Raw genomic sequence first — 53,777 nt, forward strand, 5'->3', positions numbered from 1 at the left:
GGTGAAGTACTGCACGCGCAGGATGCTGGGCCACAGCTTGTCCCAGGCCGAGGTGAAGCTGGAGACCACCATGTTCACGCAGGCCACGCCGAAGGACAGCAGGAACAGCACCAGGTAGCAGCCGATCATCGCCGCCGGGTCATCCGGCAGCCGCCCGACGCCCATCGCGATCAGCAGCAGGAAGGTGATGGCGGCGACCACCAGGTCCGTCACCGCCGAGAGCACCGATTTCGCCGCCAGGATGTCGAACAGCCCGACCGCCGGCACCACCAGCAGCGACCGGCTGTTCGCCGGCAGATCCATCGCGCGTTCCGTCATATGCGCGAAGAACAGGAAGGACAGTACGCCGGTCATGTAGAAGGTCAGCATGGCATCGCCGATCGGCGGCCGGCTGTCATGGCCGAGGAACAGGAACACCGCGCTCAGCAGCAGCACATGTGAAAGCGGCTCGACCAGCGCCCAGGCATAGCCAAGGCGGCTGTGGCTGAACATGGTCCGCGATTCCCGCAGCAGCAGCGCATCGATGATGCGGGCACGTGCGGCCAGGGCGCGGCCCAGGGGCGGCGCTGGCGGCGGGGCCGTGGACTCCGGCAGCCGCGCCCAGCCCGCTGGCACTGAGGGGCGGAGCACCGCCGCATCGCCGGGGCGCGCCACCGGAAGTTCCGCCGCATGCGCAGTTCGGATCTGCTCGGCATGCGGCGCGTGGAGCGCCGAAAGCCGCGCCGCGCGGTTCGCCGCGGCAATCGCCTCCGCCGTCTGGCCGAGATCCAGCAGCCCGGTCGAGGCCAGCCGCCAGCCCTGGTGCGCGTTGGGTTCCGCCCCGATGGCGCGCCCGGCGGCCAGCAGCGCGGCACCAGGCTGGCCGGCGCGCAGCAACAGGCCGGAGAGGTGTTCCATCGGCTCCGCCGCCTGAGGCGCGGCCTCGGCGGCGATGCGTGCCGCCTCCAGCGCCTCGGCCTCCCGCCCCAGCAGCATCCAGGTGCCGGACAATGCGCGCGCGACCATGGCGCTGCTGTCCTGGCCCTGCCAGGCGGGCAGCAGCAGCGCCTCCGCAAGCCGATGGCGGCCAGCGACCAGGACGAGGGAGGCGAAATGCACGCGCGGCGCCTCCGCCGCCGGATCGCGCGCCGCGCCGAGCAGCGCCGCGACCAGATCCGGCCCGGTGCCGCCGACCGGCAGGCCCACATCCTGCAGCGCCGCTTCCAGACCCGGCAGATCCTCGCCGGCGGCAGGCAGCAGGGCGGCCAGCGACGCCCGCCGATCCAGCAGCAGCAGCGCAACCAGCGCCGCCGCGGGCGCGGGATTCACCCAGGCATCGAACAGACCCGCGGCCTGATCCGGCACGCCGGCCTCGATCGCGGCGGCGATCGCCGCGAGACTTCGCCGAGCATTTTGCTCCGCTGCCATGTCCGCCCCTCCCCGCTAGATGCGGGCCAGCGCGGCTGGCGCCGGGGGCGTGAGCGGCGCGGCAGCCTTCTCCGCGGCCGCGGCGTCGCGTGGCGGCGACATGCCTGGCGGCAGGCTGACCCGCATGTACAGCGCGGCGTTCGTCGTCGTGTCATGGCTGAGGCGGCGATCCGCCGGCGCCGGTGGCGGGCCGGCCTCGATCCGCCTTGCCAGCTCGGCGAAGTTGCCGATGTCGAAGAACTCGATGCGGTCCGGGTGATAGCGCGCATATTGCAGGAAGGCGCGGGTGCGGGAGGCGATGACCCGGCAGCCCATTTCCAGCGCCATGGCGATCGGGCCGCTGCTGGATTGCCCGACCTCGAGATAGGGCAGCACAACCGTGTCGCACAGCGCCATGGCGGTCATGAACTGCGCATCGTCCAGCACGCCCATGAAGTGCAGCCGGTCGTGCAGATCCTGCGGGTGGCGCGCCAGCAGCTGCGCGGCGGAGGCATCCAGCGCCAGGCTGGTGCTGCCACCTTCCCGAAGCGTGTCGATCACGCTCTGGCCAATGCGGCCCTCGGTGAGCAGCTTCGTGATGTAGGCGTCGCGTGGCTGGTTGCGGGCGATGGCGTGCGGGTGGATGCCGCCGAAGACCAGCAGGTGGTGATCCTCCGGCAGGTAGCGCAGCGCTTCCACCGCCGTCTCGAAGCCCTTGTAGGGGGACAGGAAGCCAAAGGTGCCGATCAGCTTCGCGCCCGGCGGCAGGCGCTTCATCATGGGAAACGCCTCCCGCTTCGCCGCTGCGCGGATGGCCAGCGCGGCCTGCGGCGCCACGAAGGACAGCGGGTGGTGGTGCACATCCGCCAGCCGGTGGACATCCCGCAGCAGCCGCATGTCGCGGCGTGTGTGGGTGATGACATGCACGGGCTTGCGGCGCTGTTGCCGGCGCAACTCCCCATAGATGCCATGCGACAGCCATTTGCTGCGCAGGCTGTCCAGCGCCGCGAGGCTGGCATCCCCAAGCCGCAGCCGCGTCGCATGGCGCCAGATCTGCCCGCTGGATTGCGCCGCCTCATCCAGGATGGTGTGGAAGGTGACGGAGAGGGCCGGCGCGTGGCGCGTCAGCATGCGGAATCTGCTCAATATTTGAGACGCCGTTCGGCCGAGCGTGCCATGCTCGAGCTGAATATTGACGCTGTCGAATTTATGCAACTTTAGCGCGATATCCTGGATATGTCGCGCGGCGAGGGCCTGCACCCTTCGATGCGTGCTCCGTAGCAGATACTGGTCCAGGTCGAAGACCTGGACATCCATGCCGGCCTGCAGCTGCTGCTCCAAGGCTCTGGTATAGCCCGCAATTCCGCAAAGTTCGTCGTAGGTGCTGACGATCGCGAGCCGGGGGCGGCGCGCCATGCGGTGATCCGAAGGATCGGTTTTTGATCCGATGTGCACAGCTGTGCATTCCTGTTTGCGTTTGTTCAGCAACTCAGGGTAGATCGATACACCTTTGCGTCAACGCTTTGCAAGAGTGTGGACACGGCCATGCACAACCGAGACGAAAAAACGTCTGTCTTATGCAACCAGAAATACCTCAATTATGATACGTTTCGTGTTGGGTGGTGCAGGGTGCGCAGCGCATGAGCCCCCGCGCCTTGCAACTTCTGGCTGTCCCCGCACCGCCCACCGCCGCCAGGGCCGCGCCGATTGCATCGCGCCCCGCCCTGCGCGCGGCTGAAGCGGCGCCGATCTGGCTCGACGTCTCCCGGCTGCTCTGGCGCGTCTTCCGCGGCACATTGACCGGCGTTGACCGCGTGGAACTCGCCTATGCGGAGCATCTGCTGATCGAGGCGGGGAGCCGCCTGCGCTTCGTCGCCTTCGACTATCGCGGCGGCTTCGGCCTGCTGCCCACGGCACGCACCGCGAGGCTGGTGCGCGCCGTGGGCCCGGCCTGGCAGGGCGGAACCCTGCATCGGCTGGCGCCGCTGGCGCTGTCCCTGTTCGCCGGCAGCCTGGCGCATTGGCGTGCGCCGCCATCCCGCGCGCCATCTGCCCCGGCGCCGTTCTATCTCAACGTCTCCCACCACCCCCTCGCGCACACCGCGGCGGTGGCCCGCCTGTTGCGGCGCACCGGCGCCCGGCTGGTGCCGCTGGTGCATGATCTGATCCCACTCGACTGGCCGGAATATGTGGCCAGTGCGGAGACCGTCCGGCATGGGCACCGGCTGCGGACCATCCGCCAGCATGCGAGCGCCGTGATCGCCAATTCCGCCGCCACTGCCGAGCGGCTGCGCCCGCTGCTGCCACCTGGGCTGCCGCTGCTGGCCGCGCCGCTCGGCGTGGCGCCACGCCGGGCCGCCTCGCTGCCGACAGCGCTGGACGGCACGCCTTTCTTCCTCTGCCTCGGCACCATCGAGCCGCGGAAGAACCACCTGATGCTGCTGCATCTGTGGCGACGGCTGGCGGAGGCGCCAGGGCCGGTGCCCAAGCTGGTCATCGTCGGCAATCGCGGCTGGGACAATGAGCAGGTGCTGGACCTGCTGGACCGCTGCGCCCGGTTGCGCCCGCATGTGCTGGAACTCGGCCGGGTCTCGGATGGCGTTGTGGCGGGGCTGATGGACCAGGCGCGTGCCCTGCTAATGCCCTCCTTCATCGAGGGATTCGGCCTGCCGGTGGCCGAGGCACTGGCGCGCGGCACGCCCGTGCTGTGCAGCGACATCGCGGCGCACCGGGAAATCGGCGGCGAGGTGCCGGAATTCCTCGACCCGCTGGACCTCCCTGCATGGCAGCGGGCCGTCGAAGCCTACGCCGCCCCGGCCACCCCCAGGCGGGACGCGCAGATGCGCCGCCTGGCGCTGTGGGAAGCACCGGATTGGCCGCGCCATATCGATGCGGTTCTGAGCCTGCTCGATGACCTGGAACCCACCGGGTGATTTCCCCAGGCCGCGGCCTGGGGTAGGCTGGGGCACGGGGATGGGTGGCCGAGCGGTTTAAGGCACTGGTCTTGAAAACCAGCGTGGGTGCAAGCCCACCGTGGGTTCGAATCCCACCCCATCCGCCAGTTCACATACGAGCCGTGCGCGAGCCGAGATGGCAGAAAATTGCCTCCCGAAGACAATTCTGTCCGAACCTCCTGACTTTGCCATTCTGGTACTGAACTCTGAAATCCATGTAAAAGTCCGTTCTGCGCGCTTGGAAATTGCCATTGCTCGAACCTCCATTGTCCGAGACCCGGACTTCAAGAGCGAGCACTTTGGCAAGTCTGGCACCAGCAGTACGCCGGACCTGCTTTTCTGTCTCAAATCTCAGCGCTTCAACATCAGGCGCGTCGCCCAACGCCGCCCGTCTGCCGAATGGTCTGAGTCATTCGGCTAGCGGCAGGTCCCGCTGCCCGGCGTTGCACCCGATGGCGCGATCCATTTTTCCGCTGTGAAAGAGTGGCGCGAGTCGGCCATCCTTGTGGCGATACGGATCGCGGAAGCGTGGTCGCGGTGGGGCGCAAGTGTCTGATCTGGGTCGCACCGCCCTTGCGTACCTCTCCCTATCATGACACTTTTATTTCAGTATAATGAACGTCCGGATGTAAAGTTCGGCGCCAAGGGGAGGTACCTCATGAACCACGCAGCCACATCCCGCCGCGGCCTCATGGCCGGTGGCGCAGCACTCGGCATCGCCTCCATGATGGGCCACGCTGCCGCGCAAACCGCGCTGGAATCCCGCGTGGTGATCGTCACCAGCTTCTCGCGCGATGTCACGACCCCCTTTGTGCAGGCTTTCGAAGCCGCTCATCCCGGTACGCGCGTCGAAGTGCAGAATCGCAATACGACCGCAGCCGTCGCCTTCATCCGTGAGACGCGTTCCTCTCCGCCCGATCTGATGTGGGCCAGCGCGCCGGATGCGTTCGAGGTGTTGAAGGCCGGTAACCTGCTCGCCCGTCCGCAGATCGACACGTCGGGAATCCCGGATCGCATCGGCGGCCAGCCCACCCATGACGCGGATGGCCGGTATTTCGGCTTCGCCGTTTCCGGCTACGGCATCATGTATAATACCCGCTACATCCGCGCGAACCGCCTTCCCGCGCCGCGGGAATGGGCAGACCTGAAAAACCCGGTCTACCAGAACCACATCGGGATCTCGGCGCCGAGCCGCTCTGGCACCACGCACCTGACCATCGAGACCATTCTGCAGGGAGAAGGCTGGGCGCCGGGCTGGGCGCAGTTGCTCGAGATCGCGGGGAACTACGCCCAGGTGTCGGATCGCTCCTTCGGCGTGCCGGATGCCGTGAACAGTGGGCAGTATGGCATCGGCATCGTGATCGACTTCTTCGGCCTTTCGGCAAAGGCGTCGGGCTTCCCGGTCGAATTCGTCTATCCCACCGTCACCACGCTGGTGCCGGCCAATATCGGCATGATCGAAGGCGCCTCCAATCCCAACGCCGCCCGCGCCTTCGTGCAATTCCTGCTCTCGCCCGAGGGGCAGGCGGTGCTGCTGAACCCGCGCGTCATGCGTCTGCCGGTGCGGCCGGAGGCCTATGCGAACGCCCCGGCCGATTTCCCCAACCCGTTCACCAATCCCAATCTGGGCGCACGCGTGCGCTTCGACAGCGGTGTCTCCGAATCCCGCTACGAGTTGCTGAACAGCCTGTTCGACCGCCTCATTACCTTCCGCCTGCGCGAATTGACCGAGGCGTGGAAGGCGGTGCACGCGGCGGAGGCTGCCCTCTCGCGGCGCGAGAATGCCGAAGGCCGCCGGCTTGTGGCAGAGGCGCGCGCGAAGCTGACGGCGGTGCCGGTCAATGAGGCCCAGGCGTCGGATCCCGCCATCGCCGGCGCCTTCCGCGCCACGCGTCCCGACCGCCCCGCCGCCGGCCGCCAGGCGGAGTATGAGGAGCAGTGGGACCGCTACGCCGTCGCCACCTATGCGGAGGCGAAGCAACTCGCCGAACGAGCGCAGCGGGCACGTTGAGCGTCGGAGGAACAGGCGTGTCGGCAACCACTGAGGCTGCGCCCGCGCGCCCGTTCCTCGCCAGATACCGGACCGAAGCGTCCCCTGTGCAGATCGTGGCCGCATTGCTGGTCGCGGCATTCCTGCTCGCCTTCCTCATCGTGCCGGTGGGACGCGTCTTCATGGTCGCGTTCCAGGCTGGCGATGGTGCGTTCACCCTTGTGCATTTCGCGGATTTCTTCCGCACCAGCCTGTTCATCGAAAGCTTCTGGAACAGCCTCTACGTCGCATCGATGAGCGTGGTCTTTGCCTCGCTCATCGCCGTGCCCCTGGCGGTGATGCTGGCGCGCTATCGTTTTCCTGGCACGGCGCTGATCACGACGCTGGGCGTGCTGCCGCTGGTGATGCCGCCCTTCGTGGGTGCCGTTGCCATGCAGCTGGTGTTCGGCCGCAACGGCACCGTCAACCTGCTGCTGATGGACTGGTTCGGCTTCCGCCTCGACCTGATGGACGGGCTGAACGGCGTCATCTTCGTACAATCGCTGCACTACTTTCCGTTCATCCTGATGAACCTCACCGCCTCGCTGTCCAACGTGGACATCTCGATGGAGGAAGCCGGGCAGAATCTCGGGGCGAAGAACTTCACCCTGTTGCGGCGTATCGTGCTGCCATTGGCCCTGCCGGGATATCTCGCGGGGGCGAGCCTGGTATTCGTGAAGGTGTTCGACGACCTGGCCACGCCGCTGATGCTGAATGTTACGAACATGCTGGCGCCGCAGGCCTATCTGCGGGTCACCTCGGTCGGTCTTGCCGACCCGATGGGCTATGTCATCAGCGTTATCCTTGTGGTCGTGTCCGTCGCCGCAATGGGCCTCGCCGCATTGCTGTTGCGCGGGCGGGACTACGCCACGCAGCAGCGCGGCGGCGGCGGGCTTGGCCGGCGCGAACTCAGCCGGCGCGGGCTGATCCTGTGCTGGTGTTTCGTGGTGCCGGTGCTGTTCCTGGTGCTGGCGCCGCATATCGGCATCCTGCTGCTCAGCTTCGGCACCATCTGGTCGTTCAGCCCGCTGCCCGATGGCTTGACGCTCGAACACTACGGCACGGTGCTGCGCGAGACGCCGCAATTCATCACCAACACCTTGCTGTATTGCGGGCTGGCCGGGCTGATCGACGTGGTGATCGGCGTCACCATCGCCTGGCTGGTGCTGCGCACCAAGCTGCCCGGGCGCAAGCTGCTGGACCTGGCGGCGATGTCAGCACTCGCGGTGCCGGGCCTGGTGCTGGGCATTGGCATCCTGCGCACCTATTTCGACGTGAAGCTGTGGGATGGCGCCTCGCTCGCTACGTCCTGGATCATGCTGACCATCGTTCTGGCGGTGCGCCGCCTGCCCTACGCGCTGCGCGCCTCCACCGCCGCATTGCAGCAGGTGCATCGCAGCCTTGAAGAAGCGGCCGAGAACATGGGGGCCGGCAAGGTGACCACGCTGCGCCGCATCGTGGTGCCGCTGATGGCCGGTGGGCTCGCCGCCGCGTTCGTCACCAGCTTCGCCACCGCGGCCGTGGAGCTTTCGGCCACGCTGGTGCTCGCAACGCGCGACGTGGACGCGCCGCTGTCGTTCGGCATCTACCTGTTCATGCAGAGTGCGTCGGGCCGAGGTCCTGGTGCCGCGCTCGGCGTCATCGCGGTGCTGGTCGTGGCCATCTGCACTTTCGCCGCCCACCGCTTCGCCGAGCGCGAACGCGGCCGCCGCACCCGCAGCAGTGATCCGAGGGCCGCATGAGCGAAGCCGGTGTCGATGTCCAGTCCGTGAGCTTCGGCTACGGCGCCACGCGTGTGCTGGAGGATGTCTCCCTCACGGTGCGCAAGGGCGAATTCTTCGCCTTCCTTGGCCCCTCGGGCAGCGGCAAGACCACGCTGCTGCGCCTTATCGCGGGCTTCGGCCAGCCGGAGCGCGGCCGCATCATGATCGGCGGCCGCGACGCCACGCGGCTGGCACCGTGGGACCGCAATGTGGGCCTGGTGTTCCAGAGCTATGCGTTGTGGCCGCACATGACCGTGGGCGAGAACGTCGCCTTCGGCCTGGAGCAGCGCCGTGTCGGCCGCGCCGAGCGTGACCGCCGGGTCCGCGCCGCGCTTGACCTCGTGGGCCTCGCGCAGTTCATCGATCGTCGTCCGGCGCAGCTTTCCGGTGGGCAGCAGCAGCGCGTCGCCATTGCCCGCACGCTGGCCATCGAGCCCGATGTGCTTCTGCTGGATGAACCTCTCTCCAACCTCGATGCCGGGCTGCGGGCCGGGGTGCGGGCGGAGTTGGTGGAGTTGCAGCGCCGGCTTGGCCTCACCACCATCCTCGTCACACACGACCAGGAAGAGGCCAACGCCGCGGCAGACCGCATGGCCGTGCTGCATGAGGGCCGGGTCCTGCAAGTCGGCGCGCCCACGGAGCTCTACGACCACCCGGTGAACCGCTTCGTGGCCGGCTTCCTGGGCACCGCCAACATGCTGGAAGGCGCCCTGGACGCGGAGGGTTTCCACACCGGAGGCCTTCTTCTGCCGATGCCCAGCGGCATCGCCGAGACCGGCCCGCCAGGCCGCGCCACGCTGGCGCTGCGCCCGCAGGCCATTACCCTGCTGCGCGAGGGTGGCGCCCTGCAGGCGCGCGTGCTGCGCGCCGAGTTCCTGGGCGGCCATGTCCGCTACACGCTGGAGGCGGGCGAAGGGCTCCGCCTGGTGGCGGAGGAGCCGCATCTGCGCGGCCTCGCCCCGCTTTCTGCCGGGTCTGCCATCGGCCTTGCTCTCGACCCCGCCCAGGCCACACTTCTTCGTCAATGATCGACCGGAGGAACGCCATCATGACCCGCCATCTGCTTCCCGCCATGACGCTCGGCACGCTCGGGCTGTTGGCTGCCCCACCAGCGGCGGCCCAAGGATCCCTGAACCTTTACTGCTCGGTGCAGATCGAGTGGTGCCAGGCCATCGCCACGAATTTCCAGCGCGACACGGGCATCCGCGTCAGCATGACCCAGCGCGGCAGCGGCGAGACGCTGGCCGCCATCCGGGCCGAAGGCCAGAACCCGCGCGGCGATGTCTGGTTCGGTGGCACCGGTGACCCGCACCTCGCCGCCAGCGAGGAGAACCTGACGCAGGCTTTCGAGAGCGCCAACAACGCGCAGCTCCAGCCCTGGGCGCTGACGCAGTGGCGCCAATCCAACCAGCGCGCGATCGGCGTCTACGCGGGGGCCATCGGCTTCGGCTACAACACAGAATTGCTGGCGCGCAAGAACATCGCGCCGCCCGCCTGCTGGGCGGATCTGCTGGACCCGCGCTTCCGCGGCGAAATCCAGGTGGCGAATCCGAATTCCTCCGGCACCGCCTATGTCATCATCGCCACCCTTGTGCAGATCATGGGCGAAGACCCGGCTTTCGAGTTCCTTCGCCGGATGCATCCGAACGTCAACAGCTACGCCCGCAGCGGCACCGGTCCGATCAAGGCCGTGGCACGCGGCGAGACCGGCGTCTCGCTCTCCTTCGTGCATGACGCGGTAACCGAGCGGAATGCGGGCTTCCCGGTGTCCTACGCCACCCCCTGCGAGGGCACGGGCTTCGAGATCGGTTCCATGTCCATCATCCGCGGGGCGCGCAACCTGACCCAGGCGCGGCGCTTCTACGACTGGGCGCTGACCGCGCCGGCGCAACGGCTGGGCTTCGAGGCTGGCGGGCAGTTGCAGACCCCCTCCAACCGCGAGGCACCCCTGCCACCGAATGCGCCCGACCTCTCGCAGATCCGGCTGATCGAATATGACTTCGCCAAGTATGGTCGCGCGGCCGAGCGCCGGCGCCTGATCGAGCGTTGGGACCGCGAGGTCGGCGCCCTGCCCCGCTGAATTGCCCTGGGCGGCGCCACACTGCGCGCCGCCCACCCCCTTTCCTGCTGCAAGGAGCATTGCCGATGACACCTAAAACCCTCGCGGCCGCCGCCGCGATAAGCCTCGCCCTTGCGACACCCGCGGCGGCGCAGGGCACGGTGAACATGCTCTGCGCCCCGGCCGCGGATTGGTGCGAGGCGATTGCCGCGGGCTTCCAGCGCGAGACCGGAATCCGGGTCGCCATGGCGCGCAAATCCGCCGGCGAGATCCTGGCGCAGATCCGCGCCGAGGCGCAGAACCCGCGAACCGACATCTGGTTCGGCGCCTCGGCCGAGACGCATATCAGCGCCGCCGAGGCGAATCTGCTGCAACCCTACACCTCGCCCAACATGGCAGGCCTGCATGATTGGGCGGTGCGCGTGCACGCCATGGCGGGTGAGCGGTGTGTCGGCGTGTCTTCCGGCGCCATCGGCCTGGCCTGGAACCGCGAGCTGATGACGCGCAAGAACCTGCCGCTGCCGCGCAGCTGGGCCGACATGCTCAACCCCGCCTATCGCGGCGAGGTGCAGCTTCCCAACCCCAATTCCTCGGGCACCGCCTACACCATCATCGCCGGGCTGGTGCAGCTCTGGGATGAGGATCGTGCTTTTGCCTATCTGCGACAGCTGCATCCGAACGTGAATGCCTACACGCGTTCGGGTGCTGCGCCGATGCAGGCTGTGTCGCGCGGCGAGACAGCGCTGGCGGTGAGCTTCAACATGGAGGTCACCTCCATGCAGCAGGCCGGCTTCCCCATCGACTTCGTCTTCCCCACGGAGGGCACGAGCTACGAGGTGGCCTGCATGTCGATCATCCGCGGCGCCCGCAACCTGGCCCAGGCGCGGCGCTTCTATGACTGGTATCTGACGCCGGCGGCGATGGATATCGGCCCGCGGGTCAACCAGTTCCACACACCCGCGCATCGCGAAGCGGCACCGGATGCACGGATCGCCGATCTGACCAAGGTCAACCTGATCAACTACGATTTCGCCGCCTTCGGCAACGCCAGCACGCGCCGTCGACTCCTCGAACGATGGGACCGTGAGATTGGGTCGCTGCCGCGATGAGGACGATCATCGGTGCCGGCCTGCTGGCGGTGCTTCCGGGCACAGCCTTCGCGCAGGGCCAATTGAACCTTTATTGCTCAGCCACCATCGAATGGTGCCAGCCCATCGCGCGCGGCTTCGAGCGCGAGACCGGCATCCGCGTGACGCTGACCCAGCGTTCGACCGGCGAGATGCTGGCCGCGATCCGCAGCGAGGCGCGCAACCCCCGCGGCGATATCTGGTGGGGCGGCACGGGCGACCCGCATGTCGCAGCCGGAGAGGATGGCCTTACCCAACCCTTCGAAAGCCCGCGCATCGCCGAGTTGCATGAGTGGGCGCAGGCGCAATGGCGCCAGACCCAGGGGCGCACCGTGGGTGTCTATGCGTCCGTGCTCGGCTTCGGCTTCAACACGGAACTCCTCGCGCGCCGAAACCTGCCGGCCCCGGCCTGCTGGGCGGATCTGCTGGATCCCGCCTATCGGGGCGAGATCCAGATGGCGAACCCGAATTCCTCCGGCACCGCCTACATCGTCATCGCGACACTGGTGCAGATGATGGGCGAGGATCCGGCCTTCGATTACCTCAAGCGCCTGCACGGCAGCATCAACGCCTATCCGCGCAGCGGCACCGCACCGATCACGGCGGTGGCGCGTGGCGAGACGGCGGTCTCGATCTCCTTCGTGCACAACGCCGCCGAGGAACGCGCGGCGGGCTTCCCGGTGGGCCATGCCGTGCCGTGCGAGGGCACGGGATATGAGATCGGCTCCATGTCCATCCTGCGCGGCGCACGCAACCTGCCGGCCGCCCAGCGCTTCTACGATTGGGCGTTGAGCGCACCCGCGCAGCTCGTCGCCAGCCAGGAGGCGCGCAAGCTGCAGACGATGGCCAATCGCGGCGTGCCGCTGACCGATGGCGCGCCAAACATGGCGACGGCGCGCATCATTGACTACGACAACGCCCGCTTCGGTGCCTCCGCCGAGCGACGCCGCCTGCTGTCACGCTGGGACCGGGAGGTCGGCGCCTTGCCGCGCTGAGTAACGCGTCATGTTCTTCGGCACCTCTTTCTTCTTCTGGCTAATCGCCGCACTCGGCACGCTGCTGTTGCCTTGGCACATGCAGCAGGATGGTCTGACCCTCCCCGGGCTCATGGCGTTCGGCCGGGAGGAGGCGGAGGCGTCGTCCGCGCTGTGGCAGGCAATCGCCTTCGGCCGGTTCTGGTTCTGGCCGGTGATTGCGGGCCTCGCACTCGCCCTGCCGGGCGCATTGCCCGGCATGGCCCGCGCCAGGCGCGCCGATTTCCTGCTCTGGGGCGGCGGCCTCGCCCTGGTGGCGATCATCGTCCAGGGCCTCGCCATCGGCATCCAGGGCTGGTCCTGGCCAGGCCTGAACGCGCTGTTCGGCGAGCTTGAGGACCGCCAGTTCGGCATCGGCCTCGGCGGGTCGCTGGCTGCGGTGGGTAGCCTGATCCTGCTGACCGATGGGCTGGCGCTGCGAGGCTACTTCAAGGGCGATCGCTTCGTCTCCGGGTCTGTCGGCGTGCTGGTGGCTTCCATCATCCTGTTCACCGCCTGGCCTGTCGGCACGGTGCTGAGCGAGATGTTCACCCCGCGCGGCGACCTGGGCGTGGCGGCCGCGATGGCGGACCGGCTGTTCGACCGCAAGATCTGGGGCCTGGGCTGCGTCACCAGCCCGGTGAATTGCGGCGTGTTCTGGAACACGCTGCTGCTGGCCACCTCGACCGCCACCGCGGCCACGATGCTCGGCCTTTGCTTCGCCCTGATCGTCACGCGCAGCCAGTTTCCCGCCAAGCGCGCGCTGCGGATGCTGACGGTCCTGCCGATCATCACGCCGCCTTTCGTCATCGGCCTCGGCCTGATCCTGATCTTTGGGCGATCAGGCGTGGTGAACCAGCTGGTGGAGGCGATGTTCGGCGTCGAGCTCGGACGCTGGATCTATGGCTTCAACGGCGTGTGGCTGGCGCAGGTCTTCTCCTTCACCCCCACCGCCTTCCTGGTGCTGATCGGCGTGGTGGAGGGCATCTCGCCCGCCATGGAGGAAGCCTCGCAGACGCTGCGCGCGAGCAAGATGCGCACCTTCCGCGCCGTCTCGCTGCCGCTGATGCTGCCGGGCATCGCCAATGCCTGGCTTGTGGTGTTCGTCGAGAGCCTGGCGGATTTCGGCAATCCCATCGTGCTTGGCGGGTCCTTCGGCGTGCTCTCCACCGAGATCTTCTTCGCCGTGGTCGGCGCGCAGCAGGATTTCGGGCGCGCGGCGGTGCTGGCGGCGATCATGCTTGTCGTCGCACTCAGCGCCTTCGTCATCCAGCGCGTCATCGTCGGCAAGCGATCCTATGTCTCGATGACGGGCAAGGGCGATGTCGGCCTGCCCACGCCCCTGCCCGGCCCGGTGCGCACCGTGGCCTATCTGGTGGCGCTGCCCTGGGCGGTGCTGACCATCATCGTCTACACGATGGCCCTGGCCGGCGCCTTCGTGCGCGTCTGGGGCCGCGACTGGACCCCGACGCTGATCCACTTCCAACGCGCCTTCGCGCTGGAATGGTCGCCCTCGGGCGACATCATCTTCTCGGGCGGCGCGTGGCATTCGCTGGTCACCACCGTGCAACTGGCCGCCATTGCCGCGCCCATCACCGCGAGCCTCGGCCTGCTCGCGGCCTGGGTGCTGACCCGTCAGCGCTTCGCGGGGCGTACGGCGCTGGAATTCGCGCTGATGCTGACCTTCGCCGTGCCCGGCACGGTGATTGGTGTGGCCTATATCCTCACCTTCAACCTGCCGCCGCTCGAGATCACGGGCACGGCCGTGATCCTCATCGCCTGCTTCGTCTTCCGCAACCTGCCTGTTGGCGTCCGGTCCGGTGTCGCGGCAATGAGCCAGCTCGACAAGTCGCTGGACGAGGCGGCGATCACGCTGCGCGCCTCGACCTTCCGCACGCTCACCACCGTGGTGCTGCCACTGCTGAAGCCCGCCATCGTCACAGCGCTGGTCTATTCCTTCGTCCGCGCGATGACGACGGTCTCGGCCGTGATCTTCCTGGTCTCGGCGGAGTATGAAATGGCGACAGTCTTCATCATCAACCGCGTGATCAACGGCGATTACGGCCTGGCCATCGCCTATTGCGCGGTGCTGATCGTGCTGATGATGGCGGTGATCGGGCTTATCAACCTGGTCGTCGGCCGCCGCCAGCTCGGCCGCCGCAGCGCCGCCGCCCCTACCGGAGCCATCGCATGACGCTTGCCCTCAAGACCACCGGCGCCGAGGTTCGGCTCTCCCAGCTGGGCAAGCGCTATGGCCAGGTGCGGGCGGTCAAGCCGCTGGATCTGGTGATCGAGGGCGGCACGCTGGTCACGCTGCTCGGCCCCTCAGGCTGCGGCAAGACCACGCTGCTGCGCATGATCGCCGGGCTGGAACAGGCGAGCGAGGGCAGCATCTCGATCGGCGGGCGCGACGTGACGCTGCTCTCGGCCGGTGAACGCAACGTCTCCATGGTGTTCCAGAGCTACGCGTTGTTTCCGCATATGAGCGTGCTGGACAACGTCGCCTATGGCTTGATTTCCTCGGGTTTCAAAAAGCGCGACGCGCATGCGAAGGCGGAGTTGGCGCTGGAGACGGTGGGGCTGAAGGGCTTCGGGTCGCGCCTGCCTTCGGAGATGTCAGGCGGGCAGCAGCAGCGCGTGGCCGTGGCCCGCGCGCTGGTGCTCGAGCCGGATGTGCTGCTGTTCGATGAGCCATTGTCGAACCTCGATGCCCGGCTTCGGCGTTCGATGCGCGAGGAGATCCGCGCACTGCAACAGCGGCTTGGCCTCACGGTTGTCTATGTCACGCACGACCAGTCTGAGGCACTTGCCGTCTCCGACAAGATCGTGGTGATGCGCAACGCCGGCATCGCCCAGGCGGGCACGCCTGAAGAACTCTACATGGAGCCCGACAACGTCTTCGTCGCGACCTTCATGGGAGAGGCGAACCATGTGCGCGCCGAAGTCGAACTGGTCCAGGATGGCGTGGCGCGGGTCACGCTGGAAGGACTGAGTCTGGATCTGCCATCGCGCGGCCTGCCGCCCGGCCCTGTTGACCTTGTTATCCGCCCGGAGGCAATTCGCGTGCGACCCTCAGGCGAGGGGCTGCGCGCCACCGTCGCGCGCGCCACCTACATGGGAGCGCACAGCGAATACCTGTTCGCCACGGGCGTGGGCGAGCTGTTCGCCATTTCCCCCGACCGTCTTTCTCGCCTGATGGTTGGCCAGTCGGTGGGGATAGGCCTCGATCCGGAAGGGGTGGTGCTGGTCAGGCCCTGACCCACCCGACCGAACATCCGCGCCCCGCCCGCGAGCCACGGCGGAGCTGGTGATCGTGCTGCGATGGCAGCTCCGGCCAGGCTCCGCCGCCCTCGCCAGACGGCCTCCCGCATGAGGCGCAGGGCCATGCCGCGTCCAGGCGCGCCGGCACCGTCCACCCGGAGCACCGCGCCCTGCCCGCCGGCGTGGACGAAGGACCCTGCGTGCCATGCTGTCCTGAAACGCCGCCCTGGTCGGCCTCGCCGGTGCTCTCCAGCCATCTCTCAGCCGCCTGCCACCTGGAACAGTCTCTGACCGGTTCCCTCCGGACGCGCCCAGGTCTATGCCTGGACACAAATCCACGGAGGTGTCCGCATGCCCGCCCACGCCCATCCCACGCCCGAGGCGCCGAGCGCCGATCCCTTCGCCCTGGCCAAGGCCATGTCCGGGCTGCATTTCATCGGCGGGCGCTACGTGCCGGCCGGCTCGGGCAAGACCTTCGCCGTGGTCAACCCGGCCACTGGCCTGCAGGTGGCGGAAGCCGCGGAAGGCGACGCGGCGGATGTGGATGCCGCGGTGCAGGATGCGGCGAAGGCACAGAAGGCCTGGGCCAAGGTCCCGGCCCGCAAGCGCGGCGCCCTGGTGCATGCCTGTGCCGCCGCCATCCGCGCCCATGTGGATGAACTCGGCCTGCTGATCGCGCTGGAGACCGGCAAGGCGCTGCGGACCGAGTCCCGCGTCGAGGCCAATGTGGTGGCCGATGTCTTCGAATTCTTCGGCGGCCTCGGCGGTGAGCTGAAGGGCGAGAGCGTGCCCTTCGCCCCCGATGTGCTCTCCGTCACGGTGCGGGAGCCGCTGGGCGTGGTCGGCGCCATCATCCCCTGGAACGTGCCGATGCTGCTGATGGCGCTGAAGGTGGCGCCCGCCCTCGTGGCCGGCAACGCCGTGGTGGTGAAGTCGGCCGAGGAAGCGCCGCTGGCGGTGCTGCGGATCTGCGAGATCATGAACCGCATCCTGCCGCCGGGCGTGTTCAACATGGTCTCGGGCCAGGGCCCGGAATGCGGCGCGCCGCTGGTGGCGCATCCGCTGGTGAAGAAGGTGACCTTCACCGGATCCGTCGAGACCGGCAAGATCGTCGCCAAGGCAGCGGCCGAGAAGCTGATTCCGGTGACGCTGGAACTCGGCGGCAAGTCGCCGATGATCGTGTTCGCGGATTGCAACTTCGACAAGACCGTGGCCGGCGCCATCACCTCCATGCGCTTCACGCGCCAGGGCCAGTCCTGCACGGCGGCCAGCCGCATCTATGTGGAACGCCCGATCTTCGACCGCTTCGTCGCCGCCATGAAGGATGCGGTGGACAAGATGGTGATGGGCGACCCGCTGGATGAAAAGACCGACATCGGCACCATCATCAGCCAGGGCCAGTTCGAGAAGGTGCAGGCCTTCATCGAGGAAGGCACCAGGACACCGGGCGCCACCGCCCATGTCTGTTCCGCCATGCCGTCCGACCCCGCGCTGAAGAAGGGCCTGTTCATCCGCCCGGTGATCTTCACCGGCCTCGATGCCAGCAGCCGGCTGGTGCGGGAGGAGATCTTCGGCCCCGTCACCGTCATGCAGCCCTTCGACGATGCGGAGGCCGTGCTGGCCGAGGCCAATGACAGCGAATACGGCCTGGCCGCCTCGCTCTGGACCAACAACCTGAAGGTCGGCCTGGACCTGGCGCATCGGCTGGAGGCCGGGCTGGTGCAGATCAACCAGAACCTGGTGGTGCAGGCCAACCTGTCCTATGGCGGCGTGAAGTCCTCCGGCCTCGGCAAGGAAGCCTCCCTGGAATCCATGCTGGAGCACTTCACCCACAAGAAGACCATCATGGTGAACATGGGGTGAGACAGCCCATGGACCTGACCATCAAGAGCAAGGCCGAATTGGCCGCCTTGCGTGACAACGCCGAACGGGTGCTCGCCGACCCGAAGCGGAGTGCGCGGCATGCGGAGGCCCAGCTCCTGCTGGACTCCCTGCCCGTTCCGCCGCCGCCCGCCGGCAGGGGCGGCGGCGGCGCCACGCCGCAATCAGTGGCCGTGCTGAAGGATTTCGCGGCGCGCGTCGCCGCGGAATACGACCTGTCACCACCGGCGGGCACGAAACACCCGCATCAGCTCGTCGCCAAGGACGGCACGCCCAAGGTAGGCGGCCGGCAGCGCAAGCGGGAGGTGGCCGCCGACCGCTACATCTCGCACCGGCGCGGCGATGCGGTCGCGACCCTCGGCTGGCTGCGCCGGCTCGAGGAGGATTTCGAGACCGGTGGTGCCTGGTATCTGGGCGATACCGGCGCGCCGGCGCAGGATGACACGGCCAGCGATTTCGCCGCCGCATCCGCCGCCTTCCTGAAGCAGCTGGACGCCATGGGCACGCCCCGCCGCTAAGCCCATCGCCGTTCTGGCCGGGCCGGCCAGAACGGATCTTCACGGCGATGGCGCCCGTCTCAACGCGCCTCCACCTTGTCGATCACCCGCTCCTCGACCACGGCCGCCGGCTCGTACTGCCAGCGCGCCAGGGCACCGCCAAGGAAGGCGCCGGCCATCGGCGCAACCCAGAACAGCCAGAGCTGCGCCACGTACTCGCTCCCCGCGAACAAGGCCGGCCCGGTGCTGCGCGCCGGATTGACCGATGTGTTGGTGACCGGGATGGAGATCAGGTGGATCAGGGTCAATGCCAGCCCGATCGGGATGCCGGCGAAGCCCACCGCGGCCCCTTTCGACGTGGTTCCGATGATGATGAACACGAAGAAGAAGGACAGCACGACCTCCACCGCGAAACCGGCCTCCATGCTGTATTTGCCGGGGCTGAGTTCGCCATACCCGTTTGCGGCGAAGCCGCCCGGAACCCAGCCGGGCTGGCCCGAGGCGATCATCCAGAGCATCCCGGCCGCAGCGATGGCCCCTGCGACCTGGGCCGCCATATAGGGCAGCACATGGTGGTTGGCGCAGCGACCGGCCGACCACAGGCCGATCGTCACCGCCGGATTGAAATGCCCGCCGGAGATGTGGCCGACCGCATAGGCCATGGTCAGCACCGTCAACCCAAAGGCCAGTGCCACGCCCAGGAAACCGATGCCGAGGCCCGGATATGCCGCCGCAAGGACCGCCGCGCCGCATCCGCCGAAGGTGAGCCAGAAAGTACCAAAGAATTCGGCCGTCAAGCGCCTGCTGAGATCGCCCTTCATCCGAGTCTTCTCCCGAATAAGCCTGCGGGCGAGGATGCCGCAGGATCGGTATCCGGAACCATTACAAAGTGGGTGAAGGCCACCTCACTGTTTCAGGAGGGTCGCATCATGTTCCGTACTTCCACATTACTTAATTTTATTGGTTTTAGATAAAACAATCCCAATCAAAATTACTATTCGTATCGCGCCATAACCTTGGCGTCTCATGCGGATGGGGCAGTCCGTTGGGGCGTGACGGCCGCGACCGGCCAGGCGGCGCGATCGGGGACGCTTCCCTTCCCCGGCCATCCGGTCCATCTGCCAGCCCATGCGCTTTTTCCTCCGCCTCTCCGGCCGCCTTATCCTGCTGTTCCTCGTGCTCGGCGTGCTGGCCACCGCCTTCGCCGCGGCGCTGGTATTCACCAGCCTGCCCAATGCGCGGGAGGAACTGGCGGTGCCCAGCCTTTCCGCCCCGGTCGAGATCAGCCTGGACCGGCATGGCATCCCCCGCATCCAGGCGGGGACGGAGCGTGATGCGGCGGTGGCGCTGGGCTGGCTGCATGCGCGGGACCGGATGTTCCAGATGGAGGCGATGCGCCGCAGCGCCGCCGGGCGGCTGGCCGAGCTCGCCGGCCCCTCCGCGCTGCGGCTCGACCGTTTCTCCCGCACCCTCGGCCTGCTGCCGCGGGCGGAGGCCGATCTGGCGGCGCTGGATGCAGAGACCCAGGACCTGCTGGCCGCCTATGCGGAGGGGGTGAACGCCCAGCTCGCCGTGCGCGGCCGCCTTGCCGCGCCGGAATTCATGGTGGTCGGGGAGCCGGAGCCCTGGCGGCCCGAACATTCCCTGCTCTGGGGCAAGGTCATGGGCCTCTGGCTCTCCGGCAATTGGCGGCGGGAGCTGGAGCGCGCGGCGCTGGCTGAGGCGCTGCCGCCCGCAAAGGTGGAAGATCTCTGGCCGCAGGATGAAAGCCCCGGCCGCCCGGATCTCACCGCCCTGCCCAGCGCGCCGCATCTCGCCCGCGTGCTGGACGCGATCCCGCTGTTCGGGGAGGACGCGCCCCTGCCCGCCTCCGCCTCCAACGCCTGGGTCGTCGCCGGGCGCCGCAGCGCCAGCGGCGCGCCGATCCTGGCGAATGACCCGCATCTCGGCTTCAACGCGCCGATCCTCTGGTACCTGGCGCGGATCGAGCTGCCGGGCGGCCAGTTCCGCGTCGGCGCCACGGCGCCCGGCGTGCCCGGCATCGTCATCGGCCGCAACCAGTCAATCGCCTGGGGCTTCACCACCACCCATTCGGACACCCAGGATGTGTTCGTGGAGCGGCTGGCCGGGCCGGACGCCTACCTCACGCCCGACGGCCCCCGCCCCTTCACGGTGCGGGAGGAACGCATCGCGGTCCGTGGGCGGGAGGAGCCGGAGATCCTGCGGGTGCGGGAGACGCGGCACGGCCCGGTGATCTCGGGCCTCGACGGGCTCGCGGCTGCGGAAGGCCATGTGCTGGCCGTCGCCATGGCCAACCTCCAGCCGAACGACACGGCCGCCGCGGCGCTGGTCGCGCTGAATCGCGCGACGAATGTGGCGGAAGCCCGTGCCGCCGGCGCCTTGTTCAGCAGCCCGCCGCAGACCCTGCTTGTGGCCGATTCCGCCGGGCGCATCGCGCAATACCTGCTCGGCCGCACGCCGGTCCGCGCCAGCGGCGATGGCAGCCTGCCCGCGCGGGGCTGGGATGGCAGCATGGACTGGACCGGCTTCGTGCCTTTCGACGCCATGGCGCATATCGAGGACCCGGAATCGGGCGTGATCGCCAACGCCAATTCCCGCCCGGCCCCGGCCAGCCACCCCGTCTATCTCGGCCGCGACTGGTATGGCGATTGGCGCCTGCGCCGCATCCGGGACCTTCTGGCCGCCCGCCCGACCCACGACGCCGCCGGCTTTGCCGCCATGCAGAATGACATGGTCTCCCTTCTGGCGCGGGAGCTTCTGCCGGTGCTGCGCGCCGTGCCGCCGCCGCCCGGGCTGCCGGCCCGCGCCCATGCGCTGCTGGCGGATTGGAATGGGGAGATGCGCGCCGACCTGCCGCAGCCGCTGATCCACCACGCCTGGCTGCGCCATTTCCGCCAATTGGCGCTGCAGGAGGGTGGCGCGCCGGACGGCACCGCGGCCGGATCGGAATTCATCGCCCGCCTGCTGCTGCAACCCGGCCGAGGCGAGGCCTGGTGCGGCGCCCAGGGCTGCACCCCGCTGCTGGCGCGTGCGCTGGGGCTGGCGGTGGCGGATCTCCAGGCCGAGCATGGCGGTGACCCGGCGGCCTGGCGCTGGGGCGCGGCGCATGTTGCCCGTTTCGAGCACCCGCTGCTGCGCTTCGTGCCGGTGCTCGGCTGGCTCACCCGGCTGGAGGTCGGCACCGGCGGCGACAATGAAACCCTGTCCCGCGGCGGCATGCGCGGCGGCGGGGCAAACCCCTTCGCGCATCAGCATGGCGCCGGGTTGCGCATGGTCTCCGACCTGGCGGATGCCGAGGGTGCGATGGCCATCATCGCCACCGGACAGTCCGGCCACCCTCTCTCGGATAATTTCGCGAGCATGATGGAACTGTGGCGATCTGGTGACGTTGTGCGGCTGGGGCGTCGCGTGGAAAATGAGACAGGTTCCATCCGGCTGACTCCGTAAACCGATTCGGAGCAAGGCTGTGCCCATCTCGAACCCCCGCGCGTTTGACGGTGTTCTGCGCCGGCGGATCGTGGCCTGGGCCATCGATGCGGCACTGGTGGTGATGTTGTCCTGGGTGCTCTGGGGTGGGGCCGCGCTGCTGGCGGTGTTCACCATCGGGCTGGCGGGCGGGTTGCTGCTGCTGCCCTGGGCGATGATCCTGCCCATCCTGTACGGCACGCTGTCGATTTCCTCCCCCCTCTCGGCGACGCCGGGCCAGGCGGTGATGGGGCTGGCGGTGCGGTCCGATGCGGATGGTGCGGCGCCCACGATGGGCCAGGCCTTCACCTCCACCACGCTTTACGCGCTGTCCTGGGCCGCTGGCGGCCTGCCCTTGCTGGCGCCGCTGTTCTCCGGCCGCAGCCGCACGCTGCACGACCTGTTCTCCGGCACGCTGGTGGTCCGCAGCGCGGTGCTGGCGCGGCCCGAAAGATCACGCGACTTCGCTGCCGAGGATGGTTGATTTGCGGCTGTCGAAAGCCGAGACTATGTCCCAATCAGATGTTGCACCGCCCCGCACGCCGCCCCCAGTTCTTCTATACGACAGCGCCTCTGCCCTGCCCGTATTTGGCCGGGCGGACTGAGCGGAAGATCGTCACCGAGTTGTCGGGGGCGGAGGCGGAGCCACTGCATGACCGGCTGTCCCGCGCCGGCTTCCGCCGGAGCCATAATATCGCCTATTCCCCGGTCTGCCCGGGCTGCCGCGCCTGCATTCCCATTCGCATCGTCGCCAGCGCCTTCCAGCCGGATCGCACCCAGCGCCGCATCTTCCGCCAGAACGCCGACCTCACGACGTCGGAACTGCCGGCGCGCGCAACGGCGGAGCAGTTCGCCCTGTTCCAGCGCTACCAGGGTGCCCGCCACGGTGATGGCGACATGGCGGCGATGGGCTTCTACGACTACCGCGCCATGGTTGAGGACACGCCGATCACCACCGGCGTGGTGGAATTCCGCGATGCCAGCGGCCGGCTGGTCGGCGCCTGCCTGACGGATTGGCTCTCGGACGGGCTATCCGCCGTCTATTCCTTCTTCGAGGCGGATAGCGGCAAGCGCAGCCTGGGCACCTACACCATCCTGTGGCTGGTCGCCCGCGCCCGTGCGCTGGGCCTTCCCTATGTCTATCTGGGCTATTGGGTGCCACAGAGCGCCAAGATGTCCTACAAATCCCGCTTCCGCCCGAGCGAGACCCTGGCCGGCGGCGTCTGGCGGGTGCTGGCGGAGCACCAGGACCATGCCGAGCCGCTGGACCCGGACCACCAGGAAAAGCTGACCGTCACCGGATAGGCGGCCCGGTCACCCGTTGCCGGATGGTTGCTCCAGATAGGCATGGCGCCTGACCGGCCCCTGGAAGGTCCAGGCCATCTGTTCCGCCGGCGCCAGGGTCTTCCGCAGCGGCGTCTTCTTGCCGGCCAGCGCCGCCACCAGGTCAGCGCGCGCGTTGCGGTCGTTGCGATACCATTGGTGCTGAAGCGCATCATATTCCGTGCCGCCCGTGGGCAGGACTTCCGCCTTGGTGTTCCAGGCAAGGCCGGGCCAGTAATCCACCACCTTTACCGCCTCCGGCAGCGCGGTCAGATCATCCGGTCCGAAATGGCCAAGCCGGCGGCTGTCCTGGTTGGCGATGCGGCTGGCCCAGCTCAGCGTGGTGTCGCGGCTGATGGCCACCGTCACGCGCTCCGCCAGGGCGGCCAGCATCCGCAGCGACATGCCGGGCGCGAAGGCGCTGCAATCCACATCCGCCGCGGCCATCACCGCATCCCCGAACAGGCCGCGCATCTCCCGGGTCATCAGGCCATTGGCCAGCGACAGCAGCCCATAGGCCAACGCATGATTGCCCATGGAATGCGCCAGCAGGGCGAGGCGCGGCGGTTCCTCGCCGCAGCGCGCGCGGGCATTGCGGATCTGCGCCAGCAGCCGCGCCAGGGCGGGGCCGGAGGCTGCGGCATCCAGCTGGTCTCGCCGGTACTGTTCCTTTGCCCCGCCAATGAAGCCGCCGGCATCCGCCGCGATGACCTTGCCGTCCGAGGGCCAGGAGAAAACCAGTGGCGCCAGGGACAGGCCCGCCGCGCCGTAGAATTCCTGCAACTGCGCGGCGCGCGTGACGGCGCTTTCGAAGCTGTTGGAGAAGCCATGGATGAACAGCAGCGGCACCGCCTGTTGTGCCGCCGCCAGGGCAAGCCAGGAATCGAGCAGCCGGGCGCAATCGCCGCCATCCACATCCTGGAAATCATCGAGCCCGGTGATCTCCGGCGGCCGTAGCGCGTCGCGCTCCGCCTCCGTCGCATCCGGCTTGCCGAGCAATTCCACCTCGACACGGCCGAGCCATAGCCGGCCCGGCGCGGCCTGATCCGCATCCATGCAGAAGGCCGCATCCATGCGGGCGCGGTTGGTGGCGAAATGGATGATGGTCGAGCCGGCCTTGGCGGCCTTCTTCGGCTTCTTTGCCATGCTGTCCTCCCGGAGGGGGTCAGGACAGCATGGCGGCCTCGGTCATGTCGAGCGTGGAATCACACCCCGAACTTGCGCGATTTGGGGAAGCGGTCCGGCGGCATCTTGCCCGCGCCGGCGCGCTGCCCGGCCCAGGTTCGGAGGTCGGTCTCCACCTTCACCCCGCCGCCATAGCGCCAGGCGAGGCCTTCTTTGGCGGAAAACACCTTGGCATCATTCAGCGTCGCGCCGTCCTTCAGCTGCATCAGCTGCACCCCGCGGCCGCGCGTCATTTCCGGCACCTGGGAGAGTGGGAACACCAGCAGGCGGTTGTTGCTGCCGATCGTCGCCACGCTGTCGCCTTCCGCCGTTCCTGATTGCAACGGCACGCACAGCAGCGCCTCCACCGCCGCATCCACCACCAGCACCTGCTTGCCGGTGCGCTTTTCCGCCAGCAGCTCCTCGCCCTTCACCACGAAGCCCTTGCCATCCGTCGCGGCGATCAGGAAGCGGCGGCCGTCCTTGTGGACGAACAGCGTCACCACATCATCGCCATTGGACAGGTCGAGCAGCAGCCGCACCGGCTGGCCATCGCCGCGGCCGCGCGGGATGGCATCCGCCTTGACGGTATAGGCCTTGCCATTGGTCGCCAGCACCACGATGCGGTCCGTCGTCTCGGCGTGCAGGGCGTATTTCAGGCTGTCGCCTTCCTTGAAGCGCAGCTCCGCATCGGCGCCGAGATGGCCCTTCTGCGCCCGGATCCAACCCTTCTCGGAGAGGATGACCGTGATCGGCTCGCGCTCGATGAAGGCGGTCTCGTCCACCACCGCGCCGGCCTCGATGGTGCCGGGGATGGTGCGGCGCTTGCCGAGCGCCGTCTCCTGGCCGAACTTCTCGCGCGCCGCGCGCACCTCATCGGCAATGGCGGCCCAGCGCTTGGCATCGCTGGAGAGCAGGCCGCGCAGCTTCGCCTGTTCGCGGCTCAGCTTCGTGTGCTCGCGCCGGATCTCCATCTCCTCCAGCTTGCGCAGTGCGCGCAGGCGCATGTCGAGGATGGCGTTGGCCTGGGTCTCGGTCAGGCTGAAGGTGGCCATCAGGGCTTCCTTCGGCTTGTCCTCCTCCCGTACGATGCGGATCACCTCATCCAGGTTCAGGTAGACAATCAGGTAGCCGTCGAGGATCTCGAGCCGCCGCGCGATCGCCGCCAGCCGATGCTCCGACCGCCGCACCAGCACCACATGGCGGTGGTCGAGCCAGCAGCGCAGCACCTCCCGCAGCCCCATCACGCGGGGCGTGCGCTCCGCATCCAGCACGTTCATGTTGAGCGGGAATCGGGTTTCGAGCTGGGTGTGGCGGAACAGCGTCTCCATCAACATCTTCGCATCGATCGCCCGCGTCTTCGGCTCCAGCACCAGCCGCACCACGTCCGTCGATTCGTCCCGCACATCGCCGAGCAGCGGGAGCTTCTTCTCCTCCATCAGCGCGGCGATCTGCTCGATCAGGCGGGATTTCTGCACCTGGTAGGGGATTTCGGTGACCACCACCTGCCAGGTGCCGTTCTTCAGCGGCTCCACATTCCATTGCGCCCGCAGGCGGAAGCCGCCGCGGCCGGTGGCATAGGCCTCCCGCATCGATTCCGGGCTTTCCACCAGAAGCCCGCCGGTCGGGAAATCCGGGCCCTTCACATGCGCCAGCAATGCGTCGATGCCCGCTTCGGGGTTCTCGATCAGCACCAGCGCGGCGTCGCACAATTCACCCGCGTTATGTGGCGGGATGGAGGTCGCCATGCCCACCGCGATGCCGGCCGCGCCATTCGCCAGCAGGTTCGGGAAGGCGGCCGGCAGGACCAGCGGTTCCTTTTCCTCGCCATCGTAGGTGGCGCGGAAATCGACCGCATTCTCCTCGATGCCCTCCAGCAGCGCCTGGGCCACCTCCGTCAAACGGGCTTCCGTGTAGCGCATGGCCGCGGCGTTATCGCCGTCGATATTGCCGAAATTGCCCTGGCCCTCGACCAGCGGGTAGCGCGCGGCGAAGTCCTGCGCCTGGCGGACCAGAGCTTCGTAGATGCTGCTATCGCCGTGCGGATGGTATTTGCCCATCACGTCGCCGACGATGCGGGCGCATTTCTTGAAGCCGGCGGCGGGGTCCAGCTTGAGCTGGTGCATGGCGTAGAGCAGCCGCCGGTGCACCGGCTTCAGCCCATCGCGCACATCCGGCAAGGACCGGCTGACGATGGTGGACAGCGCATAGGCCAGATACCGCTCGGACAAAGCCGCGGCCAGCCCGGTCTCCCGCATGTCGCCGCCATTGTCGGGGAAGGCCGGCGGCGGGGTCTTGATGTCATCCGGCATGGTTTGAGATTCGTGCTTTGTTCAGGGTGGGGTTTAAACCGGCTCCGGCGGGGATACCAGCGCCGTGACGCGATCCGTCAGCAGGTCCCGCGCCGCCGGCAGGCCGCGGTTGTGCACGCCGTACACGTCGCGCGCCAGGAAATGTCCGGTCAGCCGCAGCCCCGCCGCCCAGTCCAGCGGCCCGGACGGGCCCTGGCCGAGCAGGAAGGCCGGCAGCGGCAGCAGCCGGTCGCGCCATTCTCCGGCCGCGGTGGCGGAGACGGCGCGGGCGGAACGCGGCGAGACGAAGGCCAGATCCTCCCGGCTGCCGGTCACCGCGCAGGCTGAGAAATCCAGCCCATAGCCGAGATCGGCCAGCAGATCCGCCTCCCACCGCACCAGATCGGGCAGCGCCAGTTCGGTGCCGCGTGCCAGGGTGGCGATGAAGGCGACCAGGCCATGGAAGATGCGCGGATGCGCCTCCCGCTCCGGCAGCGCCGATTCCGCGACGGCGCAGGCGGACCGCAGAGCGGCAAGGGCCAGCGGGTCCTCCATCGCCAGCGCGGCGGCGGGATGCACCAGCTCCGCGCTCAGCGCGCCAAGTTGCTCCGGCAGTCGCGCCACCCAGCGCGCCTCCACCAGGTTGCCGGGCTGCCACAAGGCCGATTGGCCGCGGGAGGCACCGCCCTTGGCCAGCCCCGCATGGCGGCCGTGGTCTTCCGTCAGCAGCGTGGCGATGACGCCACCCTCGCCATGCGGGCGGATATCCAGCACCACCGCAGGGGCTTCCCATTCCATGACCCTTGGCCTTTCACATCGGCGCACCGACCGCAACAGGGTGGATATGCGCCGGCCTTGCCGAGAGGCGACCCCGCACGCGACCCGGGATTGGCGAAATCTTATGGCTTCGCGGCAATCCTTGCGGCCCGCCCCGGCCGGTCGGGCGCCGTGAAGGAGCCGGCACGATGCCGCAGATGCCGTCCCTGCCCGGCCCGTTCCATCGCTCCGGCCTCGTGCTGGTCGCCGCCAATCTGGTGCCGATGGGCGGCGTGCTGCTCGGCCTGTGGTCGGTCTTCGACATCCTGCTGCTGTATTGGGCCGAGGGCCTGGTGATCGGCGTTTTCCAGCTGCTGCGCTTCGCCGCCTTCGCCTGGGTGTGGCGGATTCCGAGCCTGCTGCTGCTCGCGGCCTTCTTCGCCATCCATTACGGCCTCTTCGCCCTGGGGCATGGGGTGTTCATCCTGTGGTTGCTCGGGCCGCCGGGGATGGGTTTCGCGCAGGCCATCGCGCTGCTGCTGTCGCCGTCCGGGCTGCTGCTCGCGCTGCTTGGCCTGGTGGCGAGCCACGGCTTTGGCTTCGTTGCGGATTTCCTGCTGGATGGCGAGGTCCGGCGCACCGATCCGGCCGCCTTGATGATCCAGCCCTATGCGCGGGTTTTCCTGCTGCATGCGGTGGTGCTGCTGGGCGCGGCGACAGCGGTGGAAATTGGCCAGCCGGCGGGGATGCTGGGCCTGCTGGTGGCGCTGAAGATCGCCCTCGACCTGCGGTCGCATCGGGCCGTGCGCCAGCCGGAACCGGCCGAGGCGACGCCCGCGCCATGACGCGCCCCACCCGGCTTGAGCGGAAACGGCTGCCGCGCGAGCATGGCGCCAGGCCGCGGGGAAAACCGGACAGGATGTTGCCGAAACTGACCCCGCGCCTCGGCGCCTCCAGCCTCGTGCTGATCGGCGCCAATCTGGTGCCGCTCGCCGGCGCGCTGCTCGGGGCCTGGTCGGTCTATGAGATTGTGCTGCTGTTCTGGGCGGAGAATGTCGTCATCGGCCTGATCCAGCTGCTGCGGATCGGCACGGTCGCGGTGCTGCGCGCCTTGCCCGCGCTGCTCGCCATCGCGGGCTTCTTCGCCATCCACTACGGGCTGTTCACCTTCGTGCACGGCCTGTTCGTGGTGCATCTGCTGGCGCCGGCGGGCGAGGCGGAGGATGGGCTGGCAGGCGCCGTGTCCCTGCTCACTTCGACGGATGGGCTGCTCTGGGCCCTGCTCGGCCTGGTGGCGAGCCACCTGTTCTCCTACGTCGTCAACTTCCTCGGTGGGCAGGAATGGCGAAATCCGGACACGCCACAGTTGATGACCCAACCCTACAGGCGGGTGATCGTGCTGCACCTGACCATCGTGCTTGGTGCCTTCCTGGTCATCGCGCTGGGTGAGGCCGCACCGGTGCTGGCGCTGCTGGTGGTGCTGAAGGTGGCGGCGGATCTGCGCGCGTATTGGCGCGAGCATCGCGCCGCGGCCGCGGCCGCACCCGCGACCTGAACGCCGGGTTTCAGCCCGCGTCGTCGAGGCCCAGCGCGCGGATGCGGCCGCGTTCCTCGTCCCAGCCGGCGCGTTCCTTGACGTTGACGAACAGGTGGATGCGGCGTTCCAGCAGCGCCTCCAGCTCCCGCCGCGCGGTCTGGCCGATATTCTTGATCTTGCTGCCGCCGTCGCCGATCAGGATGGCCTTCTGGGTGGAGCGGGTTACGTAGATGGTCACGTCGATCCGGGCGCTGCCATCCTTGCGCTCCGTCCAGCTTTCCGTCTCCACCGTCGCATGGTGGGGCACTTCCTCATGCGTCTGGCGCAGCACCTGCTCGCGCACGATCTCGGCCGCCAGCATGCGCTGCGGCAGGTCCGAGAGGTCGTCCTCCGGGAACAGCCAGGGGCCTTCCGGCAGGCTGTTCGCCAGAACCTGAACCACCTTGTCGAGTCCCTTGCCCTTCAGGGCGGAGACCATGAAGGTCTCGGCAAAGGGCAGGATCTCGTTCAGGTCGCGCGACAGCGGCAGCAGCCGGGTCGGGTCCACCAGATCGGCCTTGTTGAGCAGCAGCATCGCCCGCCTGCCGCCCTTCTTCAGCTTCTCGGTGATCTGGCGCACCTCATCGGTCAGCCCGGCGCGGGCATCGACGATCAGCACGGCCAGGTCCGCATCCTGCGCGCCACCCCAGGCGGCGGCGACCATGGCGCGGTCCAGGCGCCGGCGCGGGGCGAAGATGCCGGGCGTATCGACCAGGATGATCTGTGCCAGGCCCTGCATGACCACGGCGCGGATGCGAAAGCGCGTGGTCTGCGGCTTCGGCGAGACGATCGAGACTTTCGTTCCTGTCAGCGCATTCACGAGCGTGGACTTGCCCGCATTCGGCGCACCCACAATGGCCACCAGCCCGCAACGGCGCGGGCCTTCGACTTCGATGGGGGTTTCCGTCTCGCTCATACCGCGCCCAATACCTGCAAAAGTTGTTCAGCCGCCGCCTGTTCCGCGGCCCGCTTGTTGTCGCCCACCGCTTCCGCCTCCCGCCCCGCCGCAACCGCGCGCACCCGGAAGACGGGCGCATGGGGCGGGCCGCTGGTGGCGACCATGACATATTCCGGCAGGCCCAGCGCGCGCCCCAGCGTCCATTCCTGCAGCCGGCTTTTCGGCGAGGAAGGCGGGCGGGAGGAAACCTCCAGCAGCGATTCCCATTCCCGCCGGATCAGCGCCCGGGCCGCATCCAGGCCGCCATCGACATACAGCGCGCCGAGCAGCGCCTCCAGCGCATCCGCCACCACGGATTGCCGCGCCATCACCCCCGCCCGCTGTTCGCCCGGCGGCACCCGCAGCGCCGCGCCGAGGCCCATGCCTTCCGCCACACGGCCCAGCGTCTCCGCCGAGACCAGGGAACCCAGGCGCTTGCCCAGCGCCCCTTCCCGCTCGGCCGGGAAACGCTCGGCCAGCCATTCCGCCATGATCAGCGCCAGCACCCGGTCGCCGAGGAACTCCAGGCGTTCATTGCTGTCGAGTTGCTGGCGGTTCGGATCGGCGGAGGAGCGGTGGGTCAGCGCCTCCACCAGCAGTTCCGGGCGAGTGAACTGGTGTGGCAGGGTGGCCGCGAAGCTGGCCAGCGCCGCGTCATGCGCGCTGCGGGTGGTCTCGGCCACCTCCGCCCGCTTCGCCTGCACCTTCACCCGGCGGCGCTGGCTGCGCTCCAGGCGCAGCGTTTCATCCATCCGGTCGCGCAGCGACCCGGCCGGGCGGTCCTCGGAAGGGTTCACCGCACCGCGCTGAGCAGGCGGCTCCAGCGGATTGCCGTTGGCCAGCCCCATACCTCCCACCAGCGGGCGGACCCATCGACGGAGAAGAAGATGAACTCCGCCCTGCCCACCAGATTTTCCACCGGGATGAAGCCCACCGCATTCTGCGCCCGGCTGTCCAGGCTATTGTCGCGGTTGTCACCCATGGCGAAGACATGGCCGGCCGGAACCAGGTATTCCGAGGTATTGTCGAAGGGCTGGTCGTCCGACATTTCCAGGATGTTGTGGGCCTGCGAGGCGACCCCCGGCTGCGCCGGCAAAATCTCGCGGTACTCCCGCACCACCAGGCGCGGTCCATCGCCTTCCACCGTGTAGGGGCCGATCAGCTCGCGCCGCACCGCCTGGCCGTTCAGGTACAGCACGCCGGAGCGGACCTGGATGCGGTCCCCGGGGAGGCCGATGATGCGCTTGATGTAGTCCGTGGAATTGTCCCGCGGCAGCTTGAACACCGCCACGTCGCCGCGCTGAGGCAGGCTGCCGAAGATGCGTCCCTCGAACAGGTTCGGGCTGAACGGCATGGAATGCCGCGAATAGCCGTAGGAATATTTCGAGACGAACAGATAATCCCCCACCAGCAGCGTGGGGATCATGCTGCCGGACGGGATGTTGAAGGGCTCGAACGCGACGGTGCGGATGCCGATGGCAATCAGCCCGGCGTAAACCACCGTCTTGATGGATTCGAGCCAGCCGCCCGACTTATGTTTGGCCATGGTGGGAATTTGCGCGGGCATCCTCAACGGACGCCCCAAATGCCGGACGCGTCTCTACGGGGCGGGATAGAGCGCGAGGCGATGGGGCCTGTCAAGGAACGTGCCATTACGCAGGCATCAGGCGCGGCAATGGGACGGCAGTGATGATGACCATGGCCTGCGCATAGGGGAACTCATCCGTCATGGTCAGCGCCACATGGCTGACATGGCCCGCGGGCGTGATCGCCGCCAGCCGCGCTGCCGCACCGCCCGTCATCCGCAGCGTCGGCTGGCCCGAGGACAGGTTGACCACGCCGAGATCGCGCCAGAACACCCCCGACCGGAAGCCGGTGCCGAGCGCCTTGGAGGCCGCTTCCTTCGCCGCATAGCGCTTGGCGTAGGTGGCGGCGCGAATCGTCTCGGTGCGCCGTTCCGCCTTGGCACGCTCCGCCGGGGTGTAGATGCGCGACAGGAACCGGTCGCCATACTTGGCCATCACCCGCTCGATCCGGCGGATGTCGATGATGTCGCTGCCCAGGCCGATAATCATGAAGTCGCGCTAACCCTTTGACCGCTCGACCTGCGCCACGCCCTGCAGCGCCCGCAAGGCGGCGATGATGTTGGAGAGGTGGCGCAGGTCCTGCACCTCCACATCCACCGCGATCTCCTGGAAATCCGGGCCGCGGTGGACGATGCGGAGATTCTCGATGGCGCCGTCCTGGCGCGCGATCGCATCCGTCACGGCGGAAAGCGCCCCGCGGTCATTGGCGGTGACCACCTCGATCCGACCGGTATGCGCCACGCCGACGCCGCCGCCATAGTCCCAGTCGATGTCGATGAAGCGCTCCGGGCTGTCGGCGAAGCCGGACAAATTGTGGCAGTCCGTCTTATGGACGGTGACACCCTTGCCCGTCGTGACAATTCCCAGAATGCGGTCGCCTGGCAGCGGGTGGCAGCAGCCGGCGAAATGCACCTCCATGCCCGCCACCAGCCCGGTGATGCCCATGGTGACGTCGCGCTTGAAGCCGCCCTTGGCGAGCGGCACGGCGCGGGGGCGGGATCGCGCCAGGGGTAGCGAATCGGCCGCACGCGGCGGGCCGCGCAATTCCGGGTAGACGGCGTGCAGCACATCCTTGGCCGAGGCGCCGCCGGCGGCGACCACCAGGCACAGCTCCTCGAAGCTCGACTGCTTCAGCGCCTTCAGCGCCGGGTCCATCTGCTTCTCGGAGAATTCCACACCCTCCGCCCGGAACACCTTGGCGATCGCCGCGCGGCCTTCCTGCTGCTGCTGCTGGCGCTGCTCGGCATGGACGAAGCGGCGGATGCGGGCGCGGGCCTTTCCGGTGACGACGAAGCGCGCCCATTGCGGGTTGGGCGTGCCGCCGCGGGCGGTGATGATCTCCACCTGGTCGCCGTTTTCCAGCGGGGTGCGCAGCGGCTTGATCTGGCCGTTGATCTTGGCGCCGACGCATTGGTCGCCGACCTGGCTGTGCACCTGATAGGCGAAATCGACGCAGGTGGACCCGCGCGGCAGCGCAATCAGCTCGCCCTTAGGCGTGAAGCAGAACACCTCGTCCCGGTGCAGTTCGAGCCGTGTGGCGTCGAGGAATTCCTGCGGCTCGCTGGCCTGCTCCAGGATCTCCAGCAGCGCCTTCACCCAGGGGAATTTCTGCTGGTCGCGCGCCGCTTCCCCGCCCTGCTTGTAGATCCAGTGCGCGGCGACGCCGTATTCGGCGACCTCATGCATCTCCCGCGTGCGGATCTGCACCTCGATCTTGGCATTGCGCCGTTCCGGCACCGTCAGTCCGGTGTGGATGGATTGGTAGCCATTGGTCTTGGGCGTCGAGATGTAGTCCTTGAACCGCCCGGGAACCACGCGATAGGCCGAGTGCAGCACGCCCAGCGCCTGGTAGCAGGCGGCCTGGTCCGGCACGATGACGCGGAAGGCCATGATGTCCGAAAGCTGCTCGAACTCGATGCTCTTGCCGTGCATCTTCAGCCAGATGGAATAGGGCGACTTTTCCCGCCCCGTCAGTTCCAGCAGGTTGATGCCGGCTTCCTCCAGCACCCGCTTCAGATCCTCACGGATCTCGACGATCAGGTCGGCGCCCTGGCCATACAAAAAGCCGCGGCGGGCGACGATGGACTGGCTGGCATCCGGCTCCAGCTCCCGGAACGCCAGCGTCTCCAGCTCCGTCTTCAGCGCGTCCATGCCGATGCGCTCCGCCAGCGGGGCGAAGATTTCCATGGTCTCCCGCGCCGTCTTGCGGCGGCGGGCTTCCTGCGGGACGAAATGCAGCGTCTGCATGTTGTGCAGCCGGTCCGCCAGCTTCACCAGCAGCACGCGGATGTCTTCCGACATCGCGAGGACCAGCTTGCGGAAATTCTCGGCCTGCTTGGTGCGCTCGGATTGAAGTTCCAGCCGCGTCAGCTTGGTGACGCCATCCACCAGCCGGGCGACTTCCTTGCCGAAGCGCTTTTCCAGCTCCGCAAGTCCGACCTTGGTATCCTCGGCCACGTCATGCAGCAGCGCGGTGGCGATGGAGGCCGGATCGAGCCGGTACTGCACCAGGGTGCGGGCCACGGCGACGGGGTGGATGATGTAGGGGTCGCCATTGTCGCGCTTCTGCCCCTCATGCGCCGCGCAGGCGGTGACCCAGGCGCGTTCGATGAGGGAGGTGTCCGCCCGCGGCGCATAGGCCGCGACGAGGCGGGCGAGTTCCTGGCCGATGGTCTCACCCGCGGGCGCGGACCCTGCGGGCACCGGCGCCGGTGCCGCGGGCGGCGGGTCCAGCGAGATACCCGCCTGGGGACCGCCGGGCGTGTTCATTCGCGGCCCCGTGGGGCCGTTGGCGGGTGCGCGGCGCTGCCGCCGCGCATTCGCCCTGGCGTCAGCGCTTTCCGCCGAGCTCGGCGGCGATCGCCGCCTCGATGTCATCCGGCGAGAGGTCTTCCAGGCCGGCACCCTCGCCGATGGCTTCCTCGTTCACATCCATGACGCCGAAGATATTCTCGTCGGTGGCGATGAGGTCGAGCACCTCCTCCTCCGCCGGCTCCGGCTCCGGCGCGCGCTGCAGCGACTTGACCAGATCGGCCTGCAGCAGGTCGAGGTCGACGGTGCCCTCGGCGATCTCGCGAAGCGCGACGACCGGGTTCTTGTCATTGTCCCGCTCGACCGTCAGTTCCTCGCCCCGGCTGACATTGCGGGCGCGCTGCGCCGCGTGCAGGACCAGTTCGAAGCGGTTGGGGACGCGGAGGATGCAGTCCTCGACAGTAACGCGCGCCATGGCGGCTCCAATCCCGATGCGGGGGGAATAGTCCGGGGAACCCGAAGCGCGGCAGATGCGCGCGGGACTCCCCTCCCCACCCTATGGTGAATGTTCCATGTAGCCAGCCGGGGCCGCTTACGCAAGAACCCGGATACCATCCGGCCCGAGCGAGGCCAGCAAGGCCGCCACTTTCTCACCTATACGCGGATGCACCCAGCCCGGCGCCACATCGGCCAGCGGGGCCAGGACGAAGGCGCGGAGATGCGTGCGCGGGTGCGGCAGAATCGGGTCGGGCGTGTCGCGCAACGCGCCATCCAGGTCGATCAGGTCCAGGTCCAGCGTGCGCGGCGCATTGGGATAGGGCCGCACCCGGCCGAACCGCTGCTCAATCTGCTGCAAGCCCGCCAGCAGCGCGGCCGGGTCGGGTGGCGCGGCGCCAGGGCGTGAAACCAGGCGGGCCACGCCATTGACGTAGTCCGGCGCGTCGGGGGTGGGCGGGACCGGCGCGGTCGCGTACCAGCGGGACAGCGCCCGCAGCCGCAGGCCGGGCAGCGCATCCAGCGCGGCCGCGGCGGCGCGGCAAGTATGCAGCGCATCCCGCCCATCCGGACCGGGCAGGTTGGCGCCAAGGGCGATCAGGATCATCTTCGGCGCTCTACAAGCCGCAGCCGCGAAAGACCACGCCTCTTGCCCCTGCCCGAGACACCCGGCCACGACTGCCCGCTCTGCCCGCGCCTGGTGGCCTATCGGCTGGAGAACCGCGCCAAATGGCCGGACTGGCACAATGGCCCGGTGCCCTGCTGGGGTCCGGGCGATGCCAGGCTTCTGGTGCTCGGCCTGGCGCCGGGGGTTCGCGGTGCCAACCGCACCGGCCGGCCCTTCACCGGCGACCATGCCGGCAAGCTGCTCTATGCGACCCTGCTGAAATTCGGGCTGGCCACCGGCCAATACCGGGAGGACCCGCAGGACGGCCTGCAATTGCAGGGTGTCCGGATCGCCAACGCCGTCCGCTGCGTGCCGCCGGTGAACCTGCCGACACCGGCGGAGATCACCACCTGCAACCGCTTCGTCCTGGCCGAGCGCCTGGCGATGCCGGAACTGCGCGTGGTGCTGGCGCTGGGTCTGGTGGCGCATAACGCACTGCTGAAGAGCCACCGTATTCCGGCCGCCCGCTACAAATTCGCCCATGGCAAGCAACACACGCTGCCGGATGGGCTGATCCTGGCCGACAGCTATCATGTCAGCCGCTACAACACGAACACCGGCCGCCTGACGACCGAGATGTTCGAATCGGCGGTGCGCGCGATCCTGCCCCTATTGGACTAACGCGCCGGGCTGGTCAGGAGCGCGGCGAACCGCGCCCCTGGACCGGATCAGCGCAGCCCGATGAAGCTCAGGATGGCAATAACGATAACCACGGCGCCAACGATGTAGACGATGCTGTTCATGGGATATCCCTCGGTTCACGACAACGGAACAACGAGGCAGCAGCGGTAGAGTTGCAGACTTCGTTTCACCCCAAAGCGGTTGGGGCCAGGGCAGCCTCCACCGCCTGCACCACCATCGGGTTCGCCGGCGCGACCGAGGTGGGGAAGGCGCGCACCGTCAGGCCATCCCGCGCCACCACGTATTTGTGGAAGTTCCAGCGCGGCGGCCCGCCGGCCCGCGCCGCCAGCCAGGCGAACAGCGGATGCGCCCGTGGCCCGCGCAGAGTGGTCAGCCCGGCCATCGGGAAGGTGATGCCATAGACCGTCTCGCAGAATTCCCGGATCTTCGCGGCATCGGTGTTCTCCTGCCGGAAGTCGTTGGAGGGCACGCCGATGACGCTGAAGCCGCGCCCGGCGAAGCGGTCATGCAGCGCCTGGAGCCCCTCATATTGCGGGGTGTAGCCGCAGAAGCTGGCGGTATTCACCACCATCAGCGCCTGGCCACGGAAATCCGCCAGCGCCAGCGGGCCGCCTTCCAGCGCCTCGAGCCGGAAGTCGAAGACGCTGGGTGCGGGTGCCGCCGCCATCAGCAGGGGGGCGGCCAGGATCGCGCGTCGCGAGTGCTCAGCCATAGCGTTGCTCCATCCAGGGGTCGCCCCGGTTGTGATAGCCGCGCACCTCCCAGAAGCCGGGCCGGTCCTCGCGCAGCAATTCGATGCGGGTCAGCCATTTCGGGCTTTTCCAGAAATACAGATGCGGCACCACCAGCCGCAGCGGCCCGCCATGCTGGCGCTCCAGCGGCGCCCCCGCCCAGGCATGGGCAAGCAGGTTCTCCGGCCGGGCGAAATCCTCGATGGCCAGGTTGGTGGTGTAGCCATCATAGCTGGTGAGCGCGACGAAACGCGCCTCGTCCTTCGGCCGTGCCAGCGCCAGCAGATCGGGCACCGGCACGCCGTCCCAGGCATTGTCGTAGCGCGACCATTGGGTGACGCAGTGGATGTCGTTGGTCCGGCTGGCCTGCGGCAGCGCATGGAATTCCGCCAGCGTCAGCCGCAGCGGCGCGGCCACCAGCCCCTCCACCCGCAGACGATACTTCTCCGCGCTCACATCCGGCTGCACGCCGAGGTCGAGCACCGGAAAATCCGGCACCAGGCGCTGGCCGGGTGGCAGGCGGGCGGTCTCGGGGGTGGCGGTGGTGCCGGTCAGCAGCCGGCCATCGCGCGCCCAGCCCTGCTTCGCCTCCACAAGCTTCTCGCGCAGCTTGCCGGTCCGCGGGATGTCCCCCGTGATGTCCTCGTCGTCAGGCATGGTGATCTCCCGCGGCGATAGGTGCCGTTGCAGAGGCGTGTTGCAAGGGGGTGTGCCGGATCACGATGGATTTGCAAAATGATCCGACCCGGACTGTGCGGTTGCGGAGGCCGCCCGCATCGGCCATCCGGTTGCAGATGACCCGCATCGCTGTCCTGCTTCTCGCCTGCACCACCGCCCTGCCCGGCTGCGGCGCCCTGCTGTCCGAGGGTACCGGCGCCGCCGCCGGCATCGGCAGCGCCAGCCTGGCGGAGGCGGTGGGCGCCAGCGCGGCGGCCACCACCGGCATCGGTATCGGCGTGCAGGCCGGCGCGCGGGCCGGGCTGCAATACGCCCAGCGACGCACCCAGCGCACCGCGCAGCTGCAACTGGCCGCCACGGCCGGGCCGCTTGAAGTGGGCCAGGTGGCCCCCTGGTCCGTGGACCACACGATTCCCCTGCAGCCGGATGAGGCCGGGGAGGTTGCAGTGACGCGCCGGATCAGCGCCGGCACGCTGGATTGCAAGGAGATCGTGTTCTCCGTCGTCGCGCCGGAAAGCCGCCGCTTCTACACCGCGACCATCTGCCGGGACGAGGCCACCTGGCGCTGGGCCTCCGCCGAGCCCGCCACGGAACGCTGGGGCAGCCTGCAGTGAGGGTGCTCGCGGTGGCGGGTCTCGCCGTGATGCTGGCGGGCTGCGGCCAGGTGGCGGATCTGTCGGGCGCGGTGGCCGGGGGCGGCGCGGCGTTCGCCAGCAGCAACCCGGCGGTGGGCTACGCCATCGGCATCAGCGTCCGCGCCGGCGTCACGGCGGGCATGCAGGTGGTGATGCGCGGCCGGCAGCGGGCGGAACAGGATGCGCTGGCCGACGCGATCGGCGGCCTCGACCCCGGCGAAGCCGGGTCCTGGCAGGTGCGCCACACCATCCCGATCGGCAATCGCAGCGGCCAGGTGCGGCTGGTGCGCGTCATCGACAACCCGCTGGCGGAGTGCCGGGAGGCCGCCTTCGCCATCGAGGGCGAGGGCCAGTGGTTCATCACCACCGCCTGCCGCCAGACGACGGGCTGGAAATGGGCCGCGGCAGAGCCGTCGACGGAACGCTGGGGCAGTCTGCAGTAGCTGCTACCGGGTCGCGTAGCCCTCCGCGCGCAGGAACGCCTCCACCACCGGGCCCCATACCGCGCTGCCGCCGGCACCGAAGAACAGGCTGTGCCCGTCACGGCCGAATCGCGGCATCGGCTGAAGGCGCGCCTTGCCGCCGGCATCCGTGAAGGCATGGTGCATGGCGGCGGCGAGGTGCGGGCCGAAGAAACTGTCATTGGCGGTGTAGACCCAAAGCGTCGGCAGCCGCGCCGTGCGGCCGAATTCGCCCGCCGCCGCGACCAGGCGCGGCGCAGCGCAGACCGCGTTGGCCTGGCCGCCCGCCCAGCCACCGCGTCCGCCGGCCATGTTGACCACCGCCGCCACACCCTCCGGCCGGTTTGCCGCCAGGGCCAGCGCACCCCAGCCGCCGGCCGATTGGCCGACCACCAGAACGCCCTGCGGCCGGATGCCTGGCAGGCGGCGCCCATGCGCCACGGCCGCCGCGATATCCTGCGCCGTCTGCCGCCCGGCCGCCGCGTAGTCCGGGCTGGCACAGGGGCCAAAACCCTCCGCCCAAGTGCCGGTATCAGCCCCGTAGCCGCGCCGCAGCGGCAGCAGCACGGCGAAGCCGCGGTCGAGGAACCAACGCACCGCCTCCGCCGAGCAGGGCTGCGGCCGCATCCCGCCGCGGGCGGCGGCCTGGCCGGGCGAGCCGTGGTTGATGATGGCGAGCGGCACCGGCCCGCCATTTACCGGCCCGCCATTTACCGGTCCGCCAACCTCCGGCCGGCACAGCCGCGCCTCGATGCTGCGGCCGGTGCCGGGCACGGCGATGGTGTGCAGGGTAGGGTCGGGCGTTGTGGCGCAGGCGGCAAGAAGCAGAGCCAGCAGGATTCCGCGCATGGCGGGGCCTTAGCCCCGGTCGCGCATCAGCCTGGCCTTGTCGCGCGACCAGTCCCGTTCCGCGATGGCGGCGCGCTTGTCGTGCTTCTTTTTGCCCTCACCGACACCGAGCAGGATCTTCGCCACACCGCGCTCATTGAACTGGATGGCGAGCGGCACCAGCGAAATGCCGTCGCGGGCGATGCTCGCCGAAAGCTCCTTCACCTGCTTGCGGTGCAGCAGCAGCTTGCGCGGGCGGCGCGGCTCGAAGGTGGCGACATGGCTGCCGGCCTGCCATTCCGGGATGTAGCAGTTGAACAGCCACATCTCGCCGTCCCGCTCGCCGGCCCAGGCCTCGGTCAGCGTCGCACGGCCGGCGCGCAGCGACTTCACCTCCGGCCCCACCAGCATCACGCCGGCCTCGATCTCCTCGCCGATCTTGTAGTCGTAGCGCGCCTTGCGGTTCTGGGCGGCGATGCCGTGGCTGATCAGCGCGCTTTTCTTCTTGGGCTCTGCCATCAGTTGAGCAATCCGGCCCCCGTCATGGCAGCGCGAACACGTGCCTGCGTCGCCTCCGCCACGGGGGCCATCGGCAGGCGGCAATGATCGGTGCCGTGGCCGAGCAGGGAGGCGGCGAGCTTCACCGGACCGGGCGAGGTCTCGCAGAACATCGCATCATGCACCGGGGTCAGCCGCGCCTGGATCGCCATGGCGTCCTTGATGCGGCCCTCGGCCCAGGCGTCGTGCATCTGCCGGCAGAGGCGCGGCGCGATATTGGCCGTCACGCTGATGCAGCCATGGCCACCGGCCGCGAGAAACGCCAGGGCGGTGTGATCCTCGCCCGACAACTGGCAGAAATCCTCGCCGATGGCGGCGGTGGTGTGCAGCGGGCGGGTCAGATTCGCGGTCGCGTCCTTCACGCCGACGATGTTCGGGTGCTTCGCCAGCCGCGCCATGGTCTCAACCGACATGTCCACCACGCTGCGCGGCGGGATGTTGTAGATGATCAGCGGCAGTTCCACGGCATCGGCGATCGCCATGAAGTGGCGGTACAGCCCTTCCTGGGTCGGCTTGTTGTAGTAGGGCGTCACCACCAGCGCGGCATCCGCACCCGCCGCCTTGGCGTGGCGCGTGAGGTCCACCGCCTCCGCCGTGCTGTTGGAACCGGTGCCGGCGATCACCGGCACGCGGCCGGCGGCGGCGGCGACGCAGAGATCGACCACCTCATGATGCTCGGCATGGCTGAGTGTCGGGCTTTCGCCCGTCGTGCCGACCGGAATGAGGCCCTGCGTGCCTTCCGCGATCTGCCAGGCGACGAAATCCGAGAAGGCCTTGGCGTCCAGGGACCCGTCGGCGTGCATGGGCGTGATCAACGCCACGAGCGATCCCCTGAACATGTTTTTCCTGCCGTGCAAAGCTTATGAAGGGGAAAGAGAGTAATGGCCGGGCCGCCCTGCGACAAGGGCGCGAGACCGGCGGCATTTTGCGCTAGAGTGGCCACCATGCGACGCACCCCCTTGATCCTCCTGCTTCTCGCCCTCGCCCCCGCCCTCGCAGCGCCGGTTGCGGCGCAGCCCTGGGCGGACGATTCGACCCGGGCCGCCGGCCGCCAGGCGCTGGAGGCGCTGCGGCAGAACCGCTTCCTGGAAGCCGACAGCCTTTCGCTCGCCGCCGATCCGGTGGTGCGCAAGCTTGTGGTCTGGGGCCGCGTGCAGAACCGCAATGGTGGCGCCAGCGCAGCGGAGATCGTGCGCTGGCTGGATTCCAGCCCGGACTGGCCGCTGCCCAACACCATGGCGATCCGCGCGGAGGAGGCGCTGGTTGGCGATGCGGACGATGCGCTGGCGCTGCGCCAGTTCGGCCGCAGCCCGGCCGGAACCCTGCCCGGCGTGCTGCGCCATGCCGATGCGCTGATCCGCGCCGGCCGCGCGGCGGAGGCACAGGCGGTGCTGCGCGCGGGCTGGCGCGATGCCGATGGCGATGGTTTCGCGGAGCAGGATTTCCTGGCCCGCCACGCCGCGCTGCTGACCACGGACGACCATTGGCGCCGTGCCGACCGGCTGTTCTGGGCGAACCAGGCCGGCGCCGTGGCGCGCGTGCTGCCGATGCTGGACACCGCCCGGCGCGCCACGCTGGAGGGACGCCTCGCCGCCCGCGCCGGCAGTTTCGCCGGCAGGGCGCAGGATATCGGCGTGGCGCATGAGCTGGCCCGCAATGCGCGCCGCGCCGACCGCGATTCCGAGGCCGCGGCCTTCTGGCACGCCGCCGAGTCCCTCCAGCGGGACCTCCCGAGCGAGGCGCAGCGTGCCATCTGGGTTGAACGCCAGGTGCTGTCGCGCAAGATCCTGCGGCTGGGCGACCCGGCCACCGCCTATCGCCTGGCGGCCAGTCACGGCCAGACCGATGACAGCCTGCAGCGGCAGGAGGGAGAGTTCCTCGCCGGCTTCATCGCGCTGCGGATGCTGAACCAGCCCTCCCAGGCGCTGGGCCATTTCGCCCGTGTCGGTGAGGGCAGCAGCAGCGTCATCACCCGCGCGCGCAGCGCCTATTGGCAGGGCGCGGCGCTGGCGGCTCTGGGCCGCACCGCACAGGCGCAGGCACAATGGCGGGAAGCCGCCGCCCTGCCCGTCACCTTCTATGGCCAGCTGGCCAGCCTGGCGCTGGGCGAAAGCCCGGCGCAGCTTTCGGCGCGCATCGGCGGCATCCCCTCCCCGGCGCCGGGCCAGGACCAGGCGGCGGGCTTCCTGGGGCGGGAGCTGGTGCGGGCCGTGGTGGCGCTGTCCGATCTCGGCCAGTCCGACCGGGCGCGGATCTTCCTGCTGCGGATGGAGGAGCTGGCGGCCGATCCCGGCGACCATTGGCTGATTGCCCGCCTCGGCGTGGCGATCGGCCGGCCGGACCATGCGGTGTGGATTGCCCGGCGCGCCGGGGCGGATGGGGTGATGCTGCTGGAGGATGGCTGGCCCACCCCCTTCCCCACGCCAGCCGATGGCGCGGAGCCGGCGCTGGTCAACGCCATCACACGGCAGGAAAGCAATTTCGACCTCTCGGCCGTGTCCTCCGCCAATGCGCGCGGGCCGATGCAGCTGCTGCCCGCCACCGCGGCCGGTGTCGCCCGGCGGCTCGGCGTGCCGCATACCACCGCGATGCTGACCACCGATGCGGCGCATAACCTCCGGCTCGGCAGCGCCTTCATCGACCAGATGCTGAACCGCTTCGGCGGCGCCATGCCGCTGGCCGCGGCCGCCTATAATGCCGGGCCGGGCCGGGTGGACCAGTGGCTGGTCACCTATGGCGACCCGCGCGCGCCCGATGGGCCGCATGTGCTGGACTGGATCGAGCAGATTCCCTTCAGCGAGACCCGCAACTACGTGCAGCGCGTGATCGAGAACGTCGTCGTCTATCGCGCCCGCAACCCCGCCACCGGCGACCTGCCGCATCCCCTCGCCGCGCTGATGGCGGGCCGCCGATGAGTCGCGTCTTTGTTACCGCGCGAGACGGCCTGAAGCTGGCCGCGCTGGACCATGCGGGGCCGGAGGGGCGCACGCCGATTCTCTGCCTGCCCGGCCTGACCCGCACGGCGGAGGATTTCGACGCGCTCGCGGATCGCCATGCCGGCAAGCGGCGCGTGCTGGCGCTGGACCATGCCGGGCATGGCGAAAGCGGCCGGGCGGAGAGCGTGGCGCGCTACGGCATCGAGCACAGCCTGCGCGATGTGCTGGACGCCATGGCGGCGCTGCATTGCCACCGCGCCGTGGTGGTCGGCACCAGCTTCGGCGGCATCCTGGCGATGATCCTCGGCGTGCTGCGCCCGACCGCCCTGGCCGGGGTGGTGCTGAACGATGTCGGCCCGGTGCTGGAGCCGGTGGGGCTGGACCATGTGCAGAATTTCGTCGGCCGCGACCCGGCGCTGCCCTCGCTGGAGGCGGCCGTCGCGCATCTGAAGGCCACGCTGCCGCCGCTGGTGATGGATGAGGCCGGCTGGCAGCGTTTCACCGCCGGCACCTTCCGGGCCGGGCCCGATGGCGCGTGGCACCCGCGGTGGGACATCCGCATCGCCCAGGTGATGCAGGGCGGCGGCGCCATGCCCGACCTCTGGCCCGCCTTCGGCGCGCTGGCACATGCGCCGCTGATGCTGGTGCGCGGCGCCCTTTCGGGCCTGCTGTCGGAGGATACCGCGATCCGCATGGCGGATGCGCGGCGGGACATGCGCTTCGTCGAGATCCCCGGCACCGGCCATTGCCCGACGCTGGAGGAGCCGGAGGCGGTGGCGGCACTCGACGCCTTCCTCGACCGCATCCCATGACCCCGGCTTTGCTGGTGGCGACGCTGGGCGGGGTTGGCCGGTTGCGGCCGGGGCCCGGCACCTGGGGCTCGGCCATCGTGCTGCCGGCGCTGTGGCTTGGCCCCTGGGCGTGCCTCGGCCTTGCGGCGCTGTGCCTGGTGGCGGGCTGGTGGGCGGCGGGCCAGGTGCTGCACGACGGTGTGGAGGACCCCGGCTGGTTCGTGGCGGATGAGGGTGCGGGCATGCTGCTGGCCCTCGCCGCGCTGCCCGAAGCCTCCCTGCCCGGCGCGCTGGCCGCCTTCCTGCTGTTCCGGCTGCTGGATATCGCCAAGCCCTGGCCGATTTCCTGGTTCGACCGCCAGCCCGGCGCCTTCGGCGTGATGCTGGATGATGTGATGGCCGGCGCCATCGCCGCTGCCGCCCTTCTGGCGTTCCTGCATTTCTTTCCGGGAGGGCTTTCGTGATGCTGCCGGCCACCACACTCGACGACGCGCAACGCCTGCTGGCCGCCCTGCAGGCGCGCGACCTTACCCTCGCCACCGCCGAATCCTGCACCGGCGGGCTGATCGCCGCGGCGCTCACCGCGATCCCCGGCTATTCCGCCACCATGCTGGCCGGCTACGTCACCTATTCGAACGAGGCCAAGACCCGCATGCTCGGCGTGCCGGCGCCCATGATCGAAGCCATCGGCGCGGTGAGCGAGCCGGTGGCGCGGCAGATGGCGGAAGGGGCAGCGCGGGATTCCGGCGCCGGCGTCGCCATCTCCTGCACCGGCATTGCCGGGCCCAGCGGCGGCAGCGCGGCCAAGCCGGTGGGGCTGGTGCATTTGGCCTGCGCGCTGCGCGGCGCCCCGACGCTCGCCGAACACCACATCTTCCCCGGCGACCGCACCGCGATCCGCGCCGCCACCGTGACCGCCGCCTTCGCCCTGATCCGCCGCGCCTTGGAGACCAGCAGATGAGCCTGACCGACCAGCTTCTGACCGCGATCGATGCCGACCGGGAGGCCGCGGTGGCGCGGCTGGTGGAGTGGCTCCGCATTCCCTCCATCAGCGCGCAGCCGGACCATGCGGCGGATTGCGTGCGGGCGGCCGAATGGGTGCGCGACCAGCTTTTGGCACTTGGCTTCACGGCGTCGCTGCGACAGACGCCGAAGCATCCCGTGGTCGTCGCGCATCACCCGGGACCGGAAGGCGGCGCCAAGCGCCATCTGCTTTATTACGGCCACTACGACGTGCAGCCGCCGGACCCGCTGGATCTGTGGACCAGCCCGCCCTTCGAGCCAGTGCTGGTGGACGGCCCGAACGGCCAGCGCGTGGTCGCGCGCGGCGCGGTGGACGACAAGGGCCAGGTGCTGATGTGGATCGAGGCACTGCGCGCCTGGCAGAAGGTGGCCGGCGGCCCGCCCTGCGCCATCACCGCGGTGATCGAGGGGGAGGAGGAAATCGGCTCCCCCAACCTTGCCCCCTTCATGGCGGCCCATGCGGCGGAGCTGAAGGCCGATGTCGCCATCATCAGTGACACCGGCATGTGGGACATCGAGACGCCGGCGCTGTCCACCCGCCTGCGCGGCATGTGCTTCGTGCAGCTCGACATCAAGGCCGCCAACCGGGACCTGCACTCGGGGATGTATGGCGGCAGCGCGCTGAACCCGAACAACCTGATCACGAAAATCCTGGGCGACCTGCACGATGCGAATGGCCGCGTGCAGTTGCCCGGCTTCTATGACGGCGTGCCGGAGCTTTCGCCCGAGCTGCGCGCGCAGTGGCAGGCGCTGGGCTTTTCGGAACATGATTTCCTCGGCGCCATCGGGCTTTCGGTGCCGGTGGGGGAGAAGGATCGCGGCGCGCTGGAGCGGCTTTGGGCGCGGCCGACGGCGGATATCAACGGCATCTGGGGCGGCTATACCGGGCCGGGCAGCAAGACCGTCATCCCCAGCGAGGCGCATGCCAAGATCACGTTTCGCCTGGTGCCGGGCCAGCACCATGAGAAGGTTTTCGCGGCCTTCCAGGACTTCGTGAAGGCGCGCCTGCCCGCCGATGCCACCGCGACCTTCCAGGGCGGCGGTGCCAGCCCCGGGATCGAGGTGCCGGCGGATAGCGACTTCGTGCAGGCCGCCCAGGCGGCGCTCGCCGATGAATATGGCAGGCCCGCCGCCATGATCGGCTGCGGCGGCTCCATCCCCGTCGTGTCCTCCCTGAAGGATGTGCTGGGGCTGGACACGGTGCTGATGGGCTTCGGGCTGGAGGATGACCAGGTGCACAGCCCGAACGAGAAGTTCGACCTGCGCTGCTTCCACCAGGGCGCCCGCAGCCATGCGCGGCTGCTGGCGAAGCTGGGCTGAAGCAGCGCTTCAGGCGCGGGCGAGCGCCGTGCGGATTGCCGCCAGCGCGTCCTCGATCATCGGCGCGGTGACATCCAGATGCGTGCAGGCGCGCAGCCGCCCGCCGAGCAGGGACAGCGCCACGCCTTCCATGCGCAGGCGCTTCACCAGATCGCCCGCCGCCACGCCGGTGCCGGGGATGGTGAAGAACACCAGGTTGGTGTCGGGGTCCTGCACCTCGACACCCTCCATCTGCGCCAGGCCGCGGGCCAGCGCCTTGGCATTGGCGTGGTCCTCCGCCAGCCGGTCCACATTGTGGTCCAGCGCATAGAGGCAGCCGGCCGCGCAGACGCCCGCCTGCCGCATGGCGCCACCCAGCCGCTGCTTCCAGCGCCAGGCCTCGTCGATGAAGTCGCGCGAGCCGCAAAGCACGGCGCCGAGCGGCGCGCCGAGGCCCTTGGTGAAGTCCAGCCACACGCTGTCATAGCCCGCCACCATGTCGGCCGGCGCCACGCCCGCGGCGACACAGGCATTCATCAGCCGCGCGCCATCCATATGGGTGGAAAGCCCGGCGCCATGGGCGATCTCCGCGATCTCGGCCAGCACCGCACGGTCCCAGACGGCGCCGCCGCCGGTATTGGCGGTCTGCTCCACCTCCACCAGCCTTTGCGTCGGCGTGTGGCGGGACTTGCCGCGCAGCGCGCCGCGCAGCGCATCCGGCGTGTACATGCCGCGCGGACCCTTCAGCGGGTAGATCTGCACGCTGCCGAGCGCCGCATGGGCGCCGCCCTCGCTGGTCAGGATATGCGCCGTCTCATGCGCGATGATCTCCTCCCCCGGGCGGCAATGCACCAGGGTTGAGGCGACGTTGCACATGGTGCCGGAGGGCATGAACACCGCCGCCTCCTTGCCCATCAGCGCCGCCATGCGGTCGCACAGCGCATGCACGGTGGGGTCGTCGCCATGCTGCTCGTCGCCGACCTCGGCGCGCATCATCGCCTCCAGCATCGCCGCGCTGGGCTTGGTCTGGGTGTCCGAATACAGGTTGATGCGGACGGGCGGCGCGCCCTCGGGCGGGCGTTCGGGGGCATGGACCATCAGGCTAGGCTCCGGCTTTGTGCCGGCGCACTCCGCTATGCCAGGCGGGCTGCGTCAAGCCGGGCGGCCCGCGGCAGCGCGAAACAAGGCGCAACGGCGGCGCCATCCCGCGGCAACCCCGCCATGCTTCCCTGCGGCACCGGAACGGGGGGACACGGAAATGAGCGGCCTGCGGGTGAGCATCGGGGACATCCTGGCGGATCAGCGGGAGGTTGCCGCGGCACGGCTCGGCGCCTCGGCCGAGGATATGCGCATCGCCCGCGCCAGCGGCTTCGACCCGCAGGATGTCATGACCATCCGCCAGATCACCGCGGCCCGCGCCGTATTGCTGATCTTTCGCTGCCCCAACCTCGCCGCCCGTTCGCTGCACGGGCTGCTGCCCGCCAAGACCGCGGTGACCACGGCGAAAAGCGGCAGTTCCGGCGCCGTCACCGGCGCGCGCGGCCTCCTAATGGTCTCCGACTACGACATCATGAGTTGCTGGCGGCAGGATGGCGCCGGCCTCCGCAACATCCCCATCACCGCCGCCGCGCCGGGCGCGAAATTCGGCGCCTGGCTGCCGGAGGCGCGCGACCTGGTGCGGGAGCTGAATCGCGGGCTGGTAACGAAGATCCAGCACGGTGCGCAGGACGATTGGCTGGATGCGGACCGCAACCGCGGCGTGAAGGCCGAGGACCTGTACCTCGCCTTCCGCCTGGGCGTGCCGGTGCTGCAGGAAGGCCCGGCGGCGTTGGAGAGGTTCTACAAGCAGGACAGGCTGTTCTGGCCCTACCTGCCGAACGGCCGGCATTGCGGGCGCACAGCGTAGCTCAGGCGGAAGGCGCCGGTGTCGCGGCGGGCGGCGGCGGCGCGCGGCGGTAGAGGTTGGCGGCACGGCGCTCGAAGGACCGCACCATCAGCCGCACTGCCTCATTGAACACGGTGCCGATGACGGCCTGGAGCAGGCGCGACTTGAATTCGAAATCGACGAAGAAATCGACTTCCGTTCCGTTCGCGACCGGCCGGAAACGCCAGTGATTGTTCAGGTAGCGGAAGGGCCCGGTCAGGTAGCGCACATGCACATGGTGCGGGCGCTCCAGCGTCACATTGCTCCGGAAGGTTTCGCGGAACATCTTGAAGCCGATGGTGAGGTCGGCCACCAGCTCATTCTCGGTGCGGGAGACGACCCGCGCGCCGACGCACCAGGGCAGGAATTCCGGATAGCGGCGCACATCCGCCACCATGTCGAACAACTGCTCATCCGTGTAGGGCAACACGCGCTTTTCGGCATGGGTGGGCATCAGGCGGCCTTCAGCTTCGCGATCCGCGCATCCCGCAGCGCCGCGAAGTCACGATCGGCATGGTAGGAAGACCGGGTCAGCGGCGTGGCGGATACCAGCAGGAAGCCCTTGCCGCGCGCCGCCTGGGCGTAGTCCTCGAACTCATCCGGCGTCACGAAGCGATCCACCGCGGCGTGCTTCACGGAAGGCTGCAGGTATTGGCCGATGGTGAGGAAATCGACCTCCGCGCTGCGCAGGTCGTCCATCACCTGCAGCACTTCGATCCGTTTCTCGCCGAGGCCCACCATGATGCCGGATTTGGTGAAGATCGTCGGGTCGCGCTGCTTCACGCGGTCCAGCAGCCGCAGCGAATGGTAGTAGCGCGCGCCAGGACGGATGGAGGGATACAGCGCCGGCACGGTTTCCAGATTGTGGTTGAACACATCCGGCCGCGCATCGATCACCACCTCCAGCGCCCCCTCCTTGCGAAGGAAGTCGGGCGTCAGGATCTCGATGGTGGTCTCGGGTGCGGCGGCGCGCAGCGCGCGGATGGTCTGGGCGAAATGCTCCGCCCCGCCATCGGCCAGGTCGTCCCGGTCCACAGAGGTGATCACCACATGGCGCAGGCCGAGCTTGGCCACCGCATCCGCCACCCGCCGCGGTTCATCCGTATCCAGCGCCTTGGGCATGCCGGTGATGACGTTGCAGAAGGAACACGCACGGGTGCAGGTGTCGCCCATGATCATCATGGTGGCGTGGCGCTGCGACCAGCACTCGCCGATATTCGGGCAGGCCGCCTCCTCGCACACCGTCACCAGCCCATTGGCGCGCATCAGCGCCTGGGTCTCGCGATAGACCGGGCTGGTGGGCGCCTTGACCCGGATCCAGTCGGGTTTGCGCTGGATCGGGTTATCCGGACGCCGCGCCTTCTCCGGATGCCTTTCGGCGCCGGTTTTCGCCACCGCCGCCGGCGTCTCGGCGGTGGGGCGGGCGTGGTTGATTTCGAGGCGGGTGCTCATGGCGCTAGATGTGGATCACCCGGCCATAGGCATCAAGCACCGACTCATGCATCGCCTCGGAAACCGTGGGGTGCGGGAACACGGTGTGCATCAGTTCGGCTTCGGTGGATTCCAGGGTGCGGGCGATGCCGTAGCCCTGGATCATCTCCGTCACCTCCGGCCCGACCATATGGGCGCCGAGCAATTCGCCGGTCTTGGCGTCGAACACCGTCTTCACCAGGCCCTCCGGCTCACCCATCGCGATGGCCTTGCCATTGCCGATGAAGGGAAAGCGGCCAACGCGGACCTCATGGCCCAGTTCCTTGGCGCGCTTTTCCGTCAGGCCGACGCTGGCGACCTGCGGGCGGCAATAGGTGCAGCCGGGGATGTTCAGCACATCCATGGCGTGCGGGTGCTTGCCGGCGATCGCCTCGATGCAGATCACCGCCTCATGGGAGGCTTTGTGCGCCAGCCAGGGGGCACCGGTGAGGTCGCCGATGGCATAGACGCCAGGCTCCCCGGTATTGCCGAAGGCGTCGGTGACGATGTGGGTGCGCTCCACCTTCACCTTGGTGCCTTCGAGGCCGAGGTCTTCCACATTGCCGACGATGCCGACGGCGGAAATCATCCGGTCCGCGGTGATCTCCTGCACCTTGCCACCGGCCTCGACGATGGCCGTGATGCTGTCCGCGCCCTTGCGCACGCCCTGCACGCGGGCGCCGGTGATGATCTGCATCTTCTGCTTGGTGAAGGCCTTATGGACGAAGGCGGAGATCTCCTCGTCCTCCACGGGAAGGATGCGGTCCATCACCTCGATGAGCGTCACCTCGGCGCCCATGTTCAGGTAGAAGCTGGCGAATTCGGAACCGATGGCCCCGCTGCCCATGACGATGATCTTCTTGGGCAGCGCGGTGGGGGTCATCGCCTCCCGGTAGGACCAGATCAGCTTGCCATCCGGCTCCATCCCCGGCAGCACGCGGGCGCGCGCGCCGGTGGCCAGCAGGATGTGCTTGGCCGCCAGTTCCGCGACAGGCTTCCCGTCCTTGGTGACGGCGAGCTTGCCGGGGCCCGCGAGCTTGCCGTGGCCGTCAAACACCGTGACCTTGTTCTTCTTCATCAGGTGCTTCACGCCACCCGAAAGCTGCCCGGCCACAGCGCGGGAGCGCTTCACCACCTTGGCGAAATCGAAGCGGATATTGTCCGCGGCGAAGCCGAAGGCGTCCAGCGAATGCAGCAGGTGGTTGATCTCAGAGGCGCGCAGCAGCGCCTTGGTCGGGATGCAGCCCCAGTTGAGGCAGATGCCGCCCAGATTCTCACGCTCGACCAGCGCGACCTTCATGCCGAGCTGGCTGGCGCGGATGGCGCCGACATAACCACCAGGGCCGCCGCCGACGACGACGAGATCGAAACTCTCGGCCATTTCAGGATTCTCCTGCCAGGGGGTGCAGCGCATCGCCCGCCAGGGCACGTAACGCTGGTCCCGAGAGGCGCCGTGAGCGCCATTCATCGCGGCTTTCCGAGCCGATGCGGTCATAGAACCGGATGGAGGGCGCGTTCCAGTCGAGCACCTGCCATTCCATCCGCGTGCAGTTCTCCGCCACCGCGCGCTGCGCCAGGCGCCGGAAGAAGGCCATGCCGACACCCAGGCCGCGATGCTCCGGCTCGACATAGATGTCTTCGAGATAGATGCCCGGCCGGCCGGTGAAGGTGGAGAAATTGTAGAACCAGATGGCCTGCCCGATCGTCCGGCCCTCGCGCTCCGCCAAGGTGCAGAACACGCGCGGCGTCGGGCCGAACAGTGCGTCGCGGAAATCCGCCTCGGTGCCGACCGCCTCGTGCAGCAGCTTCTCATATTCGGCAAGGTCGCGGACCAGCCGGAGAATCTCCGGCAGGTCCGCCTCGGTTGCGTCGCGGAGGGTGAAGCCCGCCATCACAGCATCAGGCTCAGCGGCTCCTCGACGATTTTCTTGAACGTCGCGATCCACTCCGCCGCCAGCGCACCATCCACCACGCGGTGATCGACGCTGAGCGTGCAGGTCATCACCGTCGCGATCGCCAGCGCGCCATCCTTCACCACCGGCCGCTGTTCCCCGGCGGAAACCGCCAGGATGCCGGCCTGCGGCGGGTTGATGATGGCGGCGAAGTCGCGCACGCCATACATGCCCATGTTGGAGATGGAGAAGCCGCCGCCCTGGAATTCCTCCGGCTTCAGCTTGCCGGATTTGGCCCGCGCGGCCAGGTCCTTCATCTGGTTGCTGATGGAGGCCAGCCCGGTCTGGTCCGCCTTGCGGATGATGGGCGTGATCAGCCCATCGGGGATGCTGACGGCGATCGAGATATCGACGTCGTGGTACTGAAGAATCGCATCCTCGGTCCAGGTCGCATTGACCTGCGGCATCCGCCGCAGCGCCACGGCCGCGGCCTTGATGACCAGGTCGTTGACCGAGAGTTTGAAGGCGCCCGGCCCATCCTTGGGCGAGGTCGCATTCAACTGCGAGCGCAGCTTCAGCAGCGCGTCGATCTCGATATCCATCGAGACGTAGAAATGCGGCACCTGCTGCTTGGATTCCGTCAGGCGGCGCGCAATCACCTTGCGGATGCTGCTGTTCGGAATGGCGGTATGCGGTGCCGTGATCGCGGGTGCCGGGGCCTTGGGCGCCGGGGCGGCGACAGGCGCCGCGGCGGCGGCGGCGGCCGGTGCCGGCGCGGGCTTGGCGGCCTGCGGCTTGGCCAGCGCGGCCTCCACATCCGTCTTCACGATGCGCCCATTCGGCCCGGAGCCGCTGATGCCAGCCAGGTCCAGCCCGGCCTGTGCCGCCATGCGGCGGGCCAGCGGCGAGGCGATGGTGCGGTCGCCCGACTCGGCGGTCTTCGGCGCTTCCGCCTTGGGGGCGGCGGCCGGTTCGGTCTTCGGCGTTTCCGGCGCAGGCGCCGGCTTCGGCGCCTCGGCCTTGGGGGCCTCCGCCTTCGGCGCAGGCGCCGCATCGGCTGACTCGCCCGGCTCCACCAGCACGGCGATCGGGTCGTTGACCTTCACGCCGGCGGTGCCGCCCTGCACCAGGATCTTGCCCAGCACACCCTCATCCACGGCTTCCACTTCCATGGTCGCCTTGTCGGTCTCGATCTCGGCGATGATGTCGCCGGCCTTGACCGTGTCGCCCTCGTTCTTCAGCCAGCGCGCCAGCGTGCCCTCGGTCATGGTGGGGGACAGCGCCGGCATCAGGATGTTCGTGGCCATGAGCTGTCCCCCTTACTTGTAGGTCACGCGCTTGGCGGCCTCGACCACCTGTTCCAGCCGCGGCAGGGCCAGCTTTTCCAGATTCGCGGCATAGGGCATCGGGATATCGAGGCCATGCACGCGCACCGGCGGCGCATCCAGGTCGTCGAAGCAGTTCTCCAGGATCTGCATCGCGACTTCGGCGCCGATACCGGCATAGGGCCAGCCTTCCTCGAGCGTGACCAGCCGGTTGGTCTTCTTCACCGACTTCACCACCGTCTCGATATCCAGCGGCCGCAGTGTGCGCAGGTTGATGACCTCCGCGCTGATGCCCTGGGCGGCCAGTTCATCCGCCGCCTGCATCGCCATGCCGACCATGATGGAGAAGGCCACCAGGGTCACATCCGTGCCCTCGCGCTCCACCTTCGCCTTGCCGATCGGCAGGATGAAATCCTCATCCACCGGGCAGTCGAAGGTCTGGCCGTAGAGGATTTCGTTCTCGAGGAAGATGACCGGGTTCGGATCGCGGATCGCGGCCCGCAGCAGGCCCTTGGCATCGGCCGCCGACCACGGTGCCAGCACCTTAAGACCCGGCAGATGCGCGTACCAGCTGGCGTAGCACTGGCTGTGCTGCGCGGCCACGCGGCTCGCCGCGCCATTCGGGCCGCGGAAGACGATGGGGCAGCCGAGCTGGCCGCCCGACATGTACAGCGTCTTCGCCGCCGAATTCACGATGTGGTCGATCGCCTGCATCGAGAAGTTGAAGGTCATGAACTCGACGATGGGCTTCAGGCCGGTCATCGCCGCGCCCACCGCCATGCCGGTGAAGCCGTGCTCGGTGATCGGCATGTCGATCACGCGCTTCGGGCCGAACTCATCCAGCAGGCCCTGGCTGATCTTGTAGGCGCCCTGGTACTGGCCGACTTCCTCGCCGAGCAGGAACACGTCCTTGTCGGCGCGCATCTCGGCCGCCATCGCGTCGCGCAGCGCTTCGCGCACCGTCGTCGGCTTGGTGGCACCCCAATCCTTCTCCGGTGCCGCGGCCGCCTGGGCCGGCACCGGGGTCGCGGCGGGCTTCGCCGTTTCCATCTTCTCGACCTTGGCGGCCTCGTCCTTCGGGGCCTCGGCCTTCGGGGTCTCGGCCTTCGGAGCCTCCGCCTTTGGCGCGGCGACGCTGCCGTCATCCAGTTCCGCGATCGGGGTGTTCACCGCGACGCCATCGGTGCCTTCCGGCACCAGGATCTTGGTCAGCGTGCCCTCATCCACCGCTTCCACTTCCATGGTCGCCTTGTCGGTCTCGATCTCGGCGATCACGTCGCCGGCCTTCACCGCATCGCCTTCCGCCTTGAGCCAGCGGGCCAGCTTGCCCTCCGTCATGGTGGGGCTGAGGGCGGGCATCAAAATCTGCGTCATCTCAACGGGACTCCACGAGGACGTCCGTCCACAATTCGCTCTCATCCGGCTCCGGCGAGGTCTGCGCGAATTCGGCGCTGTCCTGCACGATGGCCTTCACCTCGTCATCGATGACCTTCAACGCGGCCTCGCTGGTCTCGAAGACCTCCAGCAGCATCGTCCGCGCGGTCTCGATGCAGTCATTCTGCTCCCGCATCTTCTGCACCTC

50 protein-coding genes, 1 tRNA gene and 1 pseudogene are annotated in these 53,777 nt (G+C 68.8%); 26 read left to right on the forward strand and 26 right to left on the reverse strand.

Annotated elements, in window-relative coordinates; translation table 11 throughout:
* Positions 1-1,407, reverse strand: a 1,407-nt coding sequence (locus Q8S40_RS16525) for an ABC transporter permease (protein WP_305671247.1), incomplete at its 3' end; no start/stop codon positions are given.
* 15 nt (positions 1,408-1,422) lie between these two features.
* Positions 1,423-2,727: a hypothetical protein gene (locus tag Q8S40_RS16530; RefSeq protein ID WP_305671248.1), complete on the reverse strand. Its 1,305-nt coding sequence runs from the start codon at positions 2,725-2,727 to the stop codon at positions 1,423-1,425.
* Positions 2,728-3,026: 299 nt separating this feature from the next.
* Here Q8S40_RS16530 and Q8S40_RS16535 point away from each other — a divergent pair, with 299 nt between their 5' ends.
* From Q8S40_RS16535 to Q8S40_RS16590, 12 genes are all read left to right on the forward strand, one after another.
* On the forward strand, positions 3,027-4,319 hold the full coding sequence (locus Q8S40_RS16535) for a glycosyltransferase family 1 protein (RefSeq protein WP_305671249.1): 1,293 nt from the start codon (positions 3,027-3,029) through the stop codon (positions 4,317-4,319).
* Positions 4,320-4,357: 38 nt separating this feature from the next.
* Positions 4,358-4,447 (forward strand) — tRNA-Ser (locus Q8S40_RS16540).
* 659 nt (positions 4,448-5,106) lie between these two features.
* Positions 5,107-6,351, forward strand: a complete 1,245-nt coding sequence (locus Q8S40_RS16545) for an ABC transporter substrate-binding protein (protein ID WP_305671250.1) — start codon at positions 5,107-5,109, stop codon at positions 6,349-6,351.
* Positions 6,352-6,437: 86 nt separating this feature from the next.
* Complete coding sequence (locus Q8S40_RS16550) at positions 6,438-8,111, forward strand: iron ABC transporter permease (protein ID WP_305671251.1); 1,674 nt, start codon at positions 6,438-6,440, stop codon at positions 8,109-8,111.
* Positions 8,108-9,160: an ABC transporter ATP-binding protein gene (locus tag Q8S40_RS16555; protein ID WP_304814001.1), complete on the forward strand. Its 1,053-nt coding sequence runs from the start codon at positions 8,108-8,110 to the stop codon at positions 9,158-9,160. Before Q8S40_RS16550 ends, Q8S40_RS16555 begins: the two co-directional genes overlap by 4 nt.
* 20 nt (positions 9,161-9,180) lie before the next feature.
* On the forward strand, positions 9,181-10,212 hold the full coding sequence (locus tag Q8S40_RS16560) for an ABC transporter substrate-binding protein (protein WP_305671252.1): 1,032 nt from the start codon (positions 9,181-9,183) through the stop codon (positions 10,210-10,212).
* A gap of 65 nt (positions 10,213-10,277) precedes the next feature.
* On the forward strand, positions 10,278-11,300 hold the full coding sequence (locus tag Q8S40_RS16565; RefSeq protein ID WP_304815568.1) for an ABC transporter substrate-binding protein: 1,023 nt from the start codon (positions 10,278-10,280) through the stop codon (positions 11,298-11,300).
* Positions 11,297-12,313 (forward strand): ABC transporter substrate-binding protein, encoded by a 1,017-nt coding sequence (locus Q8S40_RS16570; protein WP_305671253.1) that lies wholly within the window; start codon positions 11,297-11,299, stop codon positions 12,311-12,313. The genes Q8S40_RS16565 and Q8S40_RS16570 overlap by 4 nt, the downstream gene beginning before the upstream one ends.
* A gap of 10 nt (positions 12,314-12,323) precedes the next feature.
* A complete protein-coding gene (locus Q8S40_RS16575; protein WP_305671254.1) occupies positions 12,324-14,525 on the forward strand; it encodes an iron ABC transporter permease in 2,202 nt (733 codons plus the stop codon).
* Positions 14,522-15,589, forward strand: coding sequence for an ABC transporter ATP-binding protein (locus tag Q8S40_RS16580; protein WP_305671255.1), 1,068 nt, complete (start codon positions 14,522-14,524; stop codon positions 15,587-15,589). Before Q8S40_RS16575 ends, Q8S40_RS16580 begins: the two co-directional genes overlap by 4 nt.
* Before the next feature lie 354 nt (positions 15,590-15,943).
* A complete protein-coding gene (locus Q8S40_RS16585; RefSeq protein WP_304815574.1) occupies positions 15,944-17,455 on the forward strand; it encodes an aldehyde dehydrogenase family protein in 1,512 nt (503 codons plus the stop codon).
* 8 nt (positions 17,456-17,463) lie between these two features.
* Positions 17,464-17,991 (forward strand): hypothetical protein, encoded by a 528-nt coding sequence (locus Q8S40_RS16590; RefSeq protein ID WP_305671256.1) that lies wholly within the window; start codon positions 17,464-17,466, stop codon positions 17,989-17,991.
* A 59-nt stretch (positions 17,992-18,050) separates the two neighbouring features.
* On the opposite strand, the gene aqpZ is transcribed toward Q8S40_RS16590, so the two are convergent.
* On the reverse strand, positions 18,051-18,791 hold the full coding sequence (gene aqpZ, locus Q8S40_RS16595) for an aquaporin Z (RefSeq protein ID WP_370690868.1): 741 nt from the start codon (positions 18,789-18,791) through the stop codon (positions 18,051-18,053).
* Between the two features lie 307 nt (positions 18,792-19,098).
* On the opposite strand from aqpZ, the gene Q8S40_RS16600 reads away from it, so the two are divergent.
* The 3 genes from Q8S40_RS16600 to Q8S40_RS16610 are packed head-to-tail and all read left to right on the forward strand — an operon-like array spanning position 19,099 to position 22,761.
* Positions 19,099-21,438 (forward strand): penicillin acylase family protein, encoded by a 2,340-nt coding sequence (locus Q8S40_RS16600; protein ID WP_305671257.1) that lies wholly within the window; start codon positions 19,099-19,101, stop codon positions 21,436-21,438.
* Between the two features lie 19 nt (positions 21,439-21,457).
* Positions 21,458-21,940 carry an RDD family protein gene (locus Q8S40_RS16605; RefSeq protein WP_304815582.1) on the forward strand — a complete coding sequence of 161 codons (483 nt, stop codon included), beginning with the start codon at positions 21,458-21,460 and terminating at the stop codon, positions 21,938-21,940.
* Positions 21,941-21,978: 38 nt separating this feature from the next.
* The gene (locus tag Q8S40_RS16610; protein ID WP_305671258.1) at positions 21,979-22,761 is read left to right on the forward strand and encodes an arginyltransferase; all 783 of its coding nucleotides are present in this window, start codon (positions 21,979-21,981) and stop codon (positions 22,759-22,761) included.
* Between the two features lie 9 nt (positions 22,762-22,770).
* Here Q8S40_RS16610 and Q8S40_RS16615 read toward each other — a convergent pair whose 3' ends face one another.
* The 3 genes from Q8S40_RS16615 to recO are packed head-to-tail and all read right to left on the reverse strand — an operon-like array spanning position 22,771 to position 27,032.
* A complete protein-coding gene (locus Q8S40_RS16615) occupies positions 22,771-23,925 on the reverse strand; it encodes an alpha/beta hydrolase (RefSeq protein ID WP_305671259.1) in 1,155 nt (384 codons plus the stop codon).
* Between the two features lie 59 nt (positions 23,926-23,984).
* Positions 23,985-26,255, reverse strand: a complete 2,271-nt coding sequence (gene parC / locus Q8S40_RS16620; RefSeq protein WP_305671260.1) for a DNA topoisomerase IV subunit A — start codon at positions 26,253-26,255, stop codon at positions 23,985-23,987.
* A gap of 33 nt (positions 26,256-26,288) precedes the next feature.
* Complete coding sequence (gene recO, locus Q8S40_RS16625; protein ID WP_304815589.1) at positions 26,289-27,032, reverse strand: DNA repair protein RecO; 744 nt, start codon at positions 27,030-27,032, stop codon at positions 26,289-26,291.
* Between the two features lie 167 nt (positions 27,033-27,199).
* Between recO and Q8S40_RS16630 the strand changes: the two genes are divergently transcribed.
* Entirely contained in the window at positions 27,200-27,835 is a 636-nt protein-coding gene (locus Q8S40_RS16630) for a DUF6498-containing protein (protein WP_305671261.1), read from the forward strand.
* A gap of 77 nt (positions 27,836-27,912) precedes the next feature.
* Entirely contained in the window at positions 27,913-28,545 is a 633-nt protein-coding gene (locus tag Q8S40_RS16635) for a DUF6498-containing protein (RefSeq protein WP_305671262.1), read from the forward strand.
* 10 nt (positions 28,546-28,555) lie between these two features.
* Here the strand turns inward: Q8S40_RS16635 and era are convergent, their stop codons facing one another.
* The 7 genes from era to folK form a co-directional block, all read right to left on the reverse strand.
* Positions 28,556-29,482: a GTPase Era gene (gene era, locus Q8S40_RS16640; protein WP_305671263.1), complete on the reverse strand. Its 927-nt coding sequence runs from the start codon at positions 29,480-29,482 to the stop codon at positions 28,556-28,558.
* Complete coding sequence (rnc, locus tag Q8S40_RS16645) at positions 29,479-30,351, reverse strand: ribonuclease III (RefSeq protein WP_371136849.1); 873 nt, start codon at positions 30,349-30,351, stop codon at positions 29,479-29,481. Before rnc ends, era begins: the two co-directional genes overlap by 4 nt.
* Complete coding sequence (lepB, locus tag Q8S40_RS16650) at positions 30,297-31,049, reverse strand: signal peptidase I (RefSeq protein WP_304815594.1); 753 nt, start codon at positions 31,047-31,049, stop codon at positions 30,297-30,299. Before lepB ends, rnc begins: the two co-directional genes overlap by 55 nt.
* A gap of 106 nt (positions 31,050-31,155) precedes the next feature.
* A complete protein-coding gene (gene acpS / locus Q8S40_RS16655) occupies positions 31,156-31,578 on the reverse strand; it encodes a holo-ACP synthase (RefSeq protein WP_305671264.1) in 423 nt (140 codons plus the stop codon).
* 9 nt (positions 31,579-31,587) lie between these two features.
* Positions 31,588-33,858, reverse strand: coding sequence for a bifunctional (p)ppGpp synthetase/guanosine-3',5'-bis(diphosphate) 3'-pyrophosphohydrolase (locus Q8S40_RS16660; protein WP_305671265.1), 2,271 nt, complete (start codon positions 33,856-33,858; stop codon positions 31,588-31,590).
* A gap of 61 nt (positions 33,859-33,919) precedes the next feature.
* Entirely contained in the window at positions 33,920-34,315 is a 396-nt protein-coding gene (gene rpoZ, locus Q8S40_RS16665) for a DNA-directed RNA polymerase subunit omega (protein WP_168052456.1), read from the reverse strand.
* A gap of 117 nt (positions 34,316-34,432) precedes the next feature.
* Complete coding sequence (folK, locus tag Q8S40_RS16670; RefSeq protein ID WP_305671266.1) at positions 34,433-34,942, reverse strand: 2-amino-4-hydroxy-6-hydroxymethyldihydropteridine diphosphokinase; 510 nt, start codon at positions 34,940-34,942, stop codon at positions 34,433-34,435.
* A gap of 48 nt (positions 34,943-34,990) precedes the next feature.
* Here folK and Q8S40_RS16675 point away from each other — a divergent pair, with 48 nt between their 5' ends.
* Positions 34,991-35,623, forward strand: coding sequence for a uracil-DNA glycosylase (locus Q8S40_RS16675; RefSeq protein ID WP_371136850.1), 633 nt, complete (start codon positions 34,991-34,993; stop codon positions 35,621-35,623).
* Positions 35,624-35,810: 187 nt separating this feature from the next.
* Here the strand turns inward: Q8S40_RS16675 and Q8S40_RS16680 are convergent, their stop codons facing one another.
* Together Q8S40_RS16680 and Q8S40_RS16685 are read right to left on the reverse strand one after the other, a co-directional pair.
* Positions 35,811-36,356, reverse strand: coding sequence for a glutathione peroxidase (locus tag Q8S40_RS16680; protein ID WP_304815603.1), 546 nt, complete (start codon positions 36,354-36,356; stop codon positions 35,811-35,813).
* Positions 36,349-37,032, reverse strand: coding sequence for a sulfite oxidase-like oxidoreductase (locus tag Q8S40_RS16685; protein WP_305671268.1), 684 nt, complete (start codon positions 37,030-37,032; stop codon positions 36,349-36,351). The genes Q8S40_RS16680 and Q8S40_RS16685 overlap by 8 nt, the downstream gene beginning before the upstream one ends.
* Before the next feature lie 137 nt (positions 37,033-37,169).
* Between Q8S40_RS16685 and Q8S40_RS16690 the strand changes: the two genes are divergently transcribed.
* Both Q8S40_RS16690 and Q8S40_RS16695 read left to right on the forward strand, forming a co-directional pair.
* Entirely contained in the window at positions 37,170-37,667 is a 498-nt protein-coding gene (locus tag Q8S40_RS16690) for a hypothetical protein (protein ID WP_305671269.1), read from the forward strand.
* Positions 37,664-38,131, forward strand: coding sequence for a hypothetical protein (locus Q8S40_RS16695; RefSeq protein WP_305671270.1), 468 nt, complete (start codon positions 37,664-37,666; stop codon positions 38,129-38,131). The genes Q8S40_RS16690 and Q8S40_RS16695 overlap by 4 nt, the downstream gene beginning before the upstream one ends.
* 3 nt (positions 38,132-38,134) lie before the next feature.
* Here the strand turns inward: Q8S40_RS16695 and Q8S40_RS16700 are convergent, their stop codons facing one another.
* The 3 genes from Q8S40_RS16700 to dapA are packed head-to-tail and all read right to left on the reverse strand — an operon-like array spanning position 38,135 to position 40,374.
* Positions 38,135-38,998 carry a S9 family peptidase gene (locus Q8S40_RS16700; RefSeq protein ID WP_305671271.1) on the reverse strand — a complete coding sequence of 288 codons (864 nt, stop codon included), beginning with the start codon at positions 38,996-38,998 and terminating at the stop codon, positions 38,135-38,137.
* A 9-nt stretch (positions 38,999-39,007) separates the two neighbouring features.
* Positions 39,008-39,496, reverse strand: coding sequence for an SsrA-binding protein SmpB (gene smpB / locus Q8S40_RS16705; RefSeq protein WP_304815612.1), 489 nt, complete (start codon positions 39,494-39,496; stop codon positions 39,008-39,010).
* Positions 39,496-40,374 carry a 4-hydroxy-tetrahydrodipicolinate synthase gene (gene dapA, locus Q8S40_RS16710; protein ID WP_305671272.1) on the reverse strand — a complete coding sequence of 293 codons (879 nt, stop codon included), beginning with the start codon at positions 40,372-40,374 and terminating at the stop codon, positions 39,496-39,498. Before dapA ends, smpB begins: the two co-directional genes overlap by 1 nt.
* Before the next feature lie 120 nt (positions 40,375-40,494).
* On the opposite strand from dapA, the gene Q8S40_RS16715 reads away from it, so the two are divergent.
* The 5 genes from Q8S40_RS16715 to Q8S40_RS16735 are packed head-to-tail and all read left to right on the forward strand — an operon-like array spanning position 40,495 to position 45,605.
* Positions 40,495-42,450 carry a lytic transglycosylase domain-containing protein gene (locus Q8S40_RS16715; protein ID WP_305671273.1) on the forward strand — a complete coding sequence of 652 codons (1,956 nt, stop codon included), beginning with the start codon at positions 40,495-40,497 and terminating at the stop codon, positions 42,448-42,450.
* Positions 42,447-43,283 (forward strand): alpha/beta fold hydrolase, encoded by an 837-nt coding sequence (locus Q8S40_RS16720; protein WP_305671274.1) that lies wholly within the window; start codon positions 42,447-42,449, stop codon positions 43,281-43,283. The genes Q8S40_RS16715 and Q8S40_RS16720 overlap by 4 nt, the downstream gene beginning before the upstream one ends.
* On the forward strand, positions 43,280-43,726 hold the full coding sequence (locus Q8S40_RS16725) for a phosphatidylglycerophosphatase A (RefSeq protein ID WP_305671275.1): 447 nt from the start codon (positions 43,280-43,282) through the stop codon (positions 43,724-43,726). Before Q8S40_RS16720 ends, Q8S40_RS16725 begins: the two co-directional genes overlap by 4 nt.
* The gene (locus tag Q8S40_RS16730; RefSeq protein WP_304815619.1) at positions 43,726-44,223 is read left to right on the forward strand and encodes a CinA family protein; all 498 of its coding nucleotides are present in this window, start codon (positions 43,726-43,728) and stop codon (positions 44,221-44,223) included. The genes Q8S40_RS16725 and Q8S40_RS16730 overlap by 1 nt, the downstream gene beginning before the upstream one ends.
* On the forward strand, positions 44,220-45,605 hold the full coding sequence (locus Q8S40_RS16735; protein ID WP_305671276.1) for a dipeptidase: 1,386 nt from the start codon (positions 44,220-44,222) through the stop codon (positions 45,603-45,605). The genes Q8S40_RS16730 and Q8S40_RS16735 overlap by 4 nt, the downstream gene beginning before the upstream one ends.
* A 9-nt stretch (positions 45,606-45,614) precedes the next feature.
* Here Q8S40_RS16735 and Q8S40_RS16740 read toward each other — a convergent pair whose 3' ends face one another.
* Complete coding sequence (locus Q8S40_RS16740) at positions 45,615-46,682, reverse strand: low specificity L-threonine aldolase (protein ID WP_304815622.1); 1,068 nt, start codon at positions 46,680-46,682, stop codon at positions 45,615-45,617.
* Positions 46,683-46,842: 160 nt separating this feature from the next.
* Here Q8S40_RS16740 and Q8S40_RS16745 point away from each other — a divergent pair, with 160 nt between their 5' ends.
* Complete coding sequence (locus tag Q8S40_RS16745) at positions 46,843-47,490, forward strand: hypothetical protein (RefSeq protein ID WP_305671277.1); 648 nt, start codon at positions 46,843-46,845, stop codon at positions 47,488-47,490.
* A 1-nt stretch (position 47,491) separates the two neighbouring features.
* On the opposite strand, the gene Q8S40_RS16750 is transcribed toward Q8S40_RS16745, so the two are convergent.
* From Q8S40_RS16750 to Q8S40_RS16780, 7 genes and pseudogenes are all read right to left on the reverse strand, one after another.
* Positions 47,492-47,962: a type II toxin-antitoxin system RatA family toxin gene (locus Q8S40_RS16750; RefSeq protein ID WP_304815624.1), complete on the reverse strand. Its 471-nt coding sequence runs from the start codon at positions 47,960-47,962 to the stop codon at positions 47,492-47,494.
* On the reverse strand, positions 47,962-48,960 hold the full coding sequence (lipA, locus tag Q8S40_RS16755; protein ID WP_305671278.1) for a lipoyl synthase: 999 nt from the start codon (positions 48,958-48,960) through the stop codon (positions 47,962-47,964). Before lipA ends, Q8S40_RS16750 begins: the two co-directional genes overlap by 1 nt.
* Positions 48,961-48,964: 4 nt before the next feature.
* Positions 48,965-50,359, reverse strand: a complete 1,395-nt coding sequence (gene lpdA, locus Q8S40_RS16760) for a dihydrolipoyl dehydrogenase (RefSeq protein ID WP_305671279.1) — start codon at positions 50,357-50,359, stop codon at positions 48,965-48,967.
* A gap of 1 nt (position 50,360) precedes the next feature.
* Positions 50,361-50,870, reverse strand: a complete 510-nt coding sequence (locus Q8S40_RS16765) for a GNAT family N-acetyltransferase (protein ID WP_305671280.1) — start codon at positions 50,868-50,870, stop codon at positions 50,361-50,363.
* Complete coding sequence (locus tag Q8S40_RS16770) at positions 50,870-52,177, reverse strand: pyruvate dehydrogenase complex dihydrolipoamide acetyltransferase (RefSeq protein WP_305671281.1); 1,308 nt, start codon at positions 52,175-52,177, stop codon at positions 50,870-50,872. Before Q8S40_RS16770 ends, Q8S40_RS16765 begins: the two co-directional genes overlap by 1 nt.
* A gap of 12 nt (positions 52,178-52,189) precedes the next feature.
* Positions 52,190-53,569, reverse strand: a complete 1,380-nt coding sequence (locus Q8S40_RS16775; protein ID WP_304815634.1) for a pyruvate dehydrogenase complex E1 component subunit beta — start codon at positions 53,567-53,569, stop codon at positions 52,190-52,192.
* Between the two features lies 1 nt (position 53,570).
* Positions 53,571-53,777: pseudogene (locus tag Q8S40_RS16780) on the reverse strand (pyruvate dehydrogenase (acetyl-transferring) E1 component subunit alpha); the annotation flags it as partial.

The organism is Falsiroseomonas sp. (assembly GCF_030695085.1).
In the GTDB taxonomy this organism is placed as follows: Bacteria; Pseudomonadota; Alphaproteobacteria; order Acetobacterales; family Acetobacteraceae; genus Falsiroseomonas.

Coding starts and splice junctions, on each gene's coding strand:
- Q8S40_RS16535 (WP_305671249.1), top strand. CDS start 3,027: ATGAGCCCCCGCGCCTTGCAACTTCTGGCTGTCCCCGCACCGCCCACC.
- Q8S40_RS16555 (WP_304814001.1), top strand. CDS start 8,108: ATGAGCGAAGCCGGTGTCGATGTCCAGTCCGTGAGCTTCGGCTACGGC.
- Q8S40_RS16560 (WP_305671252.1), top strand. CDS start 9,181: ATGACCCGCCATCTGCTTCCCGCCATGACGCTCGGCACGCTCGGGCTG.
- Q8S40_RS16565 (WP_304815568.1), top strand. CDS start 10,278: ATGACACCTAAAACCCTCGCGGCCGCCGCCGCGATAAGCCTCGCCCTT.
- Q8S40_RS16570 (WP_305671253.1), top strand. CDS start 11,297: ATGAGGACGATCATCGGTGCCGGCCTGCTGGCGGTGCTTCCGGGCACA.
- Q8S40_RS16575 (WP_305671254.1), top strand. CDS start 12,324: ATGTTCTTCGGCACCTCTTTCTTCTTCTGGCTAATCGCCGCACTCGGC.
- Q8S40_RS16580 (WP_305671255.1), top strand. CDS start 14,522: ATGACGCTTGCCCTCAAGACCACCGGCGCCGAGGTTCGGCTCTCCCAG.
- Q8S40_RS16585 (WP_304815574.1), top strand. CDS start 15,944: ATGCCCGCCCACGCCCATCCCACGCCCGAGGCGCCGAGCGCCGATCCC.
- Q8S40_RS16590 (WP_305671256.1), top strand. CDS start 17,464: ATGGACCTGACCATCAAGAGCAAGGCCGAATTGGCCGCCTTGCGTGAC.
- aqpZ (WP_370690868.1), bottom strand. CDS start 18,791: ATGAAGGGCGATCTCAGCAGGCGCTTGACGGCCGAATTCTTTGGTACT.
- Q8S40_RS16600 (WP_305671257.1), top strand. CDS start 19,099: ATGCGCTTTTTCCTCCGCCTCTCCGGCCGCCTTATCCTGCTGTTCCTC.
- Q8S40_RS16610 (WP_305671258.1), top strand. CDS start 21,979: ATGTTGCACCGCCCCGCACGCCGCCCCCAGTTCTTCTATACGACAGCG.
- Q8S40_RS16615 (WP_305671259.1), bottom strand. CDS start 23,925: ATGGCAAAGAAGCCGAAGAAGGCCGCCAAGGCCGGCTCGACCATCATC.
- parC (WP_305671260.1), bottom strand. CDS start 26,255: ATGCCGGATGACATCAAGACCCCGCCGCCGGCCTTCCCCGACAATGGC.
- recO (WP_304815589.1), bottom strand. CDS start 27,032: ATGGAATGGGAAGCCCCTGCGGTGGTGCTGGATATCCGCCCGCATGGC.
- Q8S40_RS16630 (WP_305671261.1), top strand. CDS start 27,200: ATGCCGCAGATGCCGTCCCTGCCCGGCCCGTTCCATCGCTCCGGCCTC.
- era (WP_305671263.1), bottom strand. CDS start 29,482: ATGAGCGAGACGGAAACCCCCATCGAAGTCGAAGGCCCGCGCCGTTGC.
- rnc (WP_371136849.1), bottom strand. CDS start 30,351: ATGGGGCTGGCCAACGGCAATCCGCTGGAGCCGCCTGCTCAGCGCGGT.
- lepB (WP_304815594.1), bottom strand. CDS start 31,049: ATGGCCAAACATAAGTCGGGCGGCTGGCTCGAATCCATCAAGACGGTG.
- acpS (WP_305671264.1), bottom strand. CDS start 31,578: ATGATTATCGGCCTGGGCAGCGACATCATCGACATCCGCCGGATCGAG.
- Q8S40_RS16660 (WP_305671265.1), bottom strand. CDS start 33,858: ATGAACACGCCCGGCGGTCCCCAGGCGGGTATCTCGCTGGACCCGCCG.
- rpoZ (WP_168052456.1), bottom strand. CDS start 34,315: ATGGCGCGCGTTACTGTCGAGGACTGCATCCTCCGCGTCCCCAACCGC.
- folK (WP_305671266.1), bottom strand. CDS start 34,942: ATGATCCTGATCGCCCTTGGCGCCAACCTGCCCGGTCCGGATGGGCGG.
- Q8S40_RS16680 (WP_304815603.1), bottom strand. CDS start 36,356: ATGGCTGAGCACTCGCGACGCGCGATCCTGGCCGCCCCCCTGCTGATG.
- Q8S40_RS16685 (WP_305671268.1), bottom strand. CDS start 37,032: ATGCCTGACGACGAGGACATCACGGGGGACATCCCGCGGACCGGCAAG.
- Q8S40_RS16690 (WP_305671269.1), top strand. CDS start 37,170: ATGACCCGCATCGCTGTCCTGCTTCTCGCCTGCACCACCGCCCTGCCC.
- Q8S40_RS16700 (WP_305671271.1), bottom strand. CDS start 38,998: ATGCGCGGAATCCTGCTGGCTCTGCTTCTTGCCGCCTGCGCCACAACG.
- smpB (WP_304815612.1), bottom strand. CDS start 39,496: ATGGCAGAGCCCAAGAAGAAAAGCGCGCTGATCAGCCACGGCATCGCC.
- dapA (WP_305671272.1), bottom strand. CDS start 40,374: ATGTTCAGGGGATCGCTCGTGGCGTTGATCACGCCCATGCACGCCGAC.
- Q8S40_RS16720 (WP_305671274.1), top strand. CDS start 42,447: ATGAGTCGCGTCTTTGTTACCGCGCGAGACGGCCTGAAGCTGGCCGCG.
- Q8S40_RS16725 (WP_305671275.1), top strand. CDS start 43,280: ATGACCCCGGCTTTGCTGGTGGCGACGCTGGGCGGGGTTGGCCGGTTG.
- Q8S40_RS16730 (WP_304815619.1), top strand. CDS start 43,726: ATGCTGCCGGCCACCACACTCGACGACGCGCAACGCCTGCTGGCCGCC.
- Q8S40_RS16735 (WP_305671276.1), top strand. CDS start 44,220: ATGAGCCTGACCGACCAGCTTCTGACCGCGATCGATGCCGACCGGGAG.
- Q8S40_RS16740 (WP_304815622.1), bottom strand. CDS start 46,682: ATGGTCCATGCCCCCGAACGCCCGCCCGAGGGCGCGCCGCCCGTCCGC.
- Q8S40_RS16745 (WP_305671277.1), top strand. CDS start 46,843: ATGAGCGGCCTGCGGGTGAGCATCGGGGACATCCTGGCGGATCAGCGG.
- Q8S40_RS16750 (WP_304815624.1), bottom strand. CDS start 47,962: ATGCCCACCCATGCCGAAAAGCGCGTGTTGCCCTACACGGATGAGCAG.
- lipA (WP_305671278.1), bottom strand. CDS start 48,960: ATGAGCACCCGCCTCGAAATCAACCACGCCCGCCCCACCGCCGAGACG.
- lpdA (WP_305671279.1), bottom strand. CDS start 50,359: ATGGCCGAGAGTTTCGATCTCGTCGTCGTCGGCGGCGGCCCTGGTGGT.
- Q8S40_RS16765 (WP_305671280.1), bottom strand. CDS start 50,870: ATGGCGGGCTTCACCCTCCGCGACGCAACCGAGGCGGACCTGCCGGAG.
- Q8S40_RS16770 (WP_305671281.1), bottom strand. CDS start 52,177: ATGGCCACGAACATCCTGATGCCGGCGCTGTCCCCCACCATGACCGAG.
- Q8S40_RS16775 (WP_304815634.1), bottom strand. CDS start 53,569: ATGACGCAGATTTTGATGCCCGCCCTCAGCCCCACCATGACGGAGGGC.